Source organism: Leifsonia sp. NPDC014704 (genome assembly GCF_043083605.1).
Lineage (GTDB): Bacteria > Actinomycetota > Actinomycetes > Actinomycetales > Microbacteriaceae > Leifsonia.
On the sequence record NZ_JBIBYW010000001.1, the window covers coordinates 1413733 to 1468840 of the forward strand.

Below are 55108 nucleotides of genomic sequence, written 5' to 3' on the forward strand. Positions count from 1 at the left end.
GCTTTTTCCCCATCGGCCCCCCACCCCACCGCCCCCCCGCGGGGGGGGGGGGGGGGGGGGGGGGTTGGGGGGGGGGGGGGGGGGGGGGGCCCCCCCCCCCCCCCCCCCCCCCCCCCCCCCACGAATCGGTGAGGTCACACCTGCCCGAGCAGCCCCTCGATCGGACCGCGCGCGAAGTAGATGAGGAAGCCGGCGGCGACGATCCAGAGCAGCGGGCTGATCTCGCGGGCCTTGCCGGCGAGCGAGCGGATGAGCACCCAGCTGATGAAGCCGACGCCGATTCCGTTGGCGATCGAGTAGGTGAGCGGCATGACGATGATCGTCAGGAACACCGGGAGCACCACCGAGAACTCGGTGAAGTCGATGTGCTTGATCTGCACCACCATCAGGGCGCCGACCACGACGAGCGCGGCGGCGGCCACCTCCAGCGGGACCACCTGGGTCAGCGGCGTGAAGAACATCGCGAGCAGGAACAGCGCACCGGTGACGACGCTGGCGAAGCCGGTCTTCGCGCCCTCGCCGATGCCGGAGGCCGACTCGACGAACACCGTGTTCGACGACGACGACGTGCCACCGCCGACGATCGCGCCGACACCCTCCACGATGAGCGCAGGCTGGAGGCGCGGGAAGGTGCCGTCCTCGTTCGCCAGACCCGCGCTGCGCGCCAGGCCGGTCATCGATCCCATGGCGTCGAAGAAGTTCGTGAACACGAGCGTGAAGATGAGCATGATCGCTGCGAGGGCGCCGATCCGGCCGAACGCGCCGAACAGGTCCACCTGGCCGACGAGGCTCAGGTCGGGCAGCGAGACGAGCGAGGTCGGCAGCTGCGGCACGGTCAGGTTCCAGCCGGCCGGGTTCTTGCCCATCGACGGGCCGACGTGCCAGATGGCCTCCGCGATGATCGCGACGACCGTCGCGGCGACGATGCCGATCAGCAGCGCGCCCTTCACCTTGCGCGCCATCAGCACGCCCATGATCACGAGCGCGATGAGGAAGGTGATGGTCGGGAGGGTCGCGATGGATCCGGCCTCACCGAGCTGGACGGGCGGCGACGAGAGCGTGGTGGTGCGGACGAACCCGCTGTCCACGAAGCCGATGAACGCGATGAAGAGGCCGATGCCGACCGTGATCGCGGTCTTCAGCGGTGCCGGGACGGCGTTGAAGATGAGCTTCCGCAGGCCGGTCGCCGAGAGCAGCACGATGATCACGCCGTTGATGACGACGAGGCCCATCGCCTCCTGCCAGGTGAGGATCTTGACCACGTTGACGGCGAGGAACGAGTTGATGCCGAGCCCGGCCGCGAACGCGAACGGCAGCCGGGCGATGAGGCCGAACAGGACGGTCATCACGCCGGCGCTGAGAGCCGTGACGGCGGCGACCTGGGTGGTGCCGAGGGTGTGGCCCACGACATCCTTCGTCCCGCCCAGGATGAGCGGGTTCAGGATGACGATGTACGCCATGGTGACGAAGGTGAGGACGCCGCCGCGCACCTCCGTGCCCCACGTCGTGCCGCGGGCGCTGATCTCGAAGAAGCGGTCGAAGCGCCCCTTGGCCGTGGTGGGCGCGCTGGTCGAAGCGGAAATGGTCAACTCCCGTAGGATCGGTGGGCGGTGGCCCGGCGAAGACTCAGGTTCGTCGAGTATGCGCGAATGCGCACCACCAAGCCTATTCCGACTCGAGACCTCTGAAGGACACGCATGGCACTGCCCTGGACGCTGCACGGCGACGGCAAGAAGGTGGGCGCGCACGAGATCGTGCTCCCCGGCGAACGGCTGACCTGGCCGCGCACGATCGGGCTCGGCGCCCAGCACGTCGTCGCCATGTTCGGCGCGACGTTCCTGGTGCCGCTGCTCACCGGCTTCCCGCCGGCGACCACCCTGCTGTTCTCGGGCGTCGGGACGCTGCTCTTCCTCGTCATCACGGGCAACCGGCTGCCCAGCTACCTGGGCTCATCGTTCGCGTTCATCGTCCCGATCGTGGCGGCGACCAAAGCCGACGGGATGCCGTCCGCCCTGTTCGGGATCGTCGTCACCGGTGTCCTCCTGGCCGTCGTCGGTCTGATCGTCATCGCAACCGGGACCGGGTGGATCGACGGGCTCATGCCGCCGGTGGTGGCCGGTGCGATCGTCGCCCTGATCGGCTTCAACCTGGCTCCCGCGGCGAAGAACAACTTCGTCCAGGCGCCCGTCACGGCCCTGGTGACCCTGGCCGCTGTCATCCTCTGCACCGTCCTCTTCCGCGGGATGCTCGGCCGGCTCTCCATCTTCCTCGGCGTCGCCGTCGGCTACGTGTTCGCGGTGATCGTCGGCCAGGTGAACTTCGACGCGGTCGCCAAGGCTCCGTGGATCGGCTTCCCGCAGTTCACCCTGCCCGCCAACCCGTTCGTCTCGCCCGCGGCGACCTGGGGCATCCTCCCCGCGTTCCTCCCCGTCGTGCTGGTACTGATCGCCGAGAACGTCGGGCACATCCGCGGTGTCGCGCAGCTCACCGACCCCTCGGTCAACCGGCTGACCGGCCGGGCGCTCTTCGCGGACGGCGTCGCCACCACCATCGCCGGCTTCTTCGGCGGCTCGGGGACGACGACGTACGGCGAGAACATCGGCGTCATGGCGGCGACGCGCGTCTACTCCACCGCCGCCTACTGGGTCGCCGGAATCGTCGCCGTGCTGCTGGGGCTCTCCCCCAAGGTCGGCGCGGTCATCAACACCATCCCGGCGGGCGTGCTCGGCGGTGTGACCACCGCGCTGTACGGCCTGATCGGCATCATCGGCGTGAAGATCTGGCTCGACAACAAGGTCGACTTCTCCAAGCCCGTCAACCAGTTCACGGCGGCGACGGCGCTCATCATCGGTGTCGGCGACTTCACGCTGAACCTCGGTCAGCTGACCTTCAACGGGATCGCGCTGGGCGCCATCGCGGCGATCGTCGTCTATCACGTGATGGCGTCGATCGCGCGGCTGCGCGGGACGGACTGATCGCCCGCTCCGCCGATGCACGCCGTCACCCGCCGGGTGGCGGCGTGTCCGCGTTCGGCCGCTGCTACTGGTGGAAGAACGGGATGATCAGGTACAGCCCGTACAGGACCGCCAGCGCACATCCGGTGAAGCAGGCGTAGGCGCCGGTGAGCGCGAGCCGCTTCTGCGCCGTGCTCAGCGGGTTCTTCCTCTGCGCCTTCTCGGCCTTGCGCTGCAGCTTCGCCGCACGCTCCGGAGTGAGGACGGTGATCGCGTCGGTGAACTCCACGGGCTCGACGAACAACGCCCGGCCCGCAGCCGCCAGCAGACGGGTCCCGAGCGCGTAGAGGGCCACGACGACGCACGAGCCGAGCAGCGCTGCGCCGAAGACGACGAGGAAGGACGCCCAGTCGATCATGCGGACTCCCTCCTGCGCCGCTCCTTCTTGAGCGGCTTCACCTTCTCGATCTTGACGACCTTGCCGGACGCCGCGACCTCGCTCTTCCCCTGCACCGGCAGCGGCTTGACCGCGTTCTCGCTGCTGACGCGGTTGCGACGCGCGCGCCAGAAGATGTAGACGACGACGGCGGTGCCGACCACGGTGTCGATCACGACGCCGATCGGTCCGAGGTTGGCCAGCAGCCCGGCCACGGCACCGACGATGGCGGCGGACGGCAGCGTCAGCAGCCAGCCGATGGCGATCCGGCCCGCCGTGCCCCACCGCACGGACGACCCGCGTCGGCCGAGACCGGAGCCGATCACCGAGCCGGAGGCGACCTGCGTGGTCGAGAGGGCGAATCCCAGGTGGCTGGAGGCGAGGATGGTGGCGGCCGTGCTCGTCTCGGCCGCGAATCCCTGCGCCGGCTTCACCTCGGTGAGGCCGCGGCCGAGGGTGCGGATGATGCGCCATCCACCCGAGTACGTGCCGATTGCGATGGCGAACGCGCACGCGATCACGACCCAGATCTCCGGGCCCGAACCGGCCGGCTGCAGGCCGGCGGAGATGAGCGTGAGGGTGATGACGCCCATGGTCTTCTGCGCGTCGTTGGTGCCGTGCGACAGGGCGACGAGGGACGAGGAGAAGATCTGCCCGTACCGGAAGCCGCCTCGCCCGTCGGGGCGGCCGTCGTAGCGGCGGGTGATCCAGTACGCCAGCTTGGTGGCGCTCCACGCGACGACTCCCGCGGTGATCGGCGCGATGACCGCCGGGAGGATGACCTTGTCGAGCACCACGACGAAGTCGACCGATTGGAGCCCGGCGCCGACGATCGCGGCCCCGATCAGGCCACCGAACAGCGCGTGACTGGATGACGACGGCAGACCGTACAGCCAGGTGATCATGTTCCAGACGATCGCCCCGACGAGTCCGGCGAAGATGAGCACCGGCGTGATCTGCACGCCGCCGTCCCCCTCCTTGATGATGCCGCCGGAGATGGTCTTGGCGACCTCCGTGGAGAGGAACGCTCCGATGAGGTTGAGCACGGCGGCGAGGGCCACGGCGACCTTCGGCCGCATGGCGCCCGTCGCGATGGGGGTCGCCATCGCGTTGGCCGTGTCGTGGAAGCCGTTCGTGAAGTCGAAGAAGAGCGCCAGCGCGATGACCAGCACGACGATGAGGGTGAGGTCCACCGTTCTCTTTCTCGTGTGGGATGCCTCCCCCGACGTAAACATTCATCGGAGGTTCATGCAAGGGACCTGGCGCGTTACGACACCGTGACGATACTCACACGACGCCTCAGTCAGGTCAAACCCGCTGCGACCCCGTTCGCGGGGCTAGAACCGGCCGACTCCCGTGACCCGGATCACCGCGACGCCCTCGCGCGCGGAGTCATCGAGGAGGACGTCCGCGGTGATGCCCCAGTCGTGGTCGCCCTCGGGGTCGGCGATGATCTGGCGCACCCGCCAGATCCCCTCTGCCCCGTCGGGCTTCTCGTCCACGAGGATCATCTGCGCCGAGCGTACGGAGGCGTCGGTGAGGATCTCGTCGTGCTCGGCGTAGTAGCCCTCCAGAGCCGCATCCCACTGCGCTTCCGTGAAGGGCGCGGCTCCCCCGGCGAGCACCGCGGCCTCGGCTTCCAGCACACCGAGATCGTGCACCCGATCGAGGGCGGCGAGCTGGATGCGGCGGAACAGCTCGTTCCGCACCAGCACGAAGAACGCGCGGCGGTTGGTGGTGACGTTCCGTGGCGCAGGGGGCGCCAGCTCGGTGGACTCGGCCGCGTGCTTCGCGGCATCCGGGTGCACCAGTTCTTCCCACTCGTCGAGGAGGCTGGAGTCGACCTGGCGCACGAGCTCGCCCAGCCACTCGATGATGTCGCGCAGGTCCTCCGTGCGCGCCTCCAGCGGGACCGTCTGGTTGAGCGCGCGGTAGGCGTCGGAGAGGTAGCGGAGCACCACGCCCTCCGACCTCGCCAGTTTGTAGAACGCGATGAACTCGCCGAACGTCATCGCCCGCTCGTAGAGGTCGCGGACGACCGACTTCGGGCTGAGCGCGAAGTCGGCGACCCACGGCTGACTGGATGCGTAGGTGGCGAACGCCTCATGCAGCAGCACGTCGTGGGGCTTGGGATGCGTCACCTCCTCGAGCGCCTCCATGCGCTCCTCGTACTCGACGCCGTCGGCCTTCATCGCGGCGACGGCCTCGCCCCGCGCCTGGAACTGCTGGGCGGAGAGCACCGGACGCGGGTCGTCGAGCGTCGCCTCCACGACCGAGACGATGTCGAGCGCGTACGACGGCGCCTCCCGGTCGAAGAGTTCGAAGGCGGCGAGCGCGAACGGCGAGAGCGGCTGGTTGAGGGCGAAGTTGGGCTGCAGGTCGACCGTGAGCCGGATCTCGACGCCGTCACCCGTGCGGACCGCCTCGACCACGCCGGCGGTCAGCAGCGAGCGATACAGCTCGATCGCGCGCCGGGCGAGGGCGAGCTGGCGCTTCCACGGCTCATGGTTGTCGAAGACGAGCGCCCGCACGTGCCCGTAGACGTCGCCGCCGCGGCCGATCACGTTGATGAGCATGGCGCTGGTGATCTGCATGGACGACGTGAGCGTCTCCGGCTCCGCCTCGATCAGGCGCCGGAACGAGGGCTCGCCCCAGGAGACGAAGCCCTCCGGCGCTTTCTTGCGGACGATCTTGCGGCGCTTCTTCGGGTCGTCCCCGGCCTTCTCCAGCGCCTTCAGGTTCTCGGACTCGTGCTCGGGAGCCTGGGCGACGACCGTGCCGGCCGTGTCGTATCCCGCGCGACCCGCGCGCCCGGCGATCTGGTGGAACTCGCGCGCGTTCAGCTGCCGCATCCGCGTGCCGTCGAACTTGGTGAGCGCCGTCAGGAGCACCGTGCGGATGGGCACGTTGATGCCGACGCCGAGGGTGTCCGTGCCGCAGATCACGCGGAGCATCCCCCGCTGGGCGAGCTGCTCGACGAGCCGGCGGTACTTGGGCAGCATCCCGGCGTGGTGCACGCCGATGCCCTGCCGCAACAGGCGCGACAGCGTCTTGCCGAAGCTCGTCGTGAAGCGGAACTCCCCGATCAGCTCGGCGATCGCATCCCGCTGCTCCCGGGTGGCGATCTTCGCGCTGGAGAGCGACTGCGCCCGCTCGAGCGCGGCCAGCTGTGAGAAGTGCACGACGTAGACGGGAGCCTGACCGGTGCTCAGCAGGTCTTCGATCGTCTCGTGGACGGGCGTGACCTCGTAGTAGTAGTGCAGCGGGACCGGTCGCTCGACGCCCGTCACCGTGGCGGTGGTCCGGCCGGTGCGGCGCTCCAGGTCCTCCGCGAGGGCGGTCACGTCGCCGAGGGTCGCCGACATGAGCACGAACTGGGTGTGCGGGAGGGTCAGCAGCGGAACCTGCCACGCCCAGCCGCGGTCGGGATCGGAGTAGAAGTGGAACTCGTCCATGACGACCTGGCCCACCGGCGTCTCGTCGCCGTGGCGGAGTGCGAGGTTCGCCAGGATCTCCGCCGTCGCGCACATGATCGGCGCATCCGGGTTCACCGCCGAGTCGCCCGTCGTCATGCCGACGTTCTCGGCCCCGAAGATGTCGGCGAGCGCGAAGAACTTCTCCGAGACCAGCGCCTTGATCGGCGCGGTGTAATACGTGCGCTCGCCACGCGCGAGCGCGGCGAAGTGGGCGCCGACCGCCACCAGCGACTTGCCCGTGCCTGTGGGTGTGCTCAGGATGAGATCGGCGCCGCCGACGACCTCGATCACCGACTCGTCCTGGGCCGGGTACAGCCGGATGCCGCCCTCCTCGACCCAGGTGACGAACGTGTCGTACACGGCGTCCTCGGTGACGGAGCCGGGGCCGGCCCAGCCGGGGATGTCCTCGAGGCGGAGTCGCCGGGGGCTCTGGGGTGCGGCGGAGGACGGCGAGGCATCGGACATGATGCCCCCAGCCTCCCACGTCGCGGCGGCCGCACGTGGCGCGCGCTCTACGCGAGCGTGGCGCGCGCCCGACCTGCTCGTGGCGCGCGCTCAGGCGACGGTCATAGGTTTGCCCCATGTCCGACTTCTGGCGGCCGGCCGGGGCCGGCGTCGCGAGCGTTGTCGCGGGCGTCGGTGCGGCCGAGCTGGTGAGCGCGTTCGTCGTGCAGAACGGCAGCCCGATCCTCACGGTCGGCGCGCTGCTCATCGACCTCGCGCCGCCGTGGCTGAAGGAGGCCGTCATCGGCCTGTTCGGCACGGGCGACAAGGCGTTCCTGATCGTCTCGCTGGCCGTCGTCGTCGTGGTCGGCGCAGGGATCGCGGGCTGGCTGGAGCGGGTGCGGCCGCCGCTCGGGCGCATCCTCATCGGCCTCGGCGGAGCGGTCGGCGTGCTCGCCGCGGTGACCCGCTCGGGGAACAGCATCGTGGATGCGCTGCCGTCGGTGCTCGCGGCCGGGGTCGCCATCCTGCTTCTCGGCTGGCTCATGCGGATGCTGCGCGACACCGCGCCGACCCGGGTCGCACCGAACGGCCGGGTCTCCCGCCGCCGGTTCGTCGGCTCGACCGCCGTGACCGCGGCCGGTGGTGCGCTCGCGCTGATCGTCGGCCAGGTGGTCGCGGGCGGCTTCCGGGCGGCCTCCGCCACCCGCGCGGCGATCCGGCTGCCGAAACCGGCGGAGACGGCCCCGCCCATCCCAGCCGGAGCGTCGTTCGACATCCCGGGGCTGTCGCCGATCGTCACGCCGAATGCCGACTTCTACCGCATCGACACCGCGCTGCAGATCCCGGGGATCGACCCGAACGACTGGAGACTTCGCATCACCGGCATGGTCGAGAACGAGGTCGAGCTGACCTTCGCCCAGCTGCTGGCACTCCCCCTGGAAGAGTCCACGACGACGCTCACGTGCGTCTCGAACGAGGTCGGCGGCGACCTGATCGGCAACGCGACCTGGCTCGGCTACCCGATCCGTCACCTGCTCTCGCGCGCCAAACCGTCCGCCGACGCCGACATGGTCCTGTCGACCAGCCAGGACGGGTGGACGGCGAGCACCCCGATCGAGACGCTGACCGATGAGCGCAATGCCATCCTCGCCGTCGGGATGAACGGCCAGCCGCTTCCGCTCGAGCACGGCTATCCCGTCCGGATGGTCGTGCCGGGCCTCTACGGCTACGTGTCGGCCACCAAGTGGGTGGTGTCGATGGAGGTCACGCGCTTCGACCAGCACACCGCGTACTGGACCGACCGCGGCTGGTCGGAGCGCGGGCCGGTGAAGCTGTCGTCGCGGATCGACGTGCCCGCCTCCGGCCGACAGGTGAAGGCCGGAACCGTCGCGGTCGCCGGGGTGGCGTGGTCGCAGCACGTCGGCGTCAGCGCGGTGCAGGTGAAGGTGGATGACGGGCCGTGGCAGCAGGCGACCCTCGCAGACGCCATCTCGGCCGACACCTGGCGGCAGTGGCGGTTCGCCTGGGAGGCGACGCCGGGCGCGCATACCCTGCGGGTCCGCGCCACGGACGCGAAGGGGAAGGTGCAGACGGCCGCGGTGCAGGACGTCGTGCCCGACGGCGCGACCGGTCTGCACTCGGTGCGGGTCACGGTGGTGTGACGGGCGGGACGAGAGTGGCCGTGGATGTGATTGGCTGAGCGTATGGCTCTCCCGCCTCTGGTCGAACCCGGTCCCGGACTGTCCGCCGAGCGGACGGCCCGCTACGCCCGCACCACCCAGCTGCCCGGCTTCGGGCCGGTCGCCCAGCGCCGGCTGCGAGCCGCGCGGGTGCTCGTCGTCGGAGCCGGAGGGCTGGGCTCGGCGGTGCTCCCGCTGCTCGCGTCGGCCGGGGTCGGAACGATCGGGATCGTCGACGACGACCGGGTGGAGCCGAGCAACCTGCCGCGGCAGGCCATCCACACGCCCGCCGCTGTCGGGCGCGCCAAGGTGGAGTCCGCCGCGGACGCCGTGCGGGGGCTGGACGACGAGGTCGAGCTGCGCCTGTACGCGGAGCGGCTGACATCGCAGAACGCGCCGGGCATCCTCGCCGGGTTCGACCTGGTGCTCGACGGCAGCGACAACTTCCCGACCCGGTATCTGGTGGATGACGCGGCGACGCTCGCGGGCATCCCCGTCGTGTGGGGCGCCGTGCACCAGACCGGCGGTCAGGCGGGGCTCAGCTGGGCCGCGCACGGACCGACCTACCGCGACCTGTTCCCGGTGCCGCCCGCGCCCGGCACCGTGGCCAGCTGCGCCGAGGCGGGCGCGCTGCCCTCGGTGTGCGGCGTGATCGGCGGGATGATGGTCAGCGAGGCGATCAAGCTGGTGACCGGGACGGGCGATCCGCTGCTCGGCCGGGTCGTCATCCACGACGGGCTGCACGGGACGTTCCGCGAGCTGGCCTACGAGCGCGATCCTGCAGCTGCTCCCGTCACGGAGCTGATCGACTACGACCTGTTCTGCGGGATGACCGACACGATGTCGCCCGCCGAGCTGCACGCGCGGCTCGTGGCGGGTGAGCCGCATACGCTGCTGGACGTGCGGGAGCCGTGGGAGGCCGACATCGTCGAGCTGCCCGACTCGCTGCTGGTGCCGCTCGGTGTGGTCGAGCGCGATCCGGCGGGGGTGGCCGAGCGGCTGCCCGACGCGCCGCTCGTGATCGTCTGCCACCACGGCATCCGGGCCGAGACCGCTCGGCGGCTGCTCGCCGACGCCGGGAAGCCCGGCCTGGTGCTCGCCGGCGGCCTCGACGCCTGGGCACGAGACGTCGACCCCGGGATGCCGCGCTACTGACGCCGCGATTCGTGCCGAATGTGCGGATAGCGAGCGCGTAACCGCACATTCGGCGCGAATGTGCGGAAAGAGCACGCGCAAGGCGACACGTCGCAAGTGTCGCGACAGCGCGATTCGGCATGAGGCACGCTTCGGGGGCGCACTCCGTTCGGTCGGACGAACAGGCCCGAATCTCCGACGGACCGCGGTGGGGATGGAGATGCGGCGGCTGAGCGGCGGGATCTCCGACGGAAGGGGCGGGATCTCCGACGGGAGGCACTGGTCGGGGCCGCTGCGCCGCGAAGCAGCACGCCGCGGGACGGACGGACGCGGGATACTGAACGCATGACACGCGATCCCTCCGCGAACCCGCGCAGCGTCGAAGAGCACGCCGGCCTGATCGCGCGGATGCTCGCACCGCTCTCCGAGGAGCCCGACACCGAGACCGTCCCACTGGAGGCGGCACTCGGCCGGGTGACCGCCGACGAGGTGCGGTCGGAGGTCGACCTCCCGCTGTTCCGCAACTCCCAGATGGACGGCTACGCGGTGCGCGCGGCCGACATCCGCTCGGTGCCGGTCGCGCTGGAGGTGTCCGGCGACATCCCGGCCGGCCACACCAGTCCCATGACCCTGATCGCGGGCACTGCGCTGCGCATCATGACCGGGGCCCCCGTGCCGTCGGGCGCCGACACGATCGTGCCCGTGGAGGACACCGAACTCGTGCTCGGACGCGACGACGACCTGGCCGGAGCCATCGTCGAGATCCGCCGGTCGCGCAGCGTCGGCGAGTACGTGCGCGAGCGCGGCAGCGATGTCCACCGGGGGGATGTGCTCCTTCCGGCCGGCACCCGGCTCGGCCCCCGACACCTCGCGGCCCTCGCCGCCGCCGGGATCGCCAGCGTCCGCGTACGGGCACGCCTCCGCGTGGCCGTGCTGACGACGGGGACGGAACTCGTCGGCTCCGGCACGCCCGCCTTCGGCCAGGTCCACGACGCGAACGGCATCGCCCTCGCGGCGCTCGTCGAGGAGGCGGGGGCGATCGTGTCGGTGCGCGCGAGCAGCGACGACGACCCCGCGGCGTTCGAGCGCATCCTCGAGGATGCGCTCCACAGGAGCGATCTCGTCATCACCTCGGGCGGCATCTCCCGCGGCGCCTACGAGGTCGTCCGCGAGGTGCTCCTCCCCCATGGAGCCGACGTGACGACCGTCGCCATGCAGCCGGGCGGTCCGCAGGCGACGGCCGTGGTCGGCGGCGTGCCGGTGTTCGCGTTCCCGGGCAACCCGGTCAGCACGCAGGTGTCGTTCGTCGTGTTCCTCCGCGACCCGCTGCGCGCGGCGGCCGGTCTTCCGGGCGTGCCGCCGGTCGAGGCGGCGCTGAGCGAGGACCTGCGGTCCGTTCCAGGCAAGCGCCAGTTCCTCCGCGGCAGTCTCGACGGCTCGGGAGCCGTGTCCCCCGTCTCCGGCCCGTCGTCGCACCTCGTCGCCGGGATGGCCCGCGCCGACGTCCTCATCGACGTGCCCGCCGAGGCCGAGGCGCTCGACGCCGGCGCCGCCGTGACAGTCTGGACACTATGACGCAGCTCACCCACCTCGATTCCGACGGCCGCGCCCGCATGGTCGACGTCGGCGGCAAGCCCGAGACGGACCGCGAGGCGGTCGCGCGCGGCCGGTTCGTGACCACCCCCGAGGTGATCCGCCTGGTCGCCGCCGACGACCTGCCTAAAGCGGATGTGCTGGCCACCGCGCGCATCGCGGGCATCGGCGGCGCGAAGCGCACGAGCGAACTCATCCCGCTCTGCCATCCGCTGCCGTTAAACAGCGTGCGCGTCGACTTCGAACTCGACCCCGAGGCGGGCGCGATCGACATCGAGGTGGTCGCCCGGACGCACGGTCGCACGGGCGTCGAGATGGAGGCGCTCACAGCGGTCGCGGTCGCCGGCCTCACCCTGCACGACATGGTCAAGGCGGTGGATCCGGCCGCCAGCCTCACCGATATCCGCCTGGTCGCGAAGAGCGGCGGAAAGCGCGGCGAGTGGCGGCGCGATGGCGAGGAGGTGGATGCGCCGGCTGAGTCCGCATCCGCAGGCCCGGCCGCTGCCGTGCCCGCGATCGTGCTCGTGGCGTCCACCCGGGCCGCGGCCGGCGTCTACGAGGACACCACAGGCCCGGTTATCGCCGACTGGCTGGCGGAGCGTCGCCTCCCGGCCGACGTGCGCGTTGTCGCCGACGCCGAGGTGGATGCGGCCCTGCGCCAGGCGGTCGCCGAGCGTCCCCGCGTGCTCATCACGACGGGCGGAACCGGCGTCTCGCCCACCGACCGCACACCGGAGGCCACTGCCGCCGTGCTCGACCGGCAGCTTCCGGGCGTCGCCGAGGCCCTGCGTGCGCGCGGCGCATCGGCCACGCCTCTCGCCGCGCTCAGCCGCGGGCTGGTCGGTGTGGCGGGGTCGACACTCGTCGTCAACCTGCCCGGCTCGCGCGGCGGTGTCGCCGACGGGCTCGCGGTGCTGGACGACCTGCTCCCGCACCTGCTCGACCAGCTGCGGGGAGGAGACCACGCATGAGCGACATCCTGGCCACCGTCACGGGTGACCCGCTGGAGCCCTCGACCGTCGACGAGTTCGTCTGGCGTACGGACGCAGGTGCCGTGGTGTCCTTCCAGGGCATCGTGCGCGACCACGACGGCGGAAAGGGCGTCGTGTCGCTCGACTACCGCGCGCATCCCGAGGCGGAGACGTTCCTCCGGGAGTGCTGCGAGGAGGTCGCGCGGACCACCGGATTGCGGGTGGCCGCCCAGCACCGCGTCGGCTCGCTCACCATCGGCGACCTCGCGCTGATCGCCGCGGTCGCCGCCCCGCATCGTGCCGAGGCGTTCGCCGCGTGCGCCGAACTGGTCGAGATCATCAAGGCGCGTGTTCCGATCTGGAAGCGGCAGCACTTCACCGACGGTGCGTCGGAGTGGGTGGGCCTCTAGGCACTTTTCCGCATCTGCGGTCGTAGTATGGCATCCATGCCGCAGATTCGGATCAAGGACGCCGCCCTCTACCTCGGTGTGAGCGACGACACCGTGCGCCGCTGGATCGACGGCGGTGTGCTCGGGAGTGCTCGCGACGAGGCCGGCCGCACCGTCGTCGACGGACTCGAGCTCGCTCAGCTGGCCAAGCAGAACGCAGTGCTGCCCGGCGACCCGTCCGGCGTCGCGGGCTCCGCGCGCAACCGTTTCGTCGGGTTGGTGACCGACATCGTCATGGATCGGGTGATGGCCCAGGTCGAACTGCAGTGCGGCCCGCATCGCGTGGTGTCGCTCATCAGCAGCGAGGCGGTGCGCGAGCTGGGCCTCGAACTCGGGTCGGTCGCCGTCGCCGTCGTGAAGGCGACCAACGTCATCGTCGAGGCTCCGGCGGTGGCCCGATGAAGGCGCGCCCTCGTCGGTTCGCCCGGCTGGCGAGCGCAGGCGTCTCAGCCATCGCAGTCGTCGCTCTGGCTCTGTCCGGATGCAGCAGCCCGGCCGCATCCACGCCGTCGGCTCCGCGCTCCTCGGACGGCGTGACCGGCACGATCACGGTGTTCGCCGCCGCGTCGCTCACGAAGACGTTCACCGAGCTCGGCACGCGGTTCGAGGCCGCGCATCCCGGCACGAAGGTCACGTTCTCGTTCGCCGGCTCCTCTGATCTGGTCTCGCAGCTGACCGCCGGCGCCCCGGCGGACGTTTTCGCGTCGGCCGATCAGGCGAATATGACGAAGGCGGTGAATGCGAAGGTCACCAGCGGCTCGCCCGTCGACTTCGCGACGAACGTGCTCGCCATCGCGGTGCCACCCGGCAACCCGGCGCACGTGAGCGGGTTCGCCGACCTGGCCTCGCCCTCCGTCAAGACGGTCGTGTGTGCACCGCAGGTGCCGTGCGGGGCCGCCACCGCGAAGGTGGAGAGGTCGGCGGGAGTGACCCTGAAGCCGGTGAGCCAGGAGTCGTCGGTGACCGACGTCCTCGGCAAGGTGACATCGGGCGAGGCGGACGCCGGGATCGTCTACGCCACCGATGTGAAGGGTGCCGGCTCGGCTGTCGAGTCCGTGCCGTTTCCAGAGGCGGCCAAGACCGTCAATGTCTATCCCATCTCCGTCGTCGCGCAGGCTCCGAACGCCGCGGGTGGGAAGGCGTTCGTCGCGTACGTGACCGGGCCCGCGGGGCGCGCTGTGCTCGCCGCCGCCGGGTTCGGGGCGCCATGATCGGCGCGGGTCCGTTGTGAGCATCCGGCTGGGCGTTCCGCGCTGGACCGTGGTGGTCGCCGCGATCGGAGGCCTGTTCATCGTGCTGCCGCTGGTCGCGATGGCGGCCCGCGTCGACTGGGCGGACTTCATCCCGCTCATCACCTCGCCGTCGTCGGTGGATGCGCTCCTCCTCAGCCTGCGCACGTCGCTGCTCGCGACGGCCGCCTGCCTGGTGCTCGGCGTGCCGATGGCGATCGTGCTCGCGCGCGTGCCGTTCGCGGGCAGCCGGGTGGTGCGGGCGGTCGTGCTGCTGCCACTGGTGCTGCCGCCGGTCGTCGGCGGCCTCGCGCTGCTCGCCCTCTACGGCCGCCGCGGGCTGCTCGGCGGCGCGCTCGATGTCGCCTTCTCGACGCCCGCGGTGGTGATCGCGCAGACCTTCGTCGCGCTGCCCTTCCTCGTGCTCAGCCTGGAGGGCGCACTGCGGTCTGCCGGTGAGCGCTACGAGGCGGTGGCGGCGACGCTCGGCGCCCGCCCGTCCACCGTCCTGTTCCGGGTGACGCTGCCGCTGGTGCTTCCGGCGATCGTCTCCGGGTCGATCCTGTCGTTCGCCCGGGCGCTCGGCGAGTTCGGCGCGACCCTGACGTTCGCGGGCAGTCTGCAGGGCGTCACCCGGACGCTGCCGCTGGAGATCTACCTGCAGCGGGAGACCGATCCCGACGCGGCCGTCGCGCTGTCGCTGGTGCTGGTGGCGGTTGCCATCGCGGTGGTGGCGGTCGCCCACGGTGCGGGCGAGGGACTCCGTTTTCGCCGAGTGCGCGCCGACGCCGACGTTCGCGAGAGCGCGGCATGAGCCTCCACGTCATGGCATCGCTCTCCGCGCGGGACGTCAGCGTCGAGCTCACCGTCGCCGACGGCGAGACGCTCGCCCTGCTCGGGCCGAACGGCGCGGGCAAGTCGACGGTGCTCGGGATGCTGGCCGGGCTCGTCCGACCCGACGAGGGCCGCGCGACGCTCGGCGACCAGATCCTGTTCGACCTCCCCGGCACCTGGCGGCCGCCGCATCAGCGAGGCGTCGCGCTGCTCGCACAGGACGCCCTGCTGTTCCCGCATCTCAGCGTCCGCGACAACGTGGCCTTCGGGCCACGGTCCTCGGGTGCCGGCCGCGCCGACGCCCGCGAGCGGGCCGACGAGTGGATGCGCCGGACCGCGACCGCGGAATTCGCCGACCGGCGGCCCGCCGAGCTGTCCGGAGGGCAGGCGCAGCGGGTCGCGGTAGCGCGGGCGCTGGCCGCCGAGCCGCGGCTGCTGCTCCTCGACGAGCCGCTGTCCGCGCTGGATGTCGCCGTCGCCGCAGAACTGCGAGGCACGCTCGCCGGAGTGCTGGCGGGGCGCACGACGGTCCTCGTCACGCATGACGCGCTGGACGCGTACCTCCTCGCCGACCGGGTCGCGGTCATGCACGAGGGTCGCGTGATCGAGCAGGGGCCGACGCGGCAGGTGCTCGAACGGCCGCGGAATCCCTTCACCGCGGAGCTGTCGGGGCTGACGCTGGTGGCGGGGGTGCGGACGGCCGACGGGCTCGTCACCGCCGACGGGATGCGACTGCGCAGCACCGCGGTCGCGCCCGCCGAGGTGGGCGCTCGGGCGCTGGCGGCGGTGCGCCCGTCTGCGGTGCGCGTGCTGGCCGGTGCGGACGCGGGCGACCGGCCCGACCGCATCCACGCGACAGTGACCGGCCTGGAGCCGCAGGCCGACCTCGTCCGCGTGCGCACCGACCGCCTCGACGCGCTGGTGCCGCCCGCCGACGTCGCCGACCTCCGCCTCCGCCTCGGTGACCGCGTCACTCTCGACGTTCCGCCCGCCGCCGCAACCGTCTACCCCGCCTGACCCCCTCGGGCCTCCGCGCACCGTCGAGTCCGCAGACTTTGCACGCTCCGACGCCCGATCCCGTACAAAGTCTGCAGACTCGACGGTGGGTGGACGGGTGCGCGCGACAGGGACGGGACGGGACGGGAGGTAGGTCAGCCGCCGGCGAAGGGCGGCAGCACGTCGACGGTGGCGGTCAGCTCGCGGGAGGGGTCGCGCGAGACGACACCGCCGACGAGGAAGGAACCCGAGCGCACCACGCGCTCCATCGGCTCGCCATAGCGCGACACGAGCTCGGCCTGCAGACCTCCGACGGTCGCGTCCGCGACCTCCACGCGCTCCTCGGGGCGTCCCGCGGCCTCTTCCGCCGCCGCGAAGTAGCGCACCAGCACCTCAGCCACCGATCGCCCCCATACTCCGCACCGGCGGGGCGAACCCGGCCGCGTCCATGCCGTGGCCGGCCTGCTTGCCCCACATGGCCGCGCGCCACCAGCGGGCGATCTCGGCGTCGTCCGCGCCACCGCGGAGCAGCCCGCGGAGGTCGGTCTCGTCGTCGCCGAACAGGCACGACCGCACGGTTCCCTCCGCGGTGATGCGGGTGCGGTCGCACGCCGAGCAGAACGAACGCGTGACCGACGCGATGATCCCGACGGTGGCGGGGAGCCCATCCACCGTCCAGCCGTCGACCAGCCACTCCTCCGCCGGGGCGTGCGGGTCGTCGCGACCCGCTTCGGTCAGGGTGAAACGCTCGCCCAGCACCGAGAGCAGTTCCTCGGCCGACACCATGTTCTCGCGCAGCCACGACCGGTCGGCGTCGAGCGGCATCTGCTCGATGAACCGCAGCCTGCAGCCGTTCTCCAGCGCCCACGCGAGGAGGTCCGGGGCGTCGTCGAGGGTGTCGCGCATCATCACCGCGTTGAGCTTCAGGGGGGTGAGCCCGGCGGCGTGCGCGGCGTGGATGCCCGCGAGCACGGCCGGCAGCCGGTCGCGCCGGGTGAGCCGCGCGAAGTGCTCGCGGTCGACCGTGTCGAGCGAGACGTTGACCCGGGTGAGGCCGGCGTCGACGAGCGAGCGGATGCGGTGGTCGAGTCCGATGCCGTTGGTCGTGATCGACAGGTCCACTCCGGGCGCCACCGCTGCCGAGCGGCCGATGATCTCGGCCAGATCGGCGCGCATCAACGGCTCGCCGCCCGTGAACCGCACCTCGCGCACGCCCAGGTCCCGCACGCCGATGCCGACGAGGCGCGCGATCTCGGTCGCGCTGAGGAGATCGTCCCGCGGGATCGCCGGCAGCCCCTCCGCCGGCATGCAATACGTGCAGCGGAGCGAGCACTTCTCGGTCACCGACACGCGCAAGTCGCGAGCGACGCGCCCGAACCGGTCGACGAGACCGGGATGCTCGGGCCGCCCCACGGTGCTGGGGGCCGACGGCGGCGCGGCCTGGCGCTGCGCACTCAGCGGGAGCCCCAGGTTGACGGCGGTCATGACATCACCCTAGACCGCTCTCCCGACAACACCGAGTCCGTCGTAGACCCGGGGGCGCACGCGGCAATAAGCTGCCCCCATGGGAATCATCTCCTCCGGCTTCTCCGGCCGTCGCAGGGCCGACGACCCCCGCCTGCCCCCCGGTCAGTATCTGACCGAGGGCTTCCCGGTGCTCTCGGCCGGGCCGACGCCCCGCATCGCCAAAGACGACTGGGCGTTCACCATCACCACAGAGAAGGGCGACGTCCACCGCTGGAGCTGGGATGAGTTCCTCGCGCTCCCGCAGGAGGACGTCAGCACCGACATCCACTGCGTCACCAGCTGGTCGAAGCTCGGGACGTCGTGGCGCGGTGTGGCTCTCGACACCCTGTTCGCGGATGTCGACACCAGTTTCGAGTACACGATGGCGCACAGCTATGGCGGCTACACGACCAACGTCCCGCTCGCCGACCTGCTCGGCGGCAAGGCGTGGGTCGCGCACAGCTTCGACGGCAAAGACCTCGAGCCCGAGCACGGCGGTCCCGCCCGGCTCCTCGTGCCGCACCTGTACTTCTGGAAGAGCGCCAAATGGGTCAACGGGCTCCAGATGCTCCCGCAGGACCAGCCGGGCTTCTGGGAGCAGAACGGCTACAACATGTACGGCGACCCCTGGAAGGAACAGCGCTACTGGTGAGCAGCGTATGGCGGGTGGCCGACGTCGTCGCCACACGGATGGAGACCCCGACGGCCCGCACCATCCGGCTGCGCATCCCCGGATTGCACGGCCACCTCGCGGGGCAGCACGTCGACATCCGGTTGACGGCGCCCGACGGCTACCAGGCGGTCCGGTCGTACTCGATCGCCTCCGGCGGTGGACGCGGAGCCATCGAACCGCATGACCTCCCCGACGACGAGCTGGAGCTGACGGTGGAGGAGCTCGCCGACGGCGAAGTCTCCCCCTACCTCGTCCGTGATCTCGCCGACGGTGACCAGCTGGAGGTGCGCGGACCGGTCGGCGGCTGGTTCGTCTGGCGCGACGGCGACATCACGCCGGTGCAGCTGATCGCGGGCGGCTCCGGTGTCGTCCCGCTCATGTCGATGGCCCGGGCGCACGCCGCCGCCGCAAGCCCTGCACCGTTCCGGATGCTCTACTCGCTGCGCTCCCCCGCCTCCGGGTACTACTCGGACGAACTCGCAGCGCTGGCCGCCGACACGACATCGCCGCTCCAGCTCGACTACGTCTACACGCGGCAGGCTCCGGAGGGCGCACCGGCGCCCGCCCGCCTCACCGCCGAAGGCCTCATGCGTCGCACCATCCCGGCCTCCGACTCCCCCACCTTCTTCATCTGCGGCTCCACGCCGTTCGTCGAGGCGGTCTCCGGCTGGCTCGTCGACGCGGGTCACGAGGCGGCGCGCATCCGCACCGAACGCTACGGCGGCATCGGAGGCACGCCATGACGGATCAGGACTTCCTCGACGGCAATGCCGCGGCCGGGATGCTGTCGGAGGTCTTCGCGGCCGACGTCACCACGGCGGTCGGCTGCTGCGGCAACTGCGGCGACGAGTCGGTGGTCGCCCGCGGCCGGGTCTATCTCGACGAGCACGGCCTCGTCATGCGCTGCTCCGTCTGCGGCGACGTGCTGGCGGTCGCGTCGGAGCGCGCCGGCCGTCTCTGCCTCGACCTGCGCGGCCTCGCCTGGCTGGAGTTCGCGGTCGAGTAGCCGGGCCCGTCGCCCGCGCCGGGTCGTCTCTCGGAGACTCGCCCGCTCCCGTCGGAGACTCGCCCGCTCCCGTCGGAGATCCGGCCGCCTTCGCCGCGAAACTCCATCCCCACCGCGGCCCGTCGGAGATTTGGCCCACTTTCTCCGACGAAAGCCCCGACCCGCGAACGCTCAGGACACGTGCACGGCCGGGCGACGCTTGACGTCCCTCTCGGCCTCCCGCAGCACCTCACGGGTCACGGGAGCGACCTCGCCGACGCCCGTGATCAGGTAGCGGAACATGTTCGAGATCGGATTGCCTTCCGTCCACTCGAAGTAGATCGCCGGCACCACACCCGTGATGTCGCGCATCTCCAGCAGCACGGCCGCGATCGTGTTCGGCACGTTTCCACTGCGCACCTGCAGCACCCGGTAGCCGTGCTTGACGACGCCCTGCACCTCCAGGTCCTCCTCGAAGTCGGAGGAGTCCGACGGCAGCACCTCGAGGAAGATGGTGCGCGACCGCTGCGGGATGTGGCTGAACTTCCGCTCGTCCTTGTTCTTCTGCGCGTACTCCTTGTCCGTGTCGACGTCGGGCTCGTGCGAGATGATGCGGATCTCGCCCTCCTCCGCGTCTTCGAGGATGAAGTCGAGCGCCGTCACGTCGAACGTGACGGACGTGGCGCGCAGCTGGAACGACCGCCCGATGCGCGACACGATCGACACGATCAGGATGGCGAGGATGAACAGGGTCGCGATGCGGAGGCCGTCCGGCCGCTCGATGATGTTGTCCACCGTCGTGTAGACGAAGATCGCCGTGATGACGCCGAACGCGACGGTCCGCTTCCGCTGCCGCTTCCGCCGCGCCGACAGCGTCACCGCGAGGGAGGCGGACGTGATGAGCACCAGGACGCCGGTCGCGTACGCGCCGCCCTGCGCATCCACGCTCGCCTCGAAGACCAGCGTGATGAGGAACGCGATCGCGGTGAACACGAGCACCAGCGGACGCACCGCGCGCGCCCACTGCGGCGCCATCCCGTACCGGGGCAGGTAGCGCGGCACCAGGTTGAGCAGGCCGGCCATCGCGGAGGCGCCCGCGAACCAGAGGATGAGGATGGTGCTGACGTCGTAGACGGTGCCGAACCCGTTGCCGAGGTACTCGTGCGCCAGGTACGCGAGCGCGCGTCCGTTGGCGGGGCCGCCGGGCTGGAAGTCCTTCTGCGGGATGAGCAGGGTCGTCGTGAAGCTCGACGTGATGAGGAAGACGCTCATGATGATGGCGGCCGTCGTCAACAGCCGGCCGGCACCGCGGATGCGGCCCTTCGGGTACGACGGGTCATCGTCCGGGCGGCCCGTGATCTGCGGCATGACCGCGACGCCGGTCTCGAAGCCGGAGAGGCCGAGAGCGAGTCGCGGGAACACGATCAGGGCGATCCCGACGACGACGAGCGGGTCGCCGTTCTGCCGGAACAAGGCGCTCCACCAGTCGTCGACTGCGGTGGGATGCTGGAACACCTCCACGATGGAGGTGGTCACCACGACCACGTTGAGGGCCAGGTACACGGCGACGAGCACCACTGCGATGCCGATCGCCTCCTTGAACCCCTTGAGGAACACCGCGCCGAGCAGCGCGAGCAGGACGAGCGTGATCAGCACGTTGTTGCCGTGGAACCAGTCCGGCGCGTACGGGTTCTCGATCGCGTGCGCCGAGGCGTCCGCCGCCGACAGCGTGATCGTGATCATGAAGTCCGTCGCCGCGAAGCCCAGCAGCACGAGCACCAGCAGCTTGCCCGCCCACCAGGGAAGCAGCCGCTCCAGCATGGCGATGGAACCGGAGCCCTTGAAGCTCTCCCGCGCCACCCGGCGGTACACCGGCAGTGCGCCGAGCAGGGTGAGGGCCACGAGCACCAGCGTCGCGAACGGCGAGACGAGGCCGGCGGCGAGCGCCGCGATGGCCGGCTGGTAGCCGAGGGTGGAGAAGTAGTCGACACCGGTGAGGCACATGACCTGCCACCACGGGTGGGTGCGTTCGGGGTTGCGTCCGTGCGGTCCCTGCTGGGTGCCGCGCTCATCCACCAGGCCGGTGAGCAGCCAGTGCCGGAGCGCGCCGCCTTTCGCCCGTGCCGGGGTGGGTCGCGCCTGACCGGGCACGGGGGAAAGCTGCTGGTCGGGAGTGCTCGACATCGGCATCCTTCCGCTCAGGCCTTCGTCGTCAGCGTAGCGGTCACCAGGCCGAGGCACGGTAGTCCTTGAGGAAGACGCCGTGCAGGTCCTCTCCCGCCTCTCCTCGGACGATCGGGTCGTAGACGCGAGCGGCGCCGTCGACCAGGTCGAGCGGGGCGTGGAAGCCCTCCTCCGCGAGCCGCACCTTCGTGTGGTGCGGGCGCTCGTCGGTGATCCATCCCGTGTCGACGCTCGTCATGAGGATGCCGTCGGTCTCGAACATCTCGCCCGCGCTCGTGCGCGTGAGCATGTTGAGCGCGGCCTTCGACATGTTCGTGTGCGGGTGGCCCGGCCCCTTGTAGCGGCGGCCGAAGACACCCTCCATCGCCGACACGTTGACGATGTACGACCGCCCGGCGGCGGCGAGGGAGGGACGCAGCCGGTCGATCAGGATGAAGGGTGCGGTCTGGTTGCACAGCTGCACCTCGAGCAGCTCCAGCGCGTCGATCGCTCCGATGTTCTGCGTCCAGCTGTTCACGTGGGCCACGTCGGGGACGAGCCCGCCCGCGTCGATGGCGGTGCCGTCGGCGTGCTTCTCGAGCGACGACGAACCGGCGGCCATCGCGACCGCCGCGAGGTCGTCCGCGGTGAGCGCGGCCGCCCCGGCGACCTCGGCGATCGTGCCGCGGACGTCCGCGGCCGACAGCAGCGGGTGCGCCGCGACCGAGCGCTCCAGGGCGAGGGGATGCGGGTCGGCGGTGTGGCCGAACGTCTCGAGCTCGGGCAGCGGGCCGTCGGGCAGGGGCTGCGTCTCCGCCTCGGCCAGCAGCGAGTACGCGCCGGGCGAGCGTCGCACCGTCTGCGCGGCGTTGTTGATCAGGATGTCGAGGGGTCCGCGCTCGGCGACCGAGTCGGCCAGTGCGATGACCTGCGCAGGGTCGCGGAGGTCGATGCCCACGACCCGGAGCCGGTCGATCCAGCGGCCGGCGTCGGGCAGCTGCGAGAACCGGCGCACGGCATCCCGCGGGAACCGGGTGGTGATGGTGAGGTGGGCGCCGTCGCGCAGCAACCGGAGGGCGATGTGCATGCCGATCTTCGCCCGGCCGCCGGTGAGCAGCGCGTGCTTGCCGGTCAGGTCGGTGGTCGCGTTGCGCTTGGCGTGGCTGAAGGCCGCGCACGACGGGCACAGCTGGTGGTAGAACCAGTCGACCTGCGTGTAGTCCTGCTTGCAGATGTAGCAGGCGCGCGGGGTGATGAGGGTCCCGGCGGTGTGGGAGGCGGTCGTGCCGGAGGTCAGCTCGCGCCCGCGGGTCTCGTCATCGATGCGGTCGGGAGCGCCGGTGGCGGTCGCGGCGATGACCGCGCGGTCGGCCTCCTGCACCTGGGCGCGGAGCTGCCGCTTCCTGGCCTGCTTCGACGCCTTGAACATGTGCGCGGTCGCCCGGCGGACGGTCACGTAGTCGGGGTGCTCCTGGTCCAGCTCGTGCAGCTGTCCGAGGACGCGGAGGGTGACGGCGAGTTCGTCGGGGTCGAGGCCGGAGGACGCCGGGGTTTCGGGAGGCACCGGAGAATTCTACGTGGCACCATGAGCACATGGATGCGCACGCGTTGTTCGAAGCGACCGGCACGGCGTTCGAGTTCGCCGGTGTCGCCGCGATGGCGATCGGCCTGGTGGTCGCGATCGGCCTGTCGCTGGTCGCCTGGCGGCGTCAGCGCAGCGGCGCTGCGGCGTTCCGGACGCTGCGGGAGAGCTTCGGCGGCGTCATCCTGCTGGGCCTCGAGATCCTCGTCGCGGCCGACCTGGTGAAGACCGTGACCTCGACGCCGTCGCTGACGGATGCGGTGGTGCTCGGGATCATCGTGCTGATCCGCACCATCCTCAGCTTCTCGCTGCAGGTCGAGATCGACGGTGTCGCGCCGTGGCGGCGGGCGCTGGTCACCGGGCCGGAGACGATCGCGCGTGCCGCCCGCTCGGCGAACCGCACACCGGACGGCACCCCGGAGCCGCGAGGGGCCTGACGGCCGCCGCTACTCCGCTCCGCCTACTCCTCTTCGGCCACGCGCCGTGCCGCCCGCTCCGCGTCGCGCTGCTTGACGCGCGCGTTCTCGGCGCGGACGGCCGCCTGCGTCGCCCGCTCGTCGACCAGCCACCGCGGCGGATCGGCCAGCAGGTCCTTGATCTGGGCGGTGGTCAGCGCCTCGGTCACCCCGCCGCGGGCGAGGCCCGAGTTCGAGACGCCCAGCTTGCGTGCCACCACGTCGCGGGGATGCGGACCCTCGGCGCGCAGGGTCTGCAGCCACTCCGGCGGCTCGGCGTTCAGCGCATCCAACTCGGTCCGGCTGATCTCGCGGTCGCGGAAGTCGTCGGGCGCCGCCGGCAGGTAGATGCCGAGCTTCTTGGCCGCTGTGGCCGGTTTCATGGTCTGCGCCTTCATGTTCTCCAGGCTACCGTTCGCTACCCTCGTCAGATGTCCTCCCGCTTCGCGATCGCCTTCCCGCTCGGTGTCACCGTCGGCAAGTGGACGAGCGCCTTCGAGCAGCGATACCCCGACGTGGAGCTGGTGGTGCGGCCCAGCGACGATCCGCTCGGCGTGCTCGCGGCCGGAGATGCGGACATGGTGTTCGCCCGCGATGCCGAGGCGGACGACGACCGCCACCTCATCCCCTTGTATGCGGAGGACGTCGTCGTGGTCGTGCACCACGAGCATTTGCTCACCCTGGAGGAGCACCTTCACCTCGCCGACCTCGACGACGAGCCCCGGGTGACCGGCGAGCCGTCGGAGGCGTTCATGCGGAGTGTCGCCGCCGGCGACGGCATTGCCCTGCTCCCGGCGTCGGTCGCGAAGGCCCTCCGCCGGAAGGACGTGACGGCGCTCCCTCTCGAGGACGGCCCGCAGAGCCGCATCGGCCTGACCTGGCCGCGCGAGGGGCAGCATCCACTGGTCGACGACTTCATCGGCATCGTGCGGGGGCGCACGGCGCACAGCTCGCGCAACCCGGAGGTCGCGGCGCGCGAGGCCGCGGACGGCCGCAAGGCCGCCGGCACGCGCGCCCCCTCCGGCGGCCGCGCATCCTCCGGCCGCGCACGCCCCGGCTCCCCCAAGCGCTCCCGCCGGCGCTGACGGGCGCCTCCCGCCCACCGAATTGACGCAACACGCCGTCCAGCGGCGTCCGCCAACGGCGTGTTGCGTCAACTGGATTCATCGGGTCCGGGCGGAGGATAGGAGGCATGAGCAGCGCCGGGCGCGACGCCCAGTCCGAGATCTACCGCGACGGTGTCGCCGGCCGTGTCCCGCGCATCCCTGTGGGATACCCCCAGCTGGAGCGGGCGGCGCAGCGGCGGCTGAGTCGCGCGGCGTTCGCGTACATCGCCGGGTCGGCGGGGCTGGAGCGCACGGCGGACGCCAACACGGAGGCGTTCCGGCGGCGGCGCATCGTGTCGCGGGTCCTTCGCGACGTGTCCGCGCGCGACCTCTCCATCGAACTGTTCGGCGTCCGGCGGCCGACCCCGCTGCTGCTCGCCCCGATCGGCGTGCTCGAGCTCGCCCGCCGCGGAGGGGATGCGGCCGCCGCCCGAGCCGCCGCCGCCCTCGGTGTGCCGGCCGTGCTCTCGAACCAGGCGTCGCAGCCGATGGAGGCGGTCGTCGGCGCCATGGAGGACGTGGCGCCCGGCGCATCTCGCTGGTTCCAGCTGTACTGGAGCTCGTCGCGCGACCTGGTGGCGAGCCTCGTCGAGAGGGCGGAGCGTTCGGGATGCGAAGCGATCGTCGTCACGCTCGACACGCATGTGCTCGGCTGGCGACCGCGCGACCTCGCCCTCGGCTACCTTCCGTTCAGCCGGGGTCTCGGGATCGCGCAGTACACCTCCGATCCGGTGTTCCAGCAGCTGGTGCGCGAGCGGGCGGCCGTCGCGTCCGGTCCGCGCCCGACGCCGACCCCGGCTGCCGTCGCGGCGTTCGCCAGCATCCTGCGCCACCACCCCGGGCCGCTGCGTGAGAAGCTGCGATCGGGAGAGCCGCTCGCCGCGGTCGAGACGTTCCTCGAGGTGTTCGCCGACCCGTCGCTGACCTGGGACGACCTGGCGTTCCTGCGCGAGCGCACCCGGCTGCCGATCGTGCTGAAGGGCGTGCTGCATCCCGACGACGCCCGCCGCGCCCTCGACGCCGGGATGGATGCCGTGCAGGTCTCGAACCACGGCGGCCGCCAGATCGACGGAGAAGTGGCCGCGCTCGACGCCCTCCCTGGAGTCGTCGCCGCGGTCGACGGACGGGTGCCGGTGATCTTCGACAGCGGCATCCGCGGCGGAGCGGATGCGGTGATCGCCCTCGCCCTCGGCGCCCGGGCCGTCGCGATCGGCCGGCCGTACGCCTACGCCCTCGCCGTCGCGGGCGAGGCGGGCGTGCGGGAGCTGCTGCGCAACACGATCGCCGAGCTCGACATCACCCTCGGTCTCGCGGGCGTCCGCAGCGTCGCCGAGCTGGATGCGGGCATCCTGTCACCGACGCCCGCGCCGGTCGCTCACTAGGCTGGAAGATCGGTACCAGCCGAAGGGAGCCTGCTGATGTCCGAATCCACCGCGGCGCCTGTGAGCATCCGGGCCTCTTTCGGGGTAGCCGAGTACCCGGCTCTCGTGGCGATCTGGCGCCGAGCCGTGGATGCGACGCACGACTTCCTCTCGGCGACCGATCGCGATGAGATCGAGGCACGGCTGGCATCCGACTACTTCCCCGCCGTGACGCTGTCGGTCGCCGAGCGGGACGGCCGTCCCGTGGGCTTCGCGGGTGTGCTCGACGGCACCCTGGAGATGCTCTTCGTGGATGCGGCCGAGCGAGGCGGCGGCATCGGCACGGCGCTTCTCGATCACGCGATCCGCGACCACGGCGTCGTCCGCGTCGACGTCAACGAGCAGAACGCGTCAGCCGCCGGTTTCTACCGCTCCCGCGGCTTCGCGGTCGTCGGTCGGAGCGCGACCGACGAGGCCGGTCGTCCGTATCCGCTGCTCCACCTCGAGCTCGCACCGGCGAACCGGCCCCGCTAGGAGACCGACGCCCCGATCAGCGACAGCAGCGCCTGCGCGTACGCGGTGGCGGCGTCATCGTGCTCGAAGTACCGCTCCTCCCCCTCGATCAGCACGGTCACCCGGTAGCCGTCGGGCGTGCGCGCCAGGTGGCGGAAGGTGCCGCCGAGCAGTTCGCGCAGCTGGTCCTCGCGCGGGATCCACAGGGCGTCCTCGACGGCGAGCGAGTCGAGCGCCCACTCGGTCGTGCCGTTGAAGCCGAGGATGGTCCCGGTGTCGAAGTGGTGCGGCTCGATCGTCATCTCGCTGACGGTGAAACGCTCCCCGTCCATGCCCGGGCGGTCGATGGCGAACGTGTCACCCGACGACGGCTGCCAGCGCAATCCCGCCGCGCGAAGCTGCCGGGCGATGTCCTCTGCGATCATGGATGCTCCCTTTCGGTCAGTCGGTGACGATGACGATCTTGCCGCGCACGTGGCCGCCTTCGAGCCGCCCGTACGCCTCCACCGTCCGTTCGATCGGGTAGATCGAGTCGATCGGCAGCACCAGCTCGTTCTCGGCGAGCAGGTCGGCGAGCTCCGCGAGGTCGTCGTTGGTGGCGCCGCGGCCGCCGACGTTCTGCGCTCCGCGCGCCTCCGGCCCGAAGACAGCGATGGAGTTGACGCGTTCGATCGGCACACCGAGCTCCAGCGCCGCCTCGATCGTCTCCGGGCCGTGGTTGTCGAGCACCGCGGTCACCCGGTCGTCGTCGAGGACGTCGCGCACGCGCTCCGCGAGCCCGTCTCCGTAGGTCACCGGGATGACGCCGAGCGACTCGAGGAACTCGTGGTTCACCTCGCTCGCCGTGCCGATCACCGTCGCCCCCGCGCGGACGACCAGCTGGGCGGCGAGCACGCCGACCCCGCCCGCGGCCGCGCTCACCAGCACGGTGTCGCGCTCGCGGATTCCCAGGGAGCGCACCGTCGCGAACGCGGTTCGGCCGACGACGCCGAGCGAGCCGGCCGCCTCGAACGTCAGCGGGTCCGGTTTCGCGATCACCTGGCCGTCCTCCGGCACCACGACGAAGTCGGCGATGGAGGCGAACGGCGCCGTGCCGAGCACGGCCTGCCCGAGATCGAAGCGCGTGACGCCCTCGCCCATCTCTTCGACGAACCCGGCGAAGTCCTGCCCGATCCCGCTCGGGAGCGTCACGCCCATGCGCGCGGCGGCCCGCTCGTCGCGGTACGCCTTCGCATCCATCGGGTTGAGCCCGGCCGCCATCACGCGGACCAGCACCTGACCGGGCCCCGGCCACGGTCTCTCCCGCTCCACCACATGCAGGTAGTCGCGGGAGCCGAATTCATCGAACTGGACGAAACGCGGCACGGACGGGCTCCTTCCCTCTGGTAGCACGGAGCCTAGCCCCGACACCCCCGGAACAGCAGGGAGAGAGCCACAGGTGCAGCGAGCGCTCAGCCGAAGAGAAGCGCGGCCTCCTCGTAGCGGGCCGCAGGAACGGTCTTCAGACCGCCGGTCGCGTCGGCGATCGAGACGTTCACGACGTCGGTGCCGCGCAACGACACCATCGAGCCCCAGCGACCCTCGTACACCGCATCCACCGCCGCCATGCCGAGGCGGGTGGCGAGGACGCGGTCGTACGCGCTCGGGACGCCGCCGCGCTGCATGTGGCCGAGCACGGTCGCCCGCGACTCGATGCCGGTGCGCTCCTCGATCATCGGGGCGAGCATCTCGCCGATGCCGCCGAGGCGCGGCCGGTTGAACGCGTCCAGTCCCTTGTGCGAGTGCGCCTCCTCCATCGTGTCGAGGTGGAAGCCCTCCGACACGACGATGACGGGCGCACGGCCGCGGTCGCGGACCGACTCGACCCACTCGCAGATCTGCTCGATCGACTGCGGCTGCTCCGGGATGAGGATGGCGTGGGCGCCGCCCGCCATGCCCGAGTGCAGGGCGATCCAACCGACGTGACGGCCCATGACCTCGACGACCATGCAGCGCTGGTGCGACTCGGCGGTGGTGCGCAGGCGGTCGATCGCCTCGGTGGCGATCTCGACGGCCGTGTCGAAGCCGAACGAGTAGTCGGTGGCGGCGAGGTCGTTGTCGATGGTCTTCGGGACGCCGACGATCTTGAGACCGGCGTCGGTGAGACGGCGTGCGGCCGTCAGGGTGCCCTCGCCGCCGATGGCGATGATCGCGTCGATGCCGTTCTCATCCATCATCCGCTGGATGTTCTCGGGGCCGCCCTTGTCGCCCTCGAAGGGGTTGGTGCGGCTCGATCCGAGGATGGTGCCGCCCTGGCGGGACAGGCCGCGGACGCTGTGACGGTCGAGCGGCATGATGTCGCCGTCGACCACACCGCGCCAGCCGTAACGGAAGCCGGCGAACTCGGAGCGGTACACGCGGTCGCCCTTCAGGACCGCGCCGCGGATCACCGCGTTCAGGCCCGGGCAGTCGCCGCCGCTGGTGAGGATGCCGATCTTCATGCTGCTCCGTTTCTCAAGGCGTTCCCTGAATCATGCCCGGATGCCCCGGCCTGCACAAAATCGCACTGGACGCTGAGCGCGGCGGGTGGTAAATGAGCCGGGTAGACCAGTCGGGTGTCAGAGGCCGAGGGCGCGCTGCAGCTTGGACGAACTGGCGGACGGCCGGGCTCCCGCCGCGAGCAGGTGCTCCTCGATCTCGTCGAGGAGGGCGTTGCGGCGCTGACGGGTGTCGGGGGCCCCGCTCAGGAGCTCCACCTCCCACTCGCGCCACTCCTGCGTCGCGCCGGTCCGGAGGTTTTCGCTCCGGACATGGTCGTCGGTGAGCTCGGCGACCTCGAAGCCGGCGGCATCCTGCAGCAGAACGCTGTCGCGCTGGTTCGTGACCCGGGCGATCGGGACGAGCGGCTCGTCGCCGATCAGCTCGCGCAGGTGCTGACGCAGCTCGGCGGGCGGCTCGTCGCCCTCGGTGAGCTCCCAGTGCAGCTCGGTGCGGCCCTCGTCGGCGGGCAGCTTGACGTGCCAGCCGGCGTCGTGGCCGCCGCGGCGCACACGGACCGCGGTCCGGTGCTGGGCGAGCGCGAGGTCGGCCGTGTCGAAATAGGTGGCCACGAGCTCGTGCCGCTCGGGCTCGCCCTGCACCGCGATCGTGCCGACGCCGACGAGCTGAGGATGCTGCGCCTCGGCGTCGACGTCGTACTTGCGCTCGATCTCGGTCTGCGAGTGGTGGGGCATATCCCCTGTCTAGCCCACAATTCGTCTGTCGCGAAATTTCAAGCGGACCGTCGTCCGCAGCGCCTACGGTGAACGCATGACCTCAGAGACGATCACCACCCGCTTCGACGTCACCGGCTGGGAACCGGCCGACCTGCCGGGCATCGACGGCGACTGGGTGGGCGCCGTCGTCATGCGGAAGACCTACACCGAGGGACTGGTGGGCGAGTCGGTCGCCCACTTCGTCTCCTCCGGCACCGAGGAGGGCGGGCGCGGCTACCTCGCCGCCGAGCGGATCACCGGCCGGCTGGAGGACGGGAGGACGGGGTCGTTCACCGTCCACCACGGCGCACTGCAGCATCCCGGAGACAGCTCTGCCTTCGGGAACATCGTGCCGGGCACGGGGACGGACGACTTCGCCGACTTCCGGGGAGCGGCCAGGATCGAGCACGACGACCGCGGCGCGTTCTTCGTCTTCGAGCTGGAGTGACCTCATCGAGCCGGGCTGAGACCACCCTTCACGCCCGCGGCACCCCGCTGTACCGTGGGGGCATGAGCGACCCCAGAGGACGTGAGTACCGAGACGACGAGGACCTCGACGACTTCCGCGAGGCGCAGGAGGCCGACTACGAGCCGGAGCCGGTCATCCACGACCCGGAGGACGTGCCGGTCGTCGACGACGAGGACGACGAGCTGCTCCCCGACGACGACCGCCCGGTGCCGATCGACCCCGACGACGCCGAGATCGCCTAGCCGACAGCTCCTGACTTTTTCGGCCGATTCGGCGTTCGGAACGCGAAAAACTCAGGAGCCGGCGGTGTGAGCCGGCGGTTCGAGGTCAGGCGAGGGCGTCCGTCAGCAGGTGGATGAGGGCGTCGAGCTGCACGGAGTCGGCCGAGCCGACCTCGACGTCGCTGCCGTCGAGGGCTCGCGCGGCGAGTCCCTGCTTGGCGTCGATGAGCTCGGCGATCTTCGAGTCGATCGTCTGCGCGGCGATGATCCGCCACGCCGTGACCGGCTCCTCCTGGCCGATGCGGTGAACGCGGTCGATCGCCTGCGTCTGCTCCGCCGCCGTCCACGAAAGCTCGGCGAGCACGACGTTCGACGCGGCCTGGAGGTTCAGGCCGACGCCCGCCGCCGTGAGCGAGCAGACCGCGACCGCGACCTCCGGGTCGTTGTTGAACGCGTCGATCTCCTTCTGCCGTGACAGCGCGGACTGGTCGCCGCGGATCGAGATCGTCTTCAAATCGCGGGCCGCGAAGGCCTCCTCCGCCGCATCCATCACGTCGATGTGCTTGGCGAAGAACACCACCTTGCCGACCGAGCGGGCGAGCTGGGCCGTGTAGTCCGACGCGAGGCCGGCCTTCGCCTGGCCGATCCGGCGGACCATCGTGAAGACGTTCTCGCCCGACTTGGCCGACTTCGAGTCCTCCAGCTCGGACTGCGCGACCAGCCGGATGAGGTGCTTCTTGTGCGCCTCGTCGTCGCCTTCGAAGCCGTCCGGCCGACCGGCGGCCGCCGCGCGCTGGTAGCGCGTGACGAGCCGGGCGGCGAGGTCTTTCTCCGCCTGGCGGATCGAGCGCCCGAGTTCGTCGTCGAGTTCGACCGGCAGATCCACGACACGACGGCTCGGCAGGTCGGAGGCGACGTCGAGCTTGCGCCGTCGCACGATCCCCATGTCGATGACGGCCTCGCGGGCGGCGGCGTAGAAGCCGAAGTCGGCCGGGGTCAGCCCGGTCTCCTCCAGGTGCTCCATCAGGGTCGCCGTTGGCTTGTTGCCGTCGATCCAGCCGAGGAACTGCCAGATCGCCTTGAAGTCGTCGATGTCGTTGATCAGCGGGGTACCGGTGAGGGCGATCATCAGCGGGTCCGGGGTGGTCGAGCGGATGGCGTCCGCCAGGCCCAGCACCAGGCGCGAACGCTGCGAGTGCAGGTTCTTGATGAAGTGCGCCTCGTCGACGACCATCCCCTTGAAGCCGAGTGTGCTCAGCCAGGAGAGGTGGCGATCCAGCACCTCGTAGTTGACGATGACGATGTCGGCGAAGGCGTCGAGGCCCTCGCCGTCGCCGTGGATGACGGTTGCGCGGCGCTGCGGAGTCCAGCGCTCCACCTCGCGCGCCCAGTTCATCTTGACGACGTTGGGCACGACCGCGAGCAGCGGGTACGCTCCCGCGACCGAGGCGGCGAGGACGGACTGCGCCGTCTTGCCGAGGCCCGGCTCGTCCGCGAGCAGGAAGCTGCGGTGGCCGAGGCGCACGCTCTCGATGAAGCGCGACTGGTGGTGCATCAGCTCGAGGCCCTGCGGGGAGTAGCGGTCGAGCAGCGGGGCGGGCGGCAGCTCCATGCTGGCCGCCTGGCCACCGGCGCCGTACTCGAACGACTTGAACAGCGGGCCGAGCAGCTCCCACGAGTCGAGCCGGCGGCGCGGTGTCGGCGCGGCCGGGCTGAGCCGGGAGAAGTCGGGAGCGAGGAACGGGTTGGACAGCTGGCGCGCCTTCACCGACGGCGGAACGACCTGCTTCTCCGCCAGCTCCGGCGGGATGACGCTGTCCTGCTTGGTCACCGGACGCTCGATCGTGATGATCAGGTCGTCGGGCGAGAGCTCGGTTCCCGACTCCAGCAGCCAGTCGCGGCGCATCTTCTGCGCGGTGGCCGTCGAGGGCGACTCGCTCTCGAGCAGCGAGATCAGCGACGTGTCGCGCGCCGCCGTCTTCGCCAGGATGGTCGCGATGCCGTCGAGGCGCTTCAGTTGCTCCGCACGTGCGGCGTCGCTGAGGTCCGGGTCGGACTTCGCCCTGGCGCGCTCCTCGCGCATCAGGAACGCGATCACCTGGAACTTGGTGCGGTTCGTCGGCCCGAGCTTCTTGCCGTCGGCGGCCTTCGCCTCGACCTCGCGCACCTTGCGGGCGAGGACGGGGATGAGTCCGTCGTTGTTGGCGTGCCGGTTCTTCCGCTGCTGCGGCCTGGTCGGGCTGGTGCGCTGACCGGAACGAGACATGGTCCTCCAGGAGAGGCGTCGCGCACTGCCGGAGGGTGCGACGCCGTTTGGGCGTGAGGCCGGCGGGGCGGGGAGGTCGGGTACCGAGTGGACCGTGTTCGCCGCGAGTGACGCCGGGAGCGCGACACAGGATGGCCGCGCACCACCCATTTTACCGGATGTGCGGCCGTTCAGCGACGCGTGTCTGCGGGGATCTTGATCGTGACCGCCGCCGCGACGAATACGACGGCTCCCGCGATCGAGAGGCCCTGCAGCGCGACGCCGTCGAGCGGCAGCGGCCAGACCGGATTCCAGACCACGGCGAGCGGGATGAGGCCGGCGAACCACCACCACATCCGCGCCTGTCCGGCGAAGACGCAGAGGATGAGCGCGAGGATGCTGACCGCGTAGCGCACGTACAGGTACCACTCGCCGCCGATGAGGGCGAGGCCGGCGAGGAGCACGATCGCCCCGAGCAGGCCGGGGACCAGCGCGGCGCGGTTGAAGGCGGGCTGCTGCGGAGTGTGGGGTGCGGGCATCGGGAGTCCACTCTACGCAGTCCGGATGCCGGAAATGGTGCGCCCGCCCGATGGCGGAGACGTTCTCTCCGGTCGGGCGGGCGACGCTGTGTGGTGCGGGTCGCTGTCGGCTACAGCACTCCGCGGCGGAACAGGAATGCGCAGGGCGGCGCGTCGGATCCGACACGGACCGTGACGCTGGAGTTTCGGGCGAGCTCGAGGAACGGTTCAAGCTCGAGGCGGGTCATCGGGACTCGACGGAGTTCGGCGTCGGATGCGATCCCGTTCACTGCGAACGCGACGTCGGGTACGTCGTAGGGTTCGTCGGTGAGGTCGAGGAACACGATCGGCGATGCATCGTCCTGGTCGAGCGGGAACACGGAGAGGATCGCCTCGGCGGCGGCCTCAGTCGTGACGTCGTCACCGAGGTGAACGACGGGCGTTGTTATCTTGTCCTCCGGGTAGCCGCTGCCGACGAGGGTAAGCGTCGCGCCATCATGCATCGCGTCGAGCGCGCTCAAGAGCGCACCGGACAGCAGCGGGCTGAGGTTCTTCAGCAAAGTCGGGCCTTTCCTGTTAAACGAATATTTCTCAACCCCTACGTGGAGGATAGACCCACCGGTATGTCCACACACGCCCCCCATTAGGGGGATACTTGTCTGTCCACCACGTGCACATGCCGTCGAGATGCGCTGCGCGATCCGGGCGGCGTACCCCCGCCGGGTATGAGCCGTCCGGGGCTATCCTGAGGGGGTGATCGCAGACATCAAGAAGCGGGCGCTGCACCGTACGCGCATCCTCGAAGGCCAGCTCCGGGGCCTCGAGAAGATGATCGAGAACGAGGACTACTGCATCGACATCATCACGCAGTCCCTCGCCATTCAGAAGTCCCTCGGCTCGCTCAACAAGCTGCTGGTGGAGAACCACCTCCGAACGCACGTCTCCGAGATGTTCGAGGAGGGCGGCAGCGCACGGGACGACGCGATCGTCGAGCTGCTCAAGGTGTACGAGCTCTCCAACAACCGCGGCTAGGCGCAGCGAATGAGTGACCGCGAAGAGCTCATCCACATCGTCCGCGGCGACATCACGGACGAGACCGTCGATGCGATCGTCAACGCCGCCAACAGCTCGCTCCTCGGCGGCGGAGGGGTCGACGGCGCCATCCACCGCCGCGGCGGCCCCGCCATCCTGGAGGCCACGCGCGAGCTCCGCGCGACGACCCTCCCGGACGGCCTGCCCACCGGCCAGGCCGTCGCGACGACCGCGGGCGACCTCGCTGCGAAGTGGGTCATCCACGCGGTCGGGCCGGTCTGGTCGAGCAGCGAGGACCGCACCCCTCTCTTGCAGAACGCCTACCGCTCCTCCCTCCGCGTCGCCCGCGAGCTGAGCGCCCGCACGGTCGCCTTCCCCGCGATCTCGGCCGGCGTCTACGGCTGGCCGATGGATGACGCGGCCCGCGTCGCCATCAGTACCGTCCGCGCCGTGCTGTCCTCCGGCGTCGGCTCGGTCGAGCACGTGCGCTTCGTCCTGTTCTCCGACGAGGCGTTCGACGCATTCCGGGAAGCGGCGGGCGAGTGACGGCTGAGGCGCTCGACCGCTTCCGGGCTCTGCTGCGCATCCCCACCATGTCCCGCAACGCCGTCGAGGAGACCGACGGGGCGGTGTTCGACGAGTTCATCGCCGCACTGCCGCAGCTCTACCCGGCCCTGCACGGCGCCCTGGAGCAGGAGCGGCACGGACACTCCCTGCTGTACCGCTGGCGCGGCCGAGGCGTCGGGGCGCCCACCGTTCTCATGGCGCACTACGACGTCGTCCCCGCCACGGAGGAGGGCTGGACGCATCCGCCCTTCGCCGCCGAACTGACCGGCTCGGGCGAGCAGCAGCTGCTGTGGGGGCGCGGGGCGATCGACGACAAGGGCGCGCTCGTCGCGATCCTGGAGGCGGTGGAGGCGCTGGTGCGGGAGGGCTTCCAGCCGGCCAACGACGTGTACCTGAGCTTCGGACACGACGAGGAGACCGTCGGCTCGGGAGCGCGGACGATCGCCTCGGTGCTCGCCGGGCGCGGCATCCGCCCGGCAGTCGTCCTGGACGAGGGCGGCGCCGTCGTCGAACACATCTTCCCGGGCGTCAGCAAGCCCATCGCGGTGATCGGCGTCAGCGAGAAGGGCATCACCAGCGTGCGGCTCACCGTCGAGCAGAACGGCGGTCACGCCTCCACTCCCCCGAAGACGACCGCGACGGTCCGGCTCGCCCGCGCCATCACCCGCCTCAACGACCGGCCGTTCCCGGCCCGGCTGACCGAGACGAACCTGCGGATGGTGGAGACGCTGGGCGCGCACGCGACCGGTCCCCTCCGCGCCGTCTTCACGCGTGCCCGCCGGCTGCAGCCCGCGCTGCGCGTCGTGTTCGGCCGGCTCAGCGACGAGACGCGCGCGATCGTGCGGACCACGACCGCCGTGACACAGCTGCGCGGGAGCCTCGCCGCGAATGCGCTTCCCGAGACGGCGGAGGCCGTGGTCAACACCCGGATCGCGGTCGGGTCATCGGTCGCCGAGACGCTGGACCACATCCGCCGGGCGATCCGCGACGACACCGTCCGGGTGGAGGCGGTCGACGCGAGCGAGCCGTCCCCCGTCTCCCCCGCGGACGGCCCCGAGTGGGACCGCCTCGCGGCCGCGATCGGAGCGGTGCACCCGCACGCCGTGGTGACGCCGTACATCATGCTCGGCGCGAGCGACAGCCGGCACTTCACCGGCATCTGCGACGCGGTCTACCGGTTCACCCCGTTCGAGCTGAGCGCCGAGGAGCGGGGCGCGCTGCACGCGCGCGACGAGCGCATCCATGTCGCCACCTGGCGCCGCGGCATCGCCGTCTACGCCCACCTCCTCCGCGCCTCCTGACCCTGAACCCCTGTGCGAAGTGCACAGAGCCGGGGCGAAGTCGTGCGGGGTGCACATTCCGTGAGGGTGGTGGCGCTGGCTACGGTTTCGGGCAACCGTCCCCCTCCACCCGTATGAAGGACACCCAATGGCACGCACAGCTCATGCCGACGACTTCGCCCTCTCCCGTGTGACCCCCGACGCGCGCAAGCCGTGGTTCGGAATCGCGGTGCAGCGCTTCGGTCAGGTCTCGGCTCTCTCGCAGTTCCTGCTCGGGGCGACCCTGGGCTACAGCATGACCTTCGGCGAGGCGGCGCTCGCGCTGCTCCTCGGCTCGATCATCCTCGAGGTGATCATGTGCATCGTCGGCATCATCGGGCAGAAGGAGGGGCTGAACACGGCGCTCCTGGCCCGCTGGACCGGCTTCGGCGAGATCGGCGCCTCCCTCGTCGGCCTCGCGATCGGAATCAGCCTCATCGGCTGGTTCGGCATCCAGTCCGCCATCTCCGCCCAGTCCCTGAACGTGCTCATGCCCGGCGTCATGCCGGTGTGGGTGTGGAGCCTGCTCTTCGGCCTGGCCGTCACCGCCATCGTCGCGTACGGCTTCGTCGGGATGCAGTGGCTGGCGAACATCACCGTCCCGCTGTTCCTCATCCTCGTCGGCTGGTCGATCATCAGCGAGCTCAGCAAGCACTCGCTCGGCGAGCTGTTGACGTCGCCCGCGCCCGGTCCGACGATGTCGGTCTGGCAGGGCACCGGGATCGTCGCGGGCGGCCTCATCGTCGGCGCGATCATCACGGCCGACATGACGCGCTTCAACCGCAGCCGGGCCGACGTCGTCAAGCAGACGGTGCTGGGCGTGACCCTCGGCGAGTTCGTCATCGGCCTGGCCGGCGTGCTGCTCGCCCATGCGGCCGCGAGCGGCGACATCGTGGCGATCGTGACCTCGTCGATCGGCTTCGTCGGCCTGATCATCGTCATCACCGGAACGCTGAAGATCAACGACTGGAACCTGTACTCGTCCACGCTCGGACTGGTCAACTTCATCTCCACCGCGTTCTCGAAGAACCTGCACCGCGTCACCACGACGATCGTGCTCGGCATCGTCGGCTCGGTGCTCGCCGCCGCGGGCATCCTCGCCCAGTTCACCGGCTTCCTGACGATCCTCGGTGTCGCCTTCCCGCCCATCGCGGGCATCATGGTCGCCGAGTACTTCATCGTCCGGCGGTGGCGCGGCGACCTCGACAGCACCCGCGCCTCGGGGCGTCTCCCCGAGCACGCACCGCGGATCGTGCCCGTCACCCTCGTCGTGTGGCTGGTCTCCTCGCTGGTCGGCTACTTCGTGACCTGGGGCATCCCCGCCATCTGGTCGCTGCTGCTCTCGATCGTGCTCTACACGATCGCCGGCAAGCTCGGCTGGGTCCGCGGCGTCGGCCGCGCCACCACGATCCAGGCGGACGGCGCGGCCGGAGCGACGGCGGCACCCGCGGCCGACACCCCCTCCGGCCCCGAGGCCGTCGCCTCCAACTGAGCCCTGCTCCCGAATCGCCCCATCACCACAGAAAGCGACACAACATGCATATCGGCATCGACGTCGGCGGCACCAACACCGACGCAGTGCTCATGGACGGCCGGACCACCCTGGCCGGCGTCAAGAACTCGACGAGCCCGGATGTCACCAGCGGCATCGTGAGCGCGATCGAAGCACTGAGGGCGGCGCGGGACTTCCGGGGCGACGACATCCAGGCGGTGATGATCGGCACCACGCACTTCATCAACGCGCTCGTCGAGGCGAAGCGGCTCGCCCCCACCGCGGCCCTCCGCCTCGGCCTGCCCGCCACGCGGGCCCTTCCTCCGCTGGTGGACTGGCCGGAGTCGCTCATCGCCGCGATCGGCGGCCGGAGCTATCTGGCGCACGGCGGCTACGAGTTCGACGGCCGTCCCATCTCGCCGATCGACGTCGCCGAGCTCAAGGGCATCGCGGCCGACATGGCGGCCAACGGGGTGCGGTCGGTGGCCATCTCCTCCGTCTTCTCGCCGGTGAACCACGACGTGGAGACGCAGGCGGCGGCCATCCTCGCGGACGAACTGGGCGACGGCGTCGCCATCTCGCTGTCGCACGAGATCGGCCGCATCGGGCTGCTCGAGCGCGAGAACGCCACGATCATCAACGCGGCGCTGCGCGAGCTCGCCTCCGAGATCGTCGACGGCCTCACCTCTGCGGTGCGCGCCCAGGGAATCGACGCGCCCATCTTCCTCAGCCAGAACGACGGGACGCTGATGGACGAGGACTACGTGCGCCTCTATCCAGTGGCGACCTTCGCCTCCGGTCCCACCAACTCCATGCGCGGTGCCGCCCTCACCAGCGGCCTCGAGACCTGCGCGGTGGTCGACATCGGCGGAACGACGGCCGACATCGGCCTGCTCGTCAACGGCTTCCCGCGCGAGACGGCCAACGAGGTCAAGGTGGCCGGCGTCCGCACCAACTTCCGCATGCCGGACGTGCTCTCGATCGGCATCGGCGGCGGGTCCATCGTCGACACCGAGACGGCGGAGGTCGGGCCGGAGTCGGTCGGGTACCGGCTGACCTCCGAGGCCCTCGTCTTCGGCGGGTCCACCCTGACCGCGACGGACATCGCCGTCGCGGCGGGCCGCGCCGACATCGGCGACCCGTCCAAGGTCGCCCACCTCGACCCCGCCTTCGTGCAGCGCGTGCTCGACCGCATCGCCGAACGCGTGGCCGAGGCCGTCGACCGGATGCGCACGTCGCCCGACCCCATCCCCGTCGTCGCGGTGGGCGGCGGCTCGATCCTGCTGCCGGACGCGCTGCCCATCTTTGGAGCCGTCCACCGGCCCGACAACTACGCCGTCGCCAACGCGATCGGCGCATCCATCGCACAGGTCGGGGGCGAGATCGACAAGGTGTACGCCGTCGAGCCCGGCCGCCGCGAGGAGGCCATCGCCGCCGTTCGGGCGGAGGCGGTGGACAAGGCGATCGCGGCCGGCGCCTCCCCCACGTCGGTCGCGATCGTCGACTTCGACGAGGTGCCCATCCCGTACCTGCCCGGCAACGCGACCCGGATCCGGGTCAAGGCCGTCGGCGACCTGGCGATGGAGGTGCGGGTATGAGCTGGACGCTGACCGCCGACCGCATCGCCGAGCTCGCCCGCGGCGCCGCCGTGCTCGGAACCGGAGGAGGCGGAGACCCGTACATTGGGTCTCTGCTGGCCGCCCAGGCGCTCGCCGAGCACGGCCCGGTCACCGTCGTCTCCCTCGACGAGGTGCCCGACGACGCCCTGGTGCTCACCGTCGCGATGATGGGCGCCCCGACCGTCATGGTCGAGAAGCTGCCCAGCCTCGAGGAGGTGGTCGCGCCCGTCCACGCGCTCGGCACCTACCTCGGCCGGCCGGTCACCCACGTGGCGTGCGCCGAGATCGGCGGGGTCAACTCCACGATCCCCGTGGCCGCGGCCGCCGCGCTCGGGCTGCCGCTGGTGGATGCCGACGGCATGGGCCGCGCGTTCCCCGAACTGCAGATGGTGCTGCCGACGCTGTACGGCGTCACGGCGTCCCCTCTCGCCTTCGGCGACGAGAAGGGCAACGTCGGCGTGCTGAACACCGCCGACAACCACTGGACCGAGCGGATCGCCCGCGTCGCATGCGTCGAGATGGGCTGCTCGATCATGATCTCCGGCTTCCCGATGAGCGGCGCCGTCGCCCGCGAGGCGCTGGTCCCGGGTTCGTTGAAGCACTGCCTCGCCATCGGCTCCGGGATCACCGCGGCCCGCGCGGCGAAGACCGACGCGGTCGCGGCGACCGTCGAGCTGCTCGGCGGCCGCGAGTTCTTCTCCGGCAAGGTGGTGGATGTGGAACGCGGCACCACCGCCGGGTTCGCCCGCGGGCGCGCCCGCATCGAGGGCGCGGAGTCGTCGCTCGACCTCGCCTTCCAGAACGAGCACCTGATCGCGCGGTCCGGCGACGAGGTCTTCGTGACCACTCCCGATCTGATCATCGTGCTCGACGCCGAGAGCGGGGAGCCGATCACCACCGAGGGCCTGCGGTACGGCCAGCGTGTGCGGGTGATCGCCGCGCCCAGCGACCCGCGCTGGCACAGCGCCGAGGCGCTCGCCATGGTCGGCCCCGGATACTTCGGCTACGACCTGCCGTCGCACCGCTTCGACGGAACCGTCGAGCGCACCCTCGAGGGGGTGACCGCGTGAGCTGGACGCTGACGGCGGCCGACCTCCCGGACCTCGCCCGCGGCGCGACACTGCTCGGAACGGGCGGCGGCGGCGATCCCTACATCGGTCAGATGCTCGTCGCCCGCGTGCTGAGCGAGAGCGGCCTCGGCGAGCGCGGCATCACCATCCTCGACCCGGACGACCTCGCGGACGACACGTTCGTCATCCCGACGGCGCAGATGGGTGCGCCGACCGTGATGATCGAGAAGATCCCGGCGGGCACGGAGCCGACCCTCGCGCTGCGAACGCTCGAAGCGCACCTCGGCCGGTCCGCCGATGCCACCATGCCGATCGAGTGCGGTGGCATCAACTCGATGATCCCGCTGATCGTCGCCGCCGAGACCGGACTGCCGGTCGTGGATGCGGACGGCATGGGCCGCGCGTTCCCCGAACTCTCGATGGAGACGTTCGCCGTGTACGGCGTGCACGGCTCTCCCCTGGCACTCGCCGGAGAGCGGGGCGAGACCGTCATCATCGACACCGGCGACGACGACCGGCAGATGGAGTGGCTCGCGCGCGGCATCACCATCCGGCTGGGCGGGGTCGGTCACATCGCCGAGTACGCGATGAGCGGCGCCGACGTGAAGCGCACCGCCGTCCCGCGCACGCTCTCGATGGCGCTCGCCCTCGGCCGGGCCATCCGGGAGGCGCGGGAGGAGCACCGCTCGCCCTTCGAGGCGATCGCGCAGACCCTGTCCACCACGTTGTACTCGGAGGTGCGGGAGCTGTTCGCCGGCAAGGTGACGGACGTGGAGCGCCGCACCACCGAGGGATTCGCCAAGGGCCGGGCCACGATCTCGTCGCTCGATGGGACGAGGGACGGGACAGCCGGTTCCGGCAGCACGCTCGAGATCCGCTTCCAGAACGAGAACCTCACGGCGCACCGCGACGGCGAGCTGGTCGCGATCGTGCCCGACCTGATCTGCGTCACCGACATCGAGTCGGGAGAGCCGATCACCACGGAGGGTCTGCGCTACGGACAGCGCGTGCGCGTGCTCGGCATCTCCACCCCGGAGATGATGCGGACTCCCGCGGCGCTCGCCGCCTTCGGTCCGCGCGCGTTCGGGCTGACCGAGGAGTTCGTCCCCGTCGAGACGGCGCAGGCGCTGGTCTGACGCCGTCACCGCGGCGGTCTCCGCCTACTCTGGAGGGCATGAGAACTCTCGGTCAGGAGAGCCTGCCTGCTCTCGCCCGAGGATTCTCCCTGCTCGGCTCCGGAGGCGGCGGGGCCACCACGATGCTGGAGCTCATGGTGCAGGACGCCCCGATCTGGCCGATCGCCCTGCGGGGGCCGGAGGAGTTCGATCCGTCCACGCCGTGCGTCGCGGTGGCGTTCGCCGGGTCGACCTACCTCCTGACCGAGCGCCTCCCCGCCGCGGATGCCTTCGGGCCGCTGCTGGCGGCCGCCGAGCGCTGGACGGGCGTGCGCGCCCGGGCCGTGTGCGGGCTGGAGGGTGCCGGGATGAACGGGCTCAGCCCGCTCCTCTTGGCCGACCGCCTCGACCTCGTCGACGCCGACCTGATGGGTCGGGCGCTTCCCCGGCTCGATCAGATCTCGCTGCTGGTGGACGCCGTCCCCGGCGTGGTGGCGGTCTGCGACACCGGAGGTGGCGTCGTCGTGATCGACACCGCCCGCCCCGCCGATGTCGAGAGCCAGGTGCGTGCCGCCATCGTGCAGGCCGGAGGCGCCGGAGCGGTGCTGATCGCCGGCTTCACCGTGGGCGACCTCACCGAGCACGGCGTGCTCGGAACCCCGACGCGGGCCCTCCGTCTCGGCCGAGGCGGCGCCGACCGGAGCCTGGCGCCGGCCGCACTCGCGGAAGCGCTCGGCGCCCGGCTCCTCGGCACGGGCCGTGTGGCCGGAGTCGAGGCCTCGATCGAAGACCCGTACGTGAGCGCCATCCAGCTCGACGACGACGGCGGCGCGCTCCTTCGGCTGGTGGCGCGGTCGGAGCTGCTGGCCGTCGTGCGCGACGGCGTGACCACCGCCGCGAGCCCCGAGATCATCGTCGCGCTCGACTCGGTCTCGGGCGACGTGCTCCAGGTCGACGAGATCACCCTCGCCCGCAACGTGATCGTACTGGCGCTGGCGGCCCCGGCGTGGTGGACGTCCTCCCCCGACCGCGAACGGCACATCACGCCGGCCGGCTTCGGACTGCGGGGGCTGGAGGTGCCTGCGTGAGCGACGGACTCGACCTCGCCGCGCTGTTCGCGCATCCCGCGAACGGCGGGCTGCGCGGGATCGCCGGAGCGCATCCATCGGTCGTCTGGCGGGAGCTCGTCGTCGCGGCGGACGAATCGGGGCTGCCGGCCGACGGCGACGGACGACTCGCGGTGCTCACGGTCCCTCCACCGGCGACGCCCTGGCAGCAGGATGCGCTGGTGCGCCGCGTCCGCGACCGCGGCTACCGGGGGCTGGTGCTCCCGGAGGCGGAGGGGTTCGGCGCCGGCACGCGCTCGCTCGCGGAGCGTCTCGGTCTCGCGCTCCTCAGCGCGACCGACCCGATGGCGCTCGCGCGTGCGGGGTGGGAGCTCCGCGAGGGTCGGGATGCGCTGACCCTCGGGTACGTGCGCCGCGTCGCGCAGTCGATCGAATACCACGCCGACAACCTCGCGGACCTGCTGCGACACCTCTCCGCCAGCGTCGGCCACGGTGTCGCCCTGATCGACAGCGAAGGCGTGCTGCTGGAGGCCGGAGAGTCGCTCCCGCCTGCCGTCCACGCGGCGATCGACTTCGGCCCGTGGATCAGCACGGTCGAGTTGCCGGAGGGTTCCGCCGCCTCCGTCCGGGTCGACAGCCCGAGCCGAGCGGGCTTGCGGCTGGCGGTGTTCGGGCAGGGCCTGGGTGCCGTCCAGCTGAGCGCCCTCGCCGTCGCGGCGGAGGTCGCCATGCCGGCGGTGGCGGCGCGCATCCTCATCGACGAGGTCGCGGACGTGAACGATGCCGCCGTCGCGTCGGGCCTGCTGCGCGACTTCCTCGAGCTGCGCGACAGCCGCGACTCCGAGCTGGAGCAGCGGATGCTCGAGCGCGGCTGGCGCACGACCGGATACCACCTGGGATTCCGGCTGGTCGGGCGTTCCCGCGTCGACACACTCCAGCTGCTGCGCCTGGTCACCAGGGAGCTGACGGTGCTGCCCGTCGACTCCCACGCCGCCACCAGCGGCCGCGGGGTGACGGGCTGGCTCAGCTTCGCCGCGCCTCCCCCGCCGAGCCGCGTCGAGGAGAGCGTGCGGGCACTGCTGGCGGTGCACACCGCCGCACGCCGGGTGTTCAACGTCGCGACCGGCGTCGGGACGCTGGAGAGCGGCGCGGCGGGGCTGGTCGCCACCATCGACGGAGCGTCGGATGCCGCGCGCATCGCCGCGGGCCGCTCCGCGACCGGCTTCTTCGTGCGGATCGACGCGCTCGGACTGGAGCAGCTGCTGCTGTCGTGGACGGAGAGCGACACGTTCGTGCCGGCCGCCGAATCCCTGCTGGCCCCCCTGATCGCTCGGGGACCGGAGCTCGTCGAGACGCTCGCCGCGTACCTCGACCACGAGTCGGGCATCGCCGCGACCGCCGAGGCCCTGGGCCTCCACCGCAACACCGTCTCCACGCGCGTAGCCCGCGCCCAAGAACTGCTCGGCCTCGACCTGGCCGACCCCGAGACCCGCCTCGCCGTGCACCTCGCGTGCCGTGCGCTGCGCCGCTGACTCCGCCCCCGTCGAGTCCGCGAATTTTGCACACCGCCGTCGCGCGTCGCGTGCAAAGTTTGCGGACTCGACGGTGAGGGGTGGGGCGGAGAGGCGGAGGGCGGGAGAGGTTAGGCGGCGCCGCCGAGGTCGGGGAGGGTGATGGCGCGGCTCGACGGGGGCAGTTCGCGGAGGCGCTCCAGCGCCGGGATGAGCTCGCCGGCCCACACGCGGTAGCCCTCGGCGTTCAGGTGCAGGCGGTCCTCGGTGTACGCCGGGTTCAGCTCGCCGTCCTCCAGCGCCATCGCCGGCCACAGGTCGAGCCAGCCCGCGTGCACGGTCGGCGCGAACTGCCACAGGTGCCGGTTGATGTCGCGGATCTGGTCGGCGAACTCGTGACCGCGCGGAATCACGGACTGGACGAGGATGCGCGTCTCCGGCAACTCCTTGCGCAGCGTGACCAGCATGGTCTCGACGTTGCGCACGACGTGCTCCACCGAGCGGCGCCAGGCCAGGTCGTTGGTCCCGATGAGGAGCGCCACCAGAGCGGGCCGCGTGTCGATCACGTCTCCGAGCCGTGCGAGCACGTCGTCGGTGGTGTCGCCGGCCATCCCGAAGTTGCGGACCGCCTCGCCCGGAAGCAGCGCATCCCAGTCGCCTCCCTGCGTCAGGCTGTCGCCGACGAGGGCCAGCTCACCGCGTTCCGGTCTCCACTCATCCGTCATACCGTGTCCCCGTTCCTCGCCCCCATCCTCCCCCACATCCGCGACGAGGGGAAGGAAAGCGGGCGCGGGCGGGCTAGAGCAGCGACTTCGTATGCCAGACCGTCTTCGTCTCGGTGAAGAAGGCGATCCGGTCGAGCGAGGGCGCTGCCGCGTCCGGGCCGTTCTCGGGCGTCAGCACGCGCTTGAGGGTGTCGGCCGCGGCGATCTGCAGATCCACCCAGTCGAGGTCGCCCGCGCCGACGAGGTCGAGGGCGTTGACGTCGGCGTGCGATGCCAGCCACGGTGCGATCTCGGCCGGCGACCCGGTCAGGATGTTGACGACGCCGCCTGGCACGTCGCTCGTCGCGAGCACCTCGCTGAGGCTGATCGCCGAGAGCGGGAAGCGCTCGCTCGCGATCACGACGACCGTATTGCCGGCGACGAGCGCGGGGGCGACCGCACTCGTGAACCCGAGCAGGCTGGAGTCCTGCGGTGCGACGATCGCGACGACGCCGGTCGGCTCTGGAACCGAGATGTTGAAGTACGGGCCGGCGACGGGGTTGGCGTTGCCCGCGACCTGCGCGAACTTGTCGGCCCATCCCGCGTACCAGACCCAGCGGTCGATGGCCTCATCGACCTGCGCGGTCGCCGCGGACGCCGACACGCCTTCGGACTTCTGGATCTCGTCGATGAACTGGGCGCGACGCCCCTCCATCAGCTCCGCGATCCGGTAGAGCACCTGACCGCGGTTGTACGCGGTGGCGCCGGACCAGCCCGAGACGGCGGCACGCGCGGCGACGACCGCGTCGCGGGCGTCCTTGCGGGAGGCCTTGGCCGCGTTCGCCAGGAACGCGCCCTTCGCGGAGACGACCTCGTAGGTGCGGCCGGACTCGCTGCGCGGGAACTTCCCGCCGATGTACAGCTTGTAGGTTTTCGGAACAGCCAGGCGGCTCATTTGGAGGCTCCCTTGCGGGTCGGGCGGACGGCGGGGATGCGGAGCGGCGACGCAGGCGAGAGCGAGCGGCCGGGCACGAGGTACGCGCCCAGACCGTGGCGGCCGCCCTCGCGGCCGTAGCCGGACTCCTTGTAGCCGCCGAACGGGCTCGCGGGGTCGAAGCGGTTGAAGGTGTTGGCCCAGACGACGCCGGCCCGCAGCTTGTCGGCAACGGCGAGGATGCGGCTGCCCTTCTCGGACCAGATGCCGGCCGACAGCCCGTACGGCGTGTTGTTGGCCTTCGCGATCGCCTCGGCCGGGGTGCGGAAGGTCAGCACCGACAGCACCGGGCCGAAGATCTCCTCGCGGGCGATGCGGTGGCTGGTCGACACGTTGTCGAAGATGGTCGGCGCGAACCAGAAGCCGTTCTCCGGGATCTCGCAGTCCGCCGTCCAGCGCTCCGCGCCCTCCGCCTCGCCGATGTCGGACAGCTCGCGGATGCGCTGCAGCTGCTCGGCGCTGTTGATCGCGCCGATGTCGGTGTTCTTGTCGAGCGGGTCGCCGAGGCGCAGCGTCGACAGCCGGTCCTTCAGCCGTTCGACGACCTCGTCGTGGATGCTCTCCTGCACCAGCAGGCGGCTCCCGGCGCAGCAGACGTGGCCCTGGTTGAAGAAGATGCCGTTGACGATGCCCTCGACCGCCTGGTCGATGGGCGCGTCGTCGAAGACGATGTTCGCGGCCTTGCCGCCGAGCTCCAGCGTCAGCTTCTTGGACGTTCCGGCGACCGTGCGGGCGATCTCGCGCCCGACGGCGGTGGAGCCGGTGAAGGCGACCTTGTTCACGTCCGGGTGGGCGACCAGGTCGCGCCCGGTCTCCCCCGCGCCGGTGACAATGTTCACGACACCCGCCGGGAGGTCGGCCTGCTGCACGATCTCGGCGAACAGCAGCGCGGTCAGCGGGGTGGTCTCGGCCGGCTTCAGCACGACCGTGTTACCCGCGGCGAGGGCCGGGGCGATCTTCCACGCGAGCATGAGGAGCGGGAAGTTCCACGGGATCACCTGAGCGGCGACCCCGAGCGCGCGGGGCGCAGGGCCGAGGCCGGCGTGCTCGAGCTTGTCCGCCCATCCCGCGTAGTAGAAGAACCAGGCGGCGACGAGCGGGACGTCCACATCCCGGCTCTCCTTGATCGGCTTGCCGTTGTCGAGGCTCTCGGCCACGGCGAGCTCGCGGGCGCGCTCCTGGACGAGCCGGGCGATGCGGAACAGGTACTTGCCGCGGTCGCTGCCGCTCATCCGCGACCAGACGCGGTCGTAGGCGCGGCGGGCGGCGGCGACGGCCGCATCCACATCGGACGAGTCGGCGGTGGCGATGGTCGCCAGGCGCTCCTCCGTCGCGGGCGAGATGGTCTGGAACGGCGTACCGTGCCCGTCGACGAACTCGCCGTCGATGAACAGGCCGTACTGGTCGCGCAGGTTCAGGATCGACCGCGACTCGGGAGCCGGTGCGTATTCGAGGAAACTCATGGTCTGGTCAGCTTTCAGTCGATCGTCACGTAGTCGGCGCCGGAGTAGTGCCCGGTGGCCAGCTTCTGGCGCTGCAGGAGCACGTCGTTCAGGAGGCTGGAGGCGCCGAACCGGAACAGGTGCGGCTGCAGCCACCGCTCGCCGACCGTCTCCGCCACGGTCACGAGGTATTTGATGGCGTCCTTCGACGAGCGGATGCCGCCGGCCGGCTTGACGCCGATCTCCTCGCCGGTGAGCCGGTGCCAGTCGCGCACGACCTCCAGCATCAGCAGCGTCACCGGGAGCGTCGCGGCGGGCGACACCTTGCCGGTGGACGTCTTGATGAAGTCGCCGCCGGCGAGGATGCTCAGCCAGGAGGCGCGGCGCACGTTGTCGTACGTGTTCAGCTCGCCCGTCTCCAGGATCACCTTGAGGTGGGCGTACGTGCCGTCCTCGCGGCGGCACGCCTCCTTCACCGCGACGATCTCGTCGAAGACGAGCCCGTAGCGGCCGGAGAGGAAGGCGCCGCGGTCGATGACCATGTCGATCTCGTCCGCGCCCGCGGCGACGGCATCCGCCGTGTCGGCCAGCTTGACCTTCAAGGAGGCCCGTCCGCTCGGGAAGGCGGTCGCGACGGCGGCGACGTTGACGCCGCCGGTGCCTCCGGCCCGGCGGACGGCGCCGGCGTGCGCGGCGCCCAGGGCCTCGACGGCGTACGGCACCATATCGCCGTAGACGCAGACCGCGGCGGGGCGCGGAGTGGACGGGTCGGACGGGTCGGGCGTGAGCGCCTTGGCCGCAAGCGACCGCACCTTGCCCGGGGTGTCGGCGCCCTCCAGGGTGGTGAGGTCGATCAGCTCGATGACGGTGTCGAGCGCCCACTTCTTGCTGGTGGTCTTGATGGAGCGGGTGCCGAGCCCCGCCGCACGCTGCTCCAGGCCCACCGCATCCACTCCGGGGATGCCGTTGAGGTACCGCCGCAGCGATCCCTCCGTCAGGTCGCCGCCGAGCACCTCGACGGCGCGGGCCGCGGGTGCGAGGGTGCGCACGGGCGGCGTTGTCTCGATGGTCACGTGTTCCTCCAGGTGGTGCAGCTCGGATGCTACGGAGCGGTGGTGCCGGGCGCCGCGCGCCCGAGCAGGTCGTTGGCGGTGGATTCGTCGGTGATGAGCATTGTGCAGAGCCCGCTCGCGACGACCGCGTGGGCGACGCGGTGCTTGGCCTCCCCGGCGATGACGGCGATGGAGGTGCGGGCCGAGCGGAGCTCGTCGAGGCTGAGCCCCAGCGTCCGCGAGTTGAGCTCCGGGTCGGCGACCTGTCCGTCGTCGGTGATGAAGCGGCCGACGACGTCGCCGACTGCGCCCTTCTCGGCGAGTGCGGCGACATCCTCCACCGACAGATAGCCGGAGTCGACGTGGACGGAGCTGGTGTCGACGACGCCCGCGCTGAACAGATAGGCGCTGGCGTCGCGGGCGAGTTCGAGGACGCTCTGCACCGAACGGTCGGCCTCGATCGCCCGCCGGGTGGCGGCGTGCTCGAAGATCGCCGGACTCGGGAGCAGGGTCGCGGTGCCCTGCGCCTTGCGCGCGATGACGACGGCTGTGTCGGCGGCGGCGGTGGCCTGGCGCGTGGAAGAGACGCTTCCATTGATCTGAACGGGATTGACCCCGACGGCCCAGCCCGGCCGCAGGCGGGCGGCGACGGCGTGGAGTGTGCGGCCCCAGCTCACGCCGAGCGTGCGCGGGACGGGACGGAGCGTGGTCAGGTAGTCGGCGGCGGCCTGCGCCACCCGCCCCTGGACCTCGGAGTCGGACTCCGCCGCGGGAACGACCACCGCATCCACCAGACCGTAGAAGCCGCAGAGCTCGCGTTCGAGCGAGAACCGGCGGGCGCTGGGGTGGACGATCTCGATGCGCACGAAGCCGTGCTCACGGGCGGCGACGAGGAGCCGGCCGACTTTCCAGCGCGAGACGTTGAGGGCGACGCCGATCTCGTCCTGCGTCTTGCCGGCCTCGTAGTACAGCTCCGCGGCTTTGACGGCGAGGATCTCGTCCGAATCGTTCAGGGCCACCTCTCCAGCTTAGGAAGGGCGCGCGCGCCCGAGCAACATGTGTGTGGTGGATGCTCAAATGAGCAGAGCCCGTTTCGTTTATCGTTGGGTCGTGCCCACAGACCCCTCGCTGACAGCCGCCACCGCGCCCACCCCCTACGTCCTGGCCGTCGACTTCGGCGGAACGAAGGTCGAAGCCGCCCTGGTGGATGCGGAGGGCCGCCTCGTGGAGGGCTCCCGGCACCGCCGTCCGACCGGGCGGAACGCCACCGTCCCGGAGCTCGAGGAGTCGGTCGGCGGCGTCGTGCGCGCGGCTGCAGCATCCCTCCCCTCCGACGCCGCGATCATCGGCGTCGGCATCGGAAGCGCCGGCCCGATCGACCGGCAGCGCGGACTCGTCTCGCCGCTCAACGTGCCGCACTGGCGCGACTACCCGATGCGCGACTTCGTCGCCGGTGTCGCCGCCGAGCTCTCCCTCGATGTGCCCGTGACCCTCGAGATGGACGGCGTGGCGATCACCATGGCCGAGCACTGGGTGGGCGCGGCGCAGGGCGTCGACAACGTCATGGGGATGGTCATCTCGACCGGGATCGGCGGAGGGCTCATCGTCGGCGGCCGCGTGATCACCGGTCCGACCGGCAATGCGGGCCACATCGGGCACGTCGAGGTCGGCGACATCAAGGGCGAGGACACGTTCGGCAACCCGTTCGCGCTGGAGGCCATGGCCTCCGGGCCGCACACCGTCGCGTGGGCGCGGCAGCAGGGCTTCGAGGGCGCGACCGGCGAGGAGCTGGCGGCGGCGTACGTCGCGGGCGACCTCGTGGCGCGCGAGGCGATCGCCCGGACCGGCGAGGCCGTCGGCCGCGCGATCGCGTCGGCCACCGCGCTGCTCGACCTGGAGCTCGTCGCCATCGGCGGCGGCTTCTCGCACTCGACGCCGGACCTCTTCGACCACATGCGCCAGGTCATCGAGCACCACTACTTCCCGTTCGTGCGCAAGGTGCGGATCGTCCCGTCCGCCCTCTCCTCCGAGGGTCCGCTCATCGGGGCCGCCGCCCTCATCCACCGCGCGAACCTCCTCCCCTAACCCCCACCCCCAAGCCAACAGCTCCTGAGTTTTTTCCGCCGATTTCAGCCGGATTCGCGGAAAAAGTCAGGAGCTGTTGGCTTGGGCCGGGGGTCAGTCTTCGAGGTACTTGGGGCGGGCGGCGACGGCGCCGGCCGCGGCGGCGGCGAGAGCCGTGGCGGTCAGCACCACGAGGGCGAGGGTCCAGGATCCGGTGAGCTGGTGCAGCACGCCGACCGCGAGCGGGCCGAGCGCGCCGAGCGTGTAGCCGAGGCCCTGCGTGAACCCGCTGAGCGCGACAGACCCCGCGTGCGTCCGCGTCCGCATGTTGATCAGCACGAGGCACAGCGGGAAGAGCAACGGCCCGAGCCCCGCCAGCGCCACCCACAGCCAGGTCGCGACGCCGGGCGCCAGGATGAGTCCGAGGTACCCGAGGATAAAGAACGCGACGCCCGCGTAGATCAGCCAGGCGACGTTGCGCATCCGCGCGGCCAGCATCGGGACCAGCAGCCCCGCCGGTATGCCCATCCCGGCATACACCGACAGCAAGGCCCCCGCCTCAAGCGGGGTCAGTCCGGCCACGTCGTGCAGGATCTCCGGAAGCCACGCGAACATCGCGTACGCATTGAGGCTCGACACGGCGAACAGCACGGCCATCGCCCACGCCAGCGGCGAGTGCCAGACGCGCCCCGCCATCGCCGGCTGCGCCTTCTCGACCTCCACATCGCGGTCGGGATGCGCCGGACGGTGCGTGATCAGGATGCGCAGCCATGGCAGGATGGCGAGCGCGCAGACCACGCCCCACATCCCGACGGAGACGTGCCATCCGGCCGCATCGGCGACCGGAACCGCGACGAGCGGCGGCAGCAGCGTCGACACCGACATGATGGTCGCGTACAGCGATGTGACCAGCCCGATCCGGTCGGGGAAGTACCGCTTGACCAGCGGCGGCAGCAGCACGTTCCCGACGCCCATGCCCGCGAAGGTCACCGCCGACCCGATCGCCAGCACCGCGAACGAGGGCGCCGCCGCGCGGATGAGGTGGCCGGCCAGCATGACGCCGAGCGCGAGCACCACGACGGCCTCGAGGCTCAGCCGCCGCGTGAAGGTCGGCGCGACCAGGCCGAACACCGCGAAGCACACCGGCGGCAGCATCCCGAGCAGTCCGACGCCGATGCTCGACACGTCGAAGTCGGTGCGGATCTCGGCGAAGATCGGCGACAGCGCGGCGACGGCGGTGCGGAGGTTCGCCGCGACCAGCAGGATGCCGAGCAGCGCGATCGCGCGCCCGTGCCAGAGCGGCCGCCGGTCGGCGGCCGGGTTCGCGCCCGCCATCAGGAGCGCTCGTCGGCGTCGGCCGCCGGGACGACGCCGAGGATGCGCCGCGCCTGCTCCACGTCGTCCGCGATCTGCGCGATGAGCGGCTCGATGCCCGTGTACGCGACCATCCCGCGGATGCGCTCGACGAAGGCGACCTCGACCGTGTGGTCGTAGAGGTCGAGCTCGCGGTCGAGCACGTACGCCTCCACCTGCTTCTGCGGGACGCCCTCGAAGGTCGGGTTGTTGCCGACCGAGATCGCCGCCGGATACCGCTCCCCCGCGTCAGTCAGCCAGCCGGCGTAGACACCGTCGGCGGGGATGAGTCCCTCCGACTCCGGCGAGAGGTTCGCGGTGGGGAAGCCCAGCTCACGCCCGCGTGCTGCGCCGTGCACCACGAGCCCGCGCACGGTCGGAGGGGCGCCGAGCAGCTGGGTCGCGTGCGCGACGTCGCCGTCGGCGAGCAGCTCCCGGATCCAGGTGGATGAGACCCGCCGGCCGTGCTCCGGCCGCACGTCGTCGATGAGCTCGACGGTGAAGCCGTACGTCTCGCCGAGCCGCCGGAGCAGCTCGACGTCTCCTGCGCCGCGCGCACCGAACCGGAAGTCGCTGCCGACCAGCACCGCCGCGGCATGCAGCCGGTCGACGAGGATGTGGTGCACGAACTCCTCGGGCTCGAGCCCCGCGAGCGCCCGGTCGAACGTGACCATGAGGGTGGCGTCGACGCCGGTCGACGCAAGGAGGTCGAGCTTCTGCGCGTTGCTGACGAGCGACGGCGGGCACTTGTCGGGAGCGAGCACTTCGAGCGGGTTGCGGTCGAACGTGATGATCGTCGAGACGAGCCCGCGCTCCGCGGCGACGGTGCGCAGCCGGTCGATCACCGCGCGGTGGCCGGTATGCACCCCGTCGAACTTGCCGATCGTGATGGCGCTGGGTCCCCAGCCGTCCGGCACCTCGGAGACCGCGTGGAAGACCTTCACGAGGCCGCCCCCGACTCGGCCTCGGCATGCGCATCATCCGCAGGAGCATCCGCCGGCCGGTGCTTCCGCAGCCACAGCATCCCGAGCACGGGCAGCACGAGCGGGATGAACAGGTACCCCATCCCGTACACCGACCACACCGTGGCGTCGCGGCCGAACGGGTCGATGTCGTGCAGCCCCAGCACGGCGGGCGCGAACAGGCTGAGTGTGCCGATGATCAGCACCCCGGCCAGCTCGAAGCTGATGGTGACCCACGCGACGCGGTACCAGAAGCGGCCGGGTGCGATCAGGGCGACGGTCGCGACGATGTACACGACGGCGGCGAGCCCGGACAGCGTGAACGCGACCGGCGCCTCGTGGAAGCGGTCGATGATCTGGAAGACGCTGCGGCCGGTCGCTGCCAGCGCCAGCACGCCGTAGACGAAGACGAGCACCCGGCCCACCCCCGTCATCCGCCGCCTCGGAGAGGACGGATCGGAGTCGGTGCGCGCGGACATGGTGTGGTGGGACATCGCCTTCGATTCTATTTGCCTGCGGAGGCGGTCACGCGCCCTGCACGAACCAGATCTGGCCCATCCGGTAGACCATCACCGCGATGGCGAGGCAGACGCCGCCGAGGATGACGGTGCTCCATCGGTTGCGCTCGACCAGGGCCCAGAACCCGCCCGCCAGGGGGAGGATGATCGCCGAGATCAGGTAGATGTAGAACTCGGCGAGGCTGCCGGACGGCGGATTGCCCGCAGCGGGCGCGATGATCGCGATGACCAGCTGCACGAGCAGCAGTACCTCTACGAGCGCGACCGCGCCCATCGACACGTCGCCCGGCAGACGACCGATCAGCCCGAGCACGATGCACAGGATGCCGGCAGCGCACGCGACGATCACCTGGAGGGTGACGAACCACTCGATCATGCGGGGCCGACCGCTTCGTCCGTCGGGAAGTTCACCAGGGTCCGTGCTTCCTTTCCGCGGAACTCGATGAGCCCGACAAGCGCTCCGTTCGGGGCGACGGCCGCGACCGGCACACCGCCCCCGCCCTCTCGGTCGGCGACGTGGATGCGACGGCCGTGCGTCAGGTCGATCGCCTGCTGCTCGGTGAGGTCGAGCCGCTCGAACAGCCGGACGGCTGCATCCACCGCCGGGATCAGCGCGGCATCCGCATCGAGCGTAGCGAGGTCGTGCGCGTCGCGCACGGCGAAGGCCCCGACCCGGGTGCGCCGCAGCGCTGTCAGGTGACCGCCGACGCCGAGACCCGCGCCGAGGTCACGGGCGAGCGAGCGGATGTACGTCCCCGACGAGCAGACGACCCGTACGTCCAGGTCGATCACGCCCGCGTCGCGGCGGCTGCCGATCAGCTCGAACTCCGCGACGGTGACCGCGCGAGGCTTCAGCTCGACCGCTTCGCCCGCACGCACGCGGGCGTACGCGCGCTTGCCGTCGACCTTGATCGCGCTGACGGACGACGGGATCTGCTCGATCTCACCGGTCAGCTCGGCGATGCCTGCGGTGATCGCGTCGGGGGTCACCGCGTCGAGCGCGGGCTGCGGCGCCCGCTCCCCCAGCTCGCCCTCAGCGTCGTCGGTTGTCGACGACGCCCCCAGCCGGATGGTCGCGAGGTACTCCTTGTCGGCGCCGACGATGTAGGTCAGCAAGCGCGTGGACGAGTTGATGCCGAGGATGAGGAGCCCGGTCGCCATCGGATCCAGCGTCCCGGCGTGGCCGACCTTCCGCGTTCCCGCGGCGCGCCGAACCCGGGAGACGACGTCGTGGCTCGTCATGCCCGCCGGCTTGTCGACGAGGATGAGACCGCTGCCGGTCATGCGCCCTGCGCCTTCGCCGTGGCGGACCCGGCAACGCTCCCGCCGCTCTCGGCCGCGACATCCAGCACCAGCGCCAGCTTGGTCCGGAAGGTGCACTCCAGCAGCTCCGTCGCAGCCTCATCCCGGCCGTACTCATCGGGCAGCCGCAGCCCCAGGAGCGTGTTCAGCAGCATCCCCTCGGCGAGGAACGACCGCACCTCCTCTGGCGCGAAACCTGCCTCGTCGCGCAGCAGCCGGTAGATCGCGAGGAACCCGTCGCGCGCCTTGGCGCCGATCGTCGGGTCCTGCCCCATGCTGAACGCCTGCATGAGCGACAGCAGCAGACCACGGTCCTCGATCAGGCTCACGTACGCGAGGCCCAGGCGACGGCCGATCTCGCCGTGCGCGCCGGCGACCGGCGTGCCGTCGGTGACAGGCGGGACGGTCGGGGCGGCGGGCGAGCCGTCCGCCTTCCACTCCTCCAGCGTGCGGGTGAACGCGACCAACAGACGGTCGAGCGACCGCGAGAGCACGCCGACGAACAGGTTCTCCTTGCCGCCGAACATCCGCACGACGTACGGCTGGCTGATGCCCGCGGCCTTGGCGATCTGGTCGGTGGTGGCGCCGAAGTAGCCGCGCTCGCCGAAGACCCGGCTGGCGGCTTCGAGGATCTGCTCGCGGCGCTCGGCCGACGGGATCCTCTCGCTGATCTTGTCTGTCACGCTTGACAGGTTAT

At 71.2% G+C, this 55108-nt stretch carries 56 protein-coding genes; 29 read left to right on the plus strand and 27 right to left on the minus strand.

Annotation, left to right across the window (positions count from 1 at the left end):
* Positions 1-134: 134 nt before the first annotated feature.
* Complete coding sequence (locus ACF1AJ_RS06885) at positions 135-1589, minus strand: NCS2 family permease (RefSeq protein ID WP_391506672.1); 1455 nt, start codon at positions 1587-1589, stop codon at positions 135-137.
* 108 nt (positions 1590-1697) lie between these two features.
* Between ACF1AJ_RS06885 and ACF1AJ_RS06890 the strand changes: the two genes are divergently transcribed.
* Entirely contained in the window at positions 1698-2975 is a 1278-nt protein-coding gene (locus tag ACF1AJ_RS06890; RefSeq protein ID WP_018190427.1) for a uracil-xanthine permease family protein, read from the plus strand.
* A 64-nt stretch (positions 2976-3039) separates the two neighbouring features.
* Here ACF1AJ_RS06890 and ACF1AJ_RS06895 read toward each other — a convergent pair whose 3' ends face one another.
* The 3 genes from ACF1AJ_RS06895 to ACF1AJ_RS06905 form a co-directional block, all read right to left on the minus strand.
* A complete protein-coding gene (locus ACF1AJ_RS06895; protein WP_391506673.1) occupies positions 3040-3372 on the minus strand; it encodes a peptidase in 333 nt (110 codons plus the stop codon).
* Positions 3369-4583, minus strand: coding sequence for an anion permease (locus tag ACF1AJ_RS06900; protein ID WP_391506674.1), 1215 nt, complete (start codon positions 4581-4583; stop codon positions 3369-3371). The genes ACF1AJ_RS06895 and ACF1AJ_RS06900 overlap by 4 nt, the downstream gene beginning before the upstream one ends.
* 144 nt (positions 4584-4727) lie before the next feature.
* Positions 4728-7331: a DEAD/DEAH box helicase gene (locus ACF1AJ_RS06905; protein WP_391506675.1), complete on the minus strand. Its 2604-nt coding sequence runs from the start codon at positions 7329-7331 to the stop codon at positions 4728-4730.
* 116 nt (positions 7332-7447) lie between these two features.
* On the opposite strand from ACF1AJ_RS06905, the gene ACF1AJ_RS06910 reads away from it, so the two are divergent.
* From ACF1AJ_RS06910 to ACF1AJ_RS06950, 9 genes are all read left to right on the plus strand, one after another.
* Positions 7448-8974 (plus strand): molybdopterin-dependent oxidoreductase, encoded by a 1527-nt coding sequence (locus ACF1AJ_RS06910; RefSeq protein WP_391506676.1) that lies wholly within the window; start codon positions 7448-7450, stop codon positions 8972-8974.
* Between the two features lie 42 nt (positions 8975-9016).
* Positions 9017-10147 (plus strand): ThiF family adenylyltransferase, encoded by a 1131-nt coding sequence (locus tag ACF1AJ_RS06915; RefSeq protein WP_391506677.1) that lies wholly within the window; start codon positions 9017-9019, stop codon positions 10145-10147.
* A gap of 324 nt (positions 10148-10471) precedes the next feature.
* A complete protein-coding gene (gene glp, locus ACF1AJ_RS06920) occupies positions 10472-11701 on the plus strand; it encodes a gephyrin-like molybdotransferase Glp (protein WP_391506678.1) in 1230 nt (409 codons plus the stop codon).
* Complete coding sequence (gene moaCB / locus ACF1AJ_RS06925; RefSeq protein ID WP_391506679.1) at positions 11698-12690, plus strand: bifunctional molybdenum cofactor biosynthesis protein MoaC/MoaB; 993 nt, start codon at positions 11698-11700, stop codon at positions 12688-12690. The genes glp and moaCB overlap by 4 nt, the downstream gene beginning before the upstream one ends.
* Positions 12687-13100, plus strand: coding sequence for a molybdenum cofactor biosynthesis protein MoaE (locus ACF1AJ_RS06930; protein ID WP_391506680.1), 414 nt, complete (start codon positions 12687-12689; stop codon positions 13098-13100). The genes moaCB and ACF1AJ_RS06930 overlap by 4 nt, the downstream gene beginning before the upstream one ends.
* 36 nt (positions 13101-13136) lie before the next feature.
* A complete protein-coding gene (locus ACF1AJ_RS06935; RefSeq protein WP_018190417.1) occupies positions 13137-13541 on the plus strand; it encodes a molybdopterin-binding protein in 405 nt (134 codons plus the stop codon).
* The gene (modA, locus tag ACF1AJ_RS06940; RefSeq protein WP_391506681.1) at positions 13538-14350 is read left to right on the plus strand and encodes a molybdate ABC transporter substrate-binding protein; all 813 of its coding nucleotides are present in this window, start codon (positions 13538-13540) and stop codon (positions 14348-14350) included. Before ACF1AJ_RS06935 ends, modA begins: the two co-directional genes overlap by 4 nt.
* A 16-nt stretch (positions 14351-14366) precedes the next feature.
* On the plus strand, positions 14367-15182 hold the full coding sequence (locus ACF1AJ_RS06945; RefSeq protein ID WP_391506682.1) for an ABC transporter permease: 816 nt from the start codon (positions 14367-14369) through the stop codon (positions 15180-15182).
* Positions 15179-16219 carry a sulfate/molybdate ABC transporter ATP-binding protein gene (locus ACF1AJ_RS06950; protein ID WP_391506683.1) on the plus strand — a complete coding sequence of 347 codons (1041 nt, stop codon included), beginning with the start codon at positions 15179-15181 and terminating at the stop codon, positions 16217-16219. Before ACF1AJ_RS06945 ends, ACF1AJ_RS06950 begins: the two co-directional genes overlap by 4 nt.
* Positions 16220-16353: 134 nt before the next feature.
* Here ACF1AJ_RS06950 and ACF1AJ_RS06955 read toward each other — a convergent pair whose 3' ends face one another.
* Both ACF1AJ_RS06955 and moaA read right to left on the minus strand, forming a co-directional pair.
* Positions 16354-16599 (minus strand): MoaD/ThiS family protein, encoded by a 246-nt coding sequence (locus tag ACF1AJ_RS06955; protein WP_020075179.1) that lies wholly within the window; start codon positions 16597-16599, stop codon positions 16354-16356.
* Positions 16592-17683, minus strand: a complete 1092-nt coding sequence (gene moaA / locus ACF1AJ_RS06960; protein WP_391506684.1) for a GTP 3',8-cyclase MoaA — start codon at positions 17681-17683, stop codon at positions 16592-16594. Before moaA ends, ACF1AJ_RS06955 begins: the two co-directional genes overlap by 8 nt.
* Positions 17684-17762: 79 nt before the next feature.
* Here moaA and ACF1AJ_RS06965 point away from each other — a divergent pair, with 79 nt between their 5' ends.
* Genes ACF1AJ_RS06965 through ACF1AJ_RS06975 form a run of 3 tightly spaced genes read left to right on the plus strand, consistent with a single transcriptional unit; the run spans position 17763 to position 19383 of the window.
* Positions 17763-18356: a sulfite oxidase-like oxidoreductase gene (locus ACF1AJ_RS06965; protein ID WP_309861558.1), complete on the plus strand. Its 594-nt coding sequence runs from the start codon at positions 17763-17765 to the stop codon at positions 18354-18356.
* A gap of 14 nt (positions 18357-18370) precedes the next feature.
* On the plus strand, positions 18371-19120 hold the full coding sequence (locus tag ACF1AJ_RS06970) for an FAD-binding oxidoreductase (protein ID WP_391507452.1): 750 nt from the start codon (positions 18371-18373) through the stop codon (positions 19118-19120).
* Positions 19117-19383, plus strand: coding sequence for a DUF6510 family protein (locus ACF1AJ_RS06975; protein WP_309861556.1), 267 nt, complete (start codon positions 19117-19119; stop codon positions 19381-19383). Before ACF1AJ_RS06970 ends, ACF1AJ_RS06975 begins: the two co-directional genes overlap by 4 nt.
* A 171-nt stretch (positions 19384-19554) precedes the next feature.
* On the opposite strand, the gene ACF1AJ_RS06980 is transcribed toward ACF1AJ_RS06975, so the two are convergent.
* Complete coding sequence (locus ACF1AJ_RS06980; protein ID WP_391506685.1) at positions 19555-21546, minus strand: amino acid transporter; 1992 nt, start codon at positions 21544-21546, stop codon at positions 19555-19557.
* 40 nt (positions 21547-21586) lie between these two features.
* A complete protein-coding gene (locus tag ACF1AJ_RS06985; protein WP_391506686.1) occupies positions 21587-23089 on the minus strand; it encodes an SDR family NAD(P)-dependent oxidoreductase in 1503 nt (500 codons plus the stop codon).
* A 29-nt stretch (positions 23090-23118) separates the two neighbouring features.
* Between ACF1AJ_RS06985 and ACF1AJ_RS06990 the strand changes: the two genes are divergently transcribed.
* A complete protein-coding gene (locus ACF1AJ_RS06990) occupies positions 23119-23544 on the plus strand; it encodes a DUF1622 domain-containing protein (protein ID WP_018190406.1) in 426 nt (141 codons plus the stop codon).
* A gap of 23 nt (positions 23545-23567) precedes the next feature.
* Here the strand turns inward: ACF1AJ_RS06990 and ACF1AJ_RS06995 are convergent, their stop codons facing one another.
* Complete coding sequence (locus ACF1AJ_RS06995; RefSeq protein ID WP_391506687.1) at positions 23568-23960, minus strand: DUF5997 family protein; 393 nt, start codon at positions 23958-23960, stop codon at positions 23568-23570.
* Between the two features lie 33 nt (positions 23961-23993).
* On the opposite strand from ACF1AJ_RS06995, the gene ACF1AJ_RS07000 reads away from it, so the two are divergent.
* From ACF1AJ_RS07000 to ACF1AJ_RS07010, 3 genes are all read left to right on the plus strand, one after another.
* Positions 23994-24647 carry a LysR family transcriptional regulator substrate-binding protein gene (locus ACF1AJ_RS07000; protein WP_391506688.1) on the plus strand — a complete coding sequence of 218 codons (654 nt, stop codon included), beginning with the start codon at positions 23994-23996 and terminating at the stop codon, positions 24645-24647.
* 107 nt (positions 24648-24754) lie between these two features.
* Entirely contained in the window at positions 24755-26050 is a 1296-nt protein-coding gene (locus ACF1AJ_RS07005; RefSeq protein WP_391506689.1) for an alpha-hydroxy-acid oxidizing protein, read from the plus strand.
* A gap of 36 nt (positions 26051-26086) precedes the next feature.
* Positions 26087-26563: an acetyltransferase gene (locus ACF1AJ_RS07010; RefSeq protein ID WP_391506690.1), complete on the plus strand. Its 477-nt coding sequence runs from the start codon at positions 26087-26089 to the stop codon at positions 26561-26563.
* Here the strand turns inward: ACF1AJ_RS07010 and ACF1AJ_RS07015 are convergent.
* The 4 genes from ACF1AJ_RS07015 to ACF1AJ_RS07030 form a co-directional block, all read right to left on the minus strand.
* Complete coding sequence (locus ACF1AJ_RS07015) at positions 26560-26967, minus strand: hypothetical protein (RefSeq protein WP_391506691.1); 408 nt, start codon at positions 26965-26967, stop codon at positions 26560-26562. The two genes, ACF1AJ_RS07010 and ACF1AJ_RS07015, sit on opposite strands and share 4 nt — an antisense overlap.
* 16 nt (positions 26968-26983) lie before the next feature.
* Complete coding sequence (locus ACF1AJ_RS07020; protein ID WP_391506692.1) at positions 26984-27907, minus strand: NADP-dependent oxidoreductase; 924 nt, start codon at positions 27905-27907, stop codon at positions 26984-26986.
* Positions 27908-27993: 86 nt separating this feature from the next.
* A complete protein-coding gene (locus tag ACF1AJ_RS07025; RefSeq protein WP_309861534.1) occupies positions 27994-29022 on the minus strand; it encodes a 6-phosphofructokinase in 1029 nt (342 codons plus the stop codon).
* 117 nt (positions 29023-29139) lie between these two features.
* Positions 29140-29754, minus strand: a complete 615-nt coding sequence (locus tag ACF1AJ_RS07030; protein ID WP_391506693.1) for a CYTH domain-containing protein — start codon at positions 29752-29754, stop codon at positions 29140-29142.
* A gap of 76 nt (positions 29755-29830) precedes the next feature.
* Here ACF1AJ_RS07030 and ACF1AJ_RS07035 point away from each other — a divergent pair, with 76 nt between their 5' ends.
* Both ACF1AJ_RS07035 and ACF1AJ_RS07040 read left to right on the plus strand, forming a co-directional pair.
* Entirely contained in the window at positions 29831-30223 is a 393-nt protein-coding gene (locus ACF1AJ_RS07035; protein WP_391506694.1) for a DUF3224 domain-containing protein, read from the plus strand.
* 62 nt (positions 30224-30285) lie between these two features.
* Positions 30286-30486 (plus strand): hypothetical protein, encoded by a 201-nt coding sequence (locus ACF1AJ_RS07040; protein WP_391506695.1) that lies wholly within the window; start codon positions 30286-30288, stop codon positions 30484-30486.
* An 85-nt stretch (positions 30487-30571) separates the two neighbouring features.
* On the opposite strand, the gene ACF1AJ_RS07045 is transcribed toward ACF1AJ_RS07040, so the two are convergent.
* The 3 genes from ACF1AJ_RS07045 to ACF1AJ_RS07055 all read right to left on the minus strand — a co-directional run bounded on the left by ACF1AJ_RS07045 (position 30572) and on the right by ACF1AJ_RS07055 (position 33872).
* A complete protein-coding gene (locus ACF1AJ_RS07045) occupies positions 30572-32731 on the minus strand; it encodes a DEAD/DEAH box helicase (RefSeq protein WP_391506696.1) in 2160 nt (719 codons plus the stop codon).
* 170 nt (positions 32732-32901) lie between these two features.
* Entirely contained in the window at positions 32902-33249 is a 348-nt protein-coding gene (locus ACF1AJ_RS07050) for a DUF6804 family protein (RefSeq protein ID WP_309861519.1), read from the minus strand.
* A gap of 110 nt (positions 33250-33359) precedes the next feature.
* A complete protein-coding gene (locus tag ACF1AJ_RS07055; protein ID WP_391506697.1) occupies positions 33360-33872 on the minus strand; it encodes an RbsD/FucU domain-containing protein in 513 nt (170 codons plus the stop codon).
* A 109-nt stretch (positions 33873-33981) separates the two neighbouring features.
* Here ACF1AJ_RS07055 and ACF1AJ_RS07060 point away from each other — a divergent pair, with 109 nt between their 5' ends.
* From ACF1AJ_RS07060 to ACF1AJ_RS07100, 9 genes are all read left to right on the plus strand, one after another.
* Positions 33982-34260: a metal-sensitive transcriptional regulator gene (locus tag ACF1AJ_RS07060; protein ID WP_018190392.1), complete on the plus strand. Its 279-nt coding sequence runs from the start codon at positions 33982-33984 to the stop codon at positions 34258-34260.
* A gap of 9 nt (positions 34261-34269) precedes the next feature.
* The gene (locus ACF1AJ_RS07065; RefSeq protein WP_391506698.1) at positions 34270-34806 is read left to right on the plus strand and encodes an O-acetyl-ADP-ribose deacetylase; all 537 of its coding nucleotides are present in this window, start codon (positions 34270-34272) and stop codon (positions 34804-34806) included.
* Positions 34803-36128 carry a M20/M25/M40 family metallo-hydrolase gene (locus tag ACF1AJ_RS07070; RefSeq protein ID WP_391506699.1) on the plus strand — a complete coding sequence of 442 codons (1326 nt, stop codon included), beginning with the start codon at positions 34803-34805 and terminating at the stop codon, positions 36126-36128. The genes ACF1AJ_RS07065 and ACF1AJ_RS07070 overlap by 4 nt, the downstream gene beginning before the upstream one ends.
* Positions 36129-36255: 127 nt before the next feature.
* Positions 36256-37638, plus strand: coding sequence for a purine-cytosine permease family protein (locus ACF1AJ_RS07075; RefSeq protein ID WP_391506700.1), 1383 nt, complete (start codon positions 36256-36258; stop codon positions 37636-37638).
* 44 nt (positions 37639-37682) lie between these two features.
* Positions 37683-39236 (plus strand): hydantoinase/oxoprolinase N-terminal domain-containing protein, encoded by a 1554-nt coding sequence (locus ACF1AJ_RS07080; RefSeq protein WP_391506701.1) that lies wholly within the window; start codon positions 37683-37685, stop codon positions 39234-39236.
* Positions 39233-40327 carry a DUF917 domain-containing protein gene (locus ACF1AJ_RS07085; RefSeq protein WP_391506702.1) on the plus strand — a complete coding sequence of 365 codons (1095 nt, stop codon included), beginning with the start codon at positions 39233-39235 and terminating at the stop codon, positions 40325-40327. The genes ACF1AJ_RS07080 and ACF1AJ_RS07085 overlap by 4 nt, the downstream gene beginning before the upstream one ends.
* A complete protein-coding gene (locus ACF1AJ_RS07090; RefSeq protein WP_391506703.1) occupies positions 40324-41463 on the plus strand; it encodes a DUF917 domain-containing protein in 1140 nt (379 codons plus the stop codon). Before ACF1AJ_RS07085 ends, ACF1AJ_RS07090 begins: the two co-directional genes overlap by 4 nt.
* A 38-nt stretch (positions 41464-41501) precedes the next feature.
* The gene (locus tag ACF1AJ_RS07095; RefSeq protein WP_391506704.1) at positions 41502-42530 is read left to right on the plus strand and encodes a DUF917 family protein; all 1029 of its coding nucleotides are present in this window, start codon (positions 41502-41504) and stop codon (positions 42528-42530) included.
* Entirely contained in the window at positions 42527-44041 is a 1515-nt protein-coding gene (locus ACF1AJ_RS07100; RefSeq protein ID WP_391506705.1) for a PucR family transcriptional regulator, read from the plus strand. The genes ACF1AJ_RS07095 and ACF1AJ_RS07100 overlap by 4 nt, the downstream gene beginning before the upstream one ends.
* 110 nt (positions 44042-44151) lie before the next feature.
* On the opposite strand, the gene ACF1AJ_RS07105 is transcribed toward ACF1AJ_RS07100, so the two are convergent.
* The 5 genes from ACF1AJ_RS07105 to ACF1AJ_RS07125 form a co-directional block, all read right to left on the minus strand.
* A complete protein-coding gene (locus tag ACF1AJ_RS07105) occupies positions 44152-44745 on the minus strand; it encodes an SGNH/GDSL hydrolase family protein (RefSeq protein ID WP_391506706.1) in 594 nt (197 codons plus the stop codon).
* Positions 44746-44818: 73 nt separating this feature from the next.
* On the minus strand, positions 44819-45679 hold the full coding sequence (locus tag ACF1AJ_RS07110) for an aldehyde dehydrogenase family protein (protein ID WP_020075202.1): 861 nt from the start codon (positions 45677-45679) through the stop codon (positions 44819-44821).
* Positions 45676-47181: an aldehyde dehydrogenase family protein gene (locus tag ACF1AJ_RS07115; RefSeq protein ID WP_391506707.1), complete on the minus strand. Its 1506-nt coding sequence runs from the start codon at positions 47179-47181 to the stop codon at positions 45676-45678. Before ACF1AJ_RS07115 ends, ACF1AJ_RS07110 begins: the two co-directional genes overlap by 4 nt.
* Before the next feature lie 14 nt (positions 47182-47195).
* Positions 47196-48233 (minus strand): deoxyribose-phosphate aldolase, encoded by a 1038-nt coding sequence (gene deoC, locus ACF1AJ_RS07120; RefSeq protein ID WP_391506708.1) that lies wholly within the window; start codon positions 48231-48233, stop codon positions 47196-47198.
* Positions 48234-48262: 29 nt separating this feature from the next.
* Positions 48263-49231, minus strand: coding sequence for a sugar-binding transcriptional regulator (locus ACF1AJ_RS07125; protein WP_391506709.1), 969 nt, complete (start codon positions 49229-49231; stop codon positions 48263-48265).
* A 91-nt stretch (positions 49232-49322) separates the two neighbouring features.
* Between ACF1AJ_RS07125 and ACF1AJ_RS07130 the strand changes: the two genes are divergently transcribed.
* The gene (locus tag ACF1AJ_RS07130) at positions 49323-50297 is read left to right on the plus strand and encodes an ROK family protein (protein ID WP_391506710.1); all 975 of its coding nucleotides are present in this window, start codon (positions 49323-49325) and stop codon (positions 50295-50297) included.
* 93 nt (positions 50298-50390) lie between these two features.
* Here ACF1AJ_RS07130 and ACF1AJ_RS07135 read toward each other — a convergent pair whose 3' ends face one another.
* From ACF1AJ_RS07135 to ACF1AJ_RS07160, 6 genes are read right to left on the minus strand one after another with little or no spacing between them, the layout of a single operon-like run.
* Complete coding sequence (locus tag ACF1AJ_RS07135; RefSeq protein WP_391506711.1) at positions 50391-51611, minus strand: MFS transporter; 1221 nt, start codon at positions 51609-51611, stop codon at positions 50391-50393.
* Positions 51611-52573 (minus strand): bifunctional riboflavin kinase/FAD synthetase, encoded by a 963-nt coding sequence (locus ACF1AJ_RS07140; protein ID WP_391506712.1) that lies wholly within the window; start codon positions 52571-52573, stop codon positions 51611-51613. The genes ACF1AJ_RS07135 and ACF1AJ_RS07140 overlap by 1 nt, the downstream gene beginning before the upstream one ends.
* Positions 52570-53085, minus strand: a complete 516-nt coding sequence (locus ACF1AJ_RS07145; RefSeq protein ID WP_391506713.1) for a hypothetical protein — start codon at positions 53083-53085, stop codon at positions 52570-52572. Before ACF1AJ_RS07145 ends, ACF1AJ_RS07140 begins: the two co-directional genes overlap by 4 nt.
* A 31-nt stretch (positions 53086-53116) precedes the next feature.
* On the minus strand, positions 53117-53485 hold the full coding sequence (locus ACF1AJ_RS07150; RefSeq protein WP_018190374.1) for a hypothetical protein: 369 nt from the start codon (positions 53483-53485) through the stop codon (positions 53117-53119).
* Positions 53482-54393 carry a tRNA pseudouridine(55) synthase TruB gene (gene truB / locus ACF1AJ_RS07155; protein ID WP_391506714.1) on the minus strand — a complete coding sequence of 304 codons (912 nt, stop codon included), beginning with the start codon at positions 54391-54393 and terminating at the stop codon, positions 53482-53484. Before truB ends, ACF1AJ_RS07150 begins: the two co-directional genes overlap by 4 nt.
* Positions 54390-55094: a TetR/AcrR family transcriptional regulator gene (locus tag ACF1AJ_RS07160; protein ID WP_391506715.1), complete on the minus strand. Its 705-nt coding sequence runs from the start codon at positions 55092-55094 to the stop codon at positions 54390-54392. The genes truB and ACF1AJ_RS07160 overlap by 4 nt, the downstream gene beginning before the upstream one ends.
* Positions 55095-55108: the final 14 nt, after the last annotated feature.

Coding starts and splice junctions, on each gene's coding strand:
- ACF1AJ_RS07105 (WP_391506706.1), bottom strand. CDS start 44,745: ATGACGGATGAGTGGAGACCGGAACGCGGTGAGCTGGCCCTCGTCGGC.
- ACF1AJ_RS07015 (WP_391506691.1), bottom strand. CDS start 26,967: ATGATCGCAGAGGACATCGCCCGGCAGCTTCGCGCGGCGGGATTGCGC.
- ACF1AJ_RS06965 (WP_309861558.1), top strand. CDS start 17,763: ATGGGAATCATCTCCTCCGGCTTCTCCGGCCGTCGCAGGGCCGACGAC.
- modA (WP_391506681.1), top strand. CDS start 13,538: ATGAAGGCGCGCCCTCGTCGGTTCGCCCGGCTGGCGAGCGCAGGCGTC.
- ACF1AJ_RS06890 (WP_018190427.1), top strand. CDS start 1,698: ATGGCACTGCCCTGGACGCTGCACGGCGACGGCAAGAAGGTGGGCGCG.
- ACF1AJ_RS06905 (WP_391506675.1), bottom strand. CDS start 7,331: ATGTCCGATGCCTCGCCGTCCTCCGCCGCACCCCAGAGCCCCCGGCGA.
- ACF1AJ_RS06895 (WP_391506673.1), bottom strand. CDS start 3,372: ATGATCGACTGGGCGTCCTTCCTCGTCGTCTTCGGCGCAGCGCTGCTC.
- ACF1AJ_RS07080 (WP_391506701.1), top strand. CDS start 37,683: ATGCATATCGGCATCGACGTCGGCGGCACCAACACCGACGCAGTGCTC.
- ACF1AJ_RS07005 (WP_391506689.1), top strand. CDS start 24,755: ATGAGCAGCGCCGGGCGCGACGCCCAGTCCGAGATCTACCGCGACGGT.
- ACF1AJ_RS06910 (WP_391506676.1), top strand. CDS start 7,448: ATGTCCGACTTCTGGCGGCCGGCCGGGGCCGGCGTCGCGAGCGTTGTC.
- ACF1AJ_RS07055 (WP_391506697.1), bottom strand. CDS start 33,872: ATGGGGGGCGTGTGTGGACATACCGGTGGGTCTATCCTCCACGTAGGG.
- ACF1AJ_RS07150 (WP_018190374.1), bottom strand. CDS start 53,485: ATGATCGAGTGGTTCGTCACCCTCCAGGTGATCGTCGCGTGCGCTGCC.
- ACF1AJ_RS07135 (WP_391506711.1), bottom strand. CDS start 51,611: ATGGCGGGCGCGAACCCGGCCGCCGACCGGCGGCCGCTCTGGCACGGG.
- ACF1AJ_RS06980 (WP_391506685.1), bottom strand. CDS start 21,546: ATGTCGAGCACTCCCGACCAGCAGCTTTCCCCCGTGCCCGGTCAGGCG.
- ACF1AJ_RS06975 (WP_309861556.1), top strand. CDS start 19,117: ATGACGGATCAGGACTTCCTCGACGGCAATGCCGCGGCCGGGATGCTG.
- ACF1AJ_RS06930 (WP_391506680.1), top strand. CDS start 12,687: ATGAGCGACATCCTGGCCACCGTCACGGGTGACCCGCTGGAGCCCTCG.
- glp (WP_391506678.1), top strand. CDS start 10,472: ATGACACGCGATCCCTCCGCGAACCCGCGCAGCGTCGAAGAGCACGCC.
- ACF1AJ_RS07050 (WP_309861519.1), bottom strand. CDS start 33,249: ATGCCCGCACCCCACACTCCGCAGCAGCCCGCCTTCAACCGCGCCGCG.
- ACF1AJ_RS06935 (WP_018190417.1), top strand. CDS start 13,137: ATGCCGCAGATTCGGATCAAGGACGCCGCCCTCTACCTCGGTGTGAGC.
- ACF1AJ_RS07000 (WP_391506688.1), top strand. CDS start 23,994: ATGTCCTCCCGCTTCGCGATCGCCTTCCCGCTCGGTGTCACCGTCGGC.
- ACF1AJ_RS06995 (WP_391506687.1), bottom strand. CDS start 23,960: ATGAAGGCGCAGACCATGAAACCGGCCACAGCGGCCAAGAAGCTCGGC.
- ACF1AJ_RS07110 (WP_020075202.1), bottom strand. CDS start 45,679: ATGAGCCGCCTGGCTGTTCCGAAAACCTACAAGCTGTACATCGGCGGG.
- ACF1AJ_RS07045 (WP_391506696.1), bottom strand. CDS start 32,731: ATGTCTCGTTCCGGTCAGCGCACCAGCCCGACCAGGCCGCAGCAGCGG.
- ACF1AJ_RS07085 (WP_391506702.1), top strand. CDS start 39,233: ATGAGCTGGACGCTGACCGCCGACCGCATCGCCGAGCTCGCCCGCGGC.
- ACF1AJ_RS07075 (WP_391506700.1), top strand. CDS start 36,256: ATGGCACGCACAGCTCATGCCGACGACTTCGCCCTCTCCCGTGTGACC.
- ACF1AJ_RS07145 (WP_391506713.1), bottom strand. CDS start 53,085: ATGTCCCACCACACCATGTCCGCGCGCACCGACTCCGATCCGTCCTCT.
- ACF1AJ_RS07035 (WP_391506694.1), top strand. CDS start 29,831: ATGACCTCAGAGACGATCACCACCCGCTTCGACGTCACCGGCTGGGAA.
- ACF1AJ_RS07025 (WP_309861534.1), bottom strand. CDS start 29,022: ATGAAGATCGGCATCCTCACCAGCGGCGGCGACTGCCCGGGCCTGAAC.
- truB (WP_391506714.1), bottom strand. CDS start 54,393: ATGACCGGCAGCGGTCTCATCCTCGTCGACAAGCCGGCGGGCATGACG.
- moaCB (WP_391506679.1), top strand. CDS start 11,698: ATGACGCAGCTCACCCACCTCGATTCCGACGGCCGCGCCCGCATGGTC.
- ACF1AJ_RS07115 (WP_391506707.1), bottom strand. CDS start 47,181: ATGAGTTTCCTCGAATACGCACCGGCTCCCGAGTCGCGGTCGATCCTG.
- ACF1AJ_RS06990 (WP_018190406.1), top strand. CDS start 23,119: ATGGATGCGCACGCGTTGTTCGAAGCGACCGGCACGGCGTTCGAGTTC.
- ACF1AJ_RS07010 (WP_391506690.1), top strand. CDS start 26,087: ATGTCCGAATCCACCGCGGCGCCTGTGAGCATCCGGGCCTCTTTCGGG.
- ACF1AJ_RS07065 (WP_391506698.1), top strand. CDS start 34,270: ATGAGTGACCGCGAAGAGCTCATCCACATCGTCCGCGGCGACATCACG.
- ACF1AJ_RS07030 (WP_391506693.1), bottom strand. CDS start 29,754: ATGCCCCACCACTCGCAGACCGAGATCGAGCGCAAGTACGACGTCGAC.
- ACF1AJ_RS06915 (WP_391506677.1), top strand. CDS start 9,017: ATGGCTCTCCCGCCTCTGGTCGAACCCGGTCCCGGACTGTCCGCCGAG.
- moaA (WP_391506684.1), bottom strand. CDS start 17,683: ATGACCGCCGTCAACCTGGGGCTCCCGCTGAGTGCGCAGCGCCAGGCC.
- ACF1AJ_RS07040 (WP_391506695.1), top strand. CDS start 30,286: ATGAGCGACCCCAGAGGACGTGAGTACCGAGACGACGAGGACCTCGAC.
- ACF1AJ_RS06950 (WP_391506683.1), top strand. CDS start 15,179: ATGAGCCTCCACGTCATGGCATCGCTCTCCGCGCGGGACGTCAGCGTC.
- ACF1AJ_RS07095 (WP_391506704.1), top strand. CDS start 41,502: ATGAGAACTCTCGGTCAGGAGAGCCTGCCTGCTCTCGCCCGAGGATTC.